Origin of the sequence: Algisphaera agarilytica, from assembly GCF_014207595.1 — a bacterium.
Classification (GTDB): Bacteria; Planctomycetota; Phycisphaerae; order Phycisphaerales; family Phycisphaeraceae; genus Algisphaera; species Algisphaera agarilytica.
The window spans coordinates 1,936,580-1,994,250 of sequence record NZ_JACHGY010000001.1; the positions used below are offsets into that span (position 1 = coordinate 1,936,580).

Genomic DNA, 57,671 nt, shown 5'->3' on the forward strand with positions numbered 1-57,671 from the left:
CGGGGCTTTTCGGACGTTGCCCATTCGGCCGTGAGTCGCAGACGGCGGGGCGATATGATCAGGTGAGATTGTGGGGCGATCCAGAGGATGGAACGGTGATGATGCGCGTCGGCGATCAGGTTGGTCAAACTCCAAAGCGGTGGTGGTTCATGCGGTGCGTGCTTGCGCTGTTGTGCTTCGCGGTGTCGGTGGTGTCCGTGTCGGCACAGGATGAATTGCCGGGCAACGACCCGGCGGCGTGGCTGGAAGAAGCGAGCGTCCAGGCCCGGCGGATCACGGGCGTCGGCGAAGAGCTGACTTATGCCTTGCAAACCAAGGGCGCGTTGTTAGCACAGATCGCTGCGGTTCAGCGCGAGCTTGGCGAAGACCCCGCGGCGGAAGAAAACGAACGGATCGTCAACCTCTGCGTTCGGGCGTTGGCCCACGACGGGGAAGACGGCTGGATCCACGCGTCCCGGGCGCTGCACAAGTGGTACTGGGGCCACGACGCCGAGGCGGAGACTTATTTAGGGAAAATCGGCAACCCCGCGGAGCGTGAGTACGTGGCCGGGCTTCTGCGTGATGAGGGCGACGCGTCTTTCGAGCGCGATCAGATGAGCCGTGGTTTCCGCGAACAGCTCAGCCGATCCGATCTATACGGTTGGGCGCACTTCACGGTGCTCGGCATCGCGGGGCAGGGAAGGTTCGAGGAGGCCCGCGACTGGACGCAGCGGATCGACGACCCGGCCCAACGTGCTTGGGCGTCGCTCGGCGTAGCGCAGGGTTTGCTCGAAGCCGCCAAACGCCCCGAGCCGGAGCCGACGATCACGGCCGAGGCCCCGGCGATTCTTCCGGACGCCGAACCCGAGCCCGCCCCCGGGTCGCTTGTGGCAACCGAGCCCGAGTCGCCGGTCAGTTTGGAAACAATCGATGCGGAGTCCACGGAACCCGCGGCGGATCTTGCTGCCGCCCCCGAAGCGGCGGACACGGTCGCGGTCACCGAAGCCCCCTTGCCGGTGGTCGAAGCCGAGCCCGCATCGACGCCCGAGGTTGTGGAGCGAGTGGCGGAACCCGTGGAGGTGTCGGCTGCTCCTAATGCTACGGAGCCCGTGAGGGTGGTCGTTGTCCCGGCGGCCATCCCGGTCGCGGAGGTGGATGCTGAAGAGTCGGAGTCTTCCGAGCCCGAGACCGCTGCGGTCGCTGAACCCGTCGCCGAGGCGCAGCCTGACGAGGACGCGCTGGTTGCGGAAGTTTCCGAATCCACGCCTTCGGTCGAGCCGGCCCCGGTCGAAGCCTCGGCCGAAAGCGTGCCCGCTGTGGTGGTGGACGAGGTGCCTGCCCCGACAGACGAGGGTGACGAAGCCGTGGCCATGATTCCTGTGGTGCCGGACCTCAAGCGCTTGGCCGAGCCCGCCTCGGTGCTCGACGATCAGCCTGCGCCGGATCAGTACGACCTGGACTTTGTTACCACCCAGGGCACCTTCGTGGTGCGAGTCCACCGCGACTGGGCCCCGCTCGCGGCCGACCGCTTCTACGACTTGTCGGTGGCGGGCTTCTACCACAACCAGCGGGTGTTCCGCGTCGTCGACGGCTTCGTCGTGCAGTGGGGGATCCACGGCTACCCCGACGTCGCCGCGGCGTGGCGTCCCCAAAAATTGAAAGACGAGCCCCGCACCCAATCCAACCAACGCGGCACCATCACCTTCGCCGCCGCCACCCAGCCCAACACCCGGGCCACCCAGGTATTCATCAACCTCGACGACAACCAATTCCTCGACGACCTGGGCTTCGCCCCGTTCGGCGAAGTCATCGAGGGCATGGACGTGGTCGAGTCTCTCTTCAAGGACTACGGCGAAACCCCCAGCACCAAGCAACGCGAGATCCAGCTGCAAGGCAACGCGTATCTGGACGCGGCGTATCCGGAATTGGATTCGATCCTCTCCGTCGAGCATCCCGAATAAGCCCGCCCGTTCCGTTGCAAAAGCCCCGCAAAGCCTGTGTACATCGGGGTGGCTATACTGTTTGCCCGTTTCGTTCCCAACCTTCAACCGCGAGCCCACTATGCCCACCACCGCAACGATCAACACCCCCAAAGGCACCATCGAAATCGAACTCTTCGCCGAGGACTGCCCCGAGACCGTCGGCAACTGGGTCAAGCTCGCCAAAGACGGCTTCTACGACGGCCTGAAGTTCCACCGCGTCATCGCCGACTTCATGATCCAGGGCGGCTGCCCGCTCGGCACCGGCACCGGCGACCCGGGCTACAAGTTCGACGACGAGCCCTCGGCCCTGGCCAAGAAGCACACCGGCCCCGGCATCCTCAGCATGGCCAATGCTGGACCCAACACCAACGGCAGCCAGTTCTTCATCACCCACGTCGCCTGCCCCTGGCTCGACGGCAAGCACGGTGTGTTCGGCAAAGTGACCTCCGGCCAGAACGTCGTCGACACCATCGCCCAGGGCGACACGATGGACAAAGTGACCATCAACGAAGGCTAAGCCTTTCCGATTTTTCCGCAAAACATTCCACACCCACGCCGTGCTTGGCGTGGGTTTTTTTGCGTTCCAATCACAGCGGCTTTCGTTCCAGTTTGTTTCGTAAACCGGCTCAGTCCTCCGGTAATGATCCGCTCCAGGACGCTGAAATCACCGATCCGCGTTTCAGGCGTGTGAGCGGGGTGTTAAATGGGGCGTTTCCTGAAGCGAGTTCCAAGCCCCGCCCGCCGATGTATTGCGTAACGACATCGGGGGATGTCCGCCAGGCACCGCTCACTCTTCGTATGAGATTGAGTTGATTCCGTTTTGTGCCTGGAAGCTGAAGGTTCCATTTCGATGTCACAATCCCATTCTGAAGAAATCCAAGTCCGCTCGCTCCGGGTTGGCGAGCCCCTCCAAACCGACCTCACCGATTCGGCCGGCGTCCTGCTGCTGAGGGCCGGCGTGGTCATCACGCAGGGCTTTATCGACACGCTCACCCGCCGCGGCATCAGCACCGTGGCCAAGCGGGAAACCGAGGAGATGCGCCAGGCCCGCGAAGAACAGGAAGCCCAGGCCGCCGCGCAACAACAAGCCTCTTCCGCCGACCCCCCCGTGTCGTCGTCGGCCCCACGCCCCTCGTCCGCGGGCCCCGCCCCGGACCTCGACGCCGCTCAGCCCGACGGCTCCTACACCACCGACCTCGACTACCAACCCGGCCGCGTCGCGACGCAGAAACTCTCCGTCGCCGAGCTCAACGCCCTCTCGACCCAAACCGAACGCGCGTTCGATCAGGCGCTGGACCAATACACCGGCTTCGGCCCCGCCTTCGCCGAGGGACAGATCCACGACCTGGGCCTGGCCTCGGGGTTGATCCAAGGCTTCCAGCGCTACGTCAACACCGACCCCGCGCTCGTGCTCATGCTCCTCCGCATGAAGGGCGACACCCAGTCCACGCTCTACCGCCACGGCATCAAGACCGCCCTGCTCAGCATGACCCTCGCCACCCAGATGGGCTTCGGCGAACAACAAGTCACCGACGCCGGCGTCGCGGCATTGATCCACGACTTGGGCATGCTCAAGGTGCCCCCGCACATCCGCCTCGCCCAGCGCCGGCTCACCCCCGTCGAGTGGCAGATGGTCCGCGAGCACCCGACCCACACCCTCAACATCCTCGACCGGCTCAACGGCGTCACCGAGTCGGTCAAGACCGCCGCCTACCAGGTCCACGAACGCTGCGACGCCTCGGGCTACCCCAAGAGCCGGCACCAGCAGTTCATCCACCCCATGGCCAAGGTCATCGCCGTCGCCGACACCTACGCCGCCCTCACCGACGACCGCCCCCACCGCCCCGCCCTCACCGGCCACGAGGCGATGAAAACCATCCTCCGCGAGGTCCAGCAGAACAAACACGACCGCAGCGTCGTCCGCGCCCTGCTCGACACCATGAGCATGTTCCCCGTCGGCACCACCGTCAGCCTGTCCGACCAACGCACCGCCCGCGTCCTCCGCGGCGTGCCCGGACACCCCATCCAACCCGTGGTCGTGGTGCTCAAAGACGGCCAACCCGTCGACTGGGAACTCGATCTCGCCCAAGTCGGCGACCTGTCGATCACTCAAATCCTCGCCGAAGACAAAGCCGTCGCGGCGTGACCCCGCATTACGATTGCCCGCGCTTCGTGCGCGGATAACACGTCTTATTCCGAAACCACGCGGCGGGCTTCCATCACCTGCTCGGTTACCTCGACCGCGAGGTCGGTGACGCGTAGGCCTTCTGCTGCGGTGGGCAGGTTGTTGGCGTCGCCGGTTTCGAGCGCCTTGGCGAAAGCGCGGTACATCCCGGCGAAGTCTTTTTCGTGGTGGTACTTCAGGGTCTGGGTGCCCTCGGTGTTGCGCAGCTCGAATCGGCCGATGTTGCGGTCGTAGGTGATCACGCCGTCGGTCCCGATGAGCTGATACAGGAACAGGCTTTCGGGGTCTTTCATGGTGTGGCCGAAGCCGTAGGAGATCTCGACCATGGTGTGGGCACCGTTGTCGTGGTCGAGGTGGGCGTAGACGTGGTCGGGGGCTTCGTAGTCGTCGGCCCACGCGCCGTGGCCCCGCGCATTCACCACGGGGCTGCCCAGCCACCACTGGGCGAGGTCGATCTGGTGGGTGCCGCAGTCGACCATGGGGCCGCCTTCGAGCATCCGGCCGTGCCGATGCGGGGCGACGCCTTGCTCGGGGTCGCGCTGGTTGTACTTGCCGTGGCAGTCCCAGTTGTAGATCAGCCGCAGCGAGCGGACATCCCCGATCGCGCCCTCGGCGACGAGGTCCTTGATCTTCAGGGCCGAGGGCGAGAAGCGGTAGCAGAACGCGACGTACAGCGGCACGCCCGCGGCGTCGGTCGCCTCGATCATGCGCTGGCCCTGCTCCTTGCTCATGGACAGCGGTTTTTCGCAGAGGATGGGCAGGCCGTGCTTGGCCGCGGCCAGGACGTTGGCCTCGTGGGCGGGGGCGGGCGAGGTGATGGCGACCGCGTCGATGCCCGAGGCGAAGAACGCTTCTTCGGTGTGGCAGGCGTGGCGGACGTTGAAGCGGTGGGGGCTGGCCAGGTCGCGGGCGCGGCTGGCGTCGGGGTCGTAGATGGCGTGCAGCTCCAGCCCCGCGGTGTCGCGGATGGCCGGGAGGTGCCCGTAGGTCGCCACGTTGCCACAGCCCATCAGGCCGATTTTCTTACTCACGTCGAAGGTTCCATCCGTTGTCGTCAGCGGTCGATAGGCCCGGGCCCGGACTCGCGCTCGAGTCGTCGCCGGGGCGAGACGGCTTAGATCATAGACCAATTTGCAGCCGGAGCGAAGGGGCGAGGCGGGCGTGACCGCGGGCCCGGGTTCAGTACACTGAGGCCCCGAATCGCCTCGCCGAACCCGCGGAAATCCGCCGCATCACGCCCCCATCCCCGCAGACGCAACACCATGGCTTCACCCCCGCCTGCCCCCGCTCCCGTCTTTCCCGAAGCGATCGCGCAGCGCCTGCGCTCCACCCGATTGGTCGCGGGCTTCTCCACCGAAACACCCGAAGACGCCGTCGCCACCGCCAAGGCGATCCTCGCCGGCGGGATCGATGCGCTCGAAGTCACGCTGCGCACCGCCGACGCCGTGGCGGGCATCCGCGCGATCGCCGAAGAATTGCCGGACGTGTTGCTGGGCGTGGGCACGATCCTCACGCCCGAGCAGGTGCGCCGGGTCAAAGACGCCGGGGCCCACTTCGGCGTGAGCCCGGGGCTCAGCATGGACGTGATCGAAGCCGCCGCCGAGTGTGGCCTGCCCTACGCCCCGGGCATCGCCACGCCCAGCGAGCTGACCCAGGCCGTCAACGCGGGCAGCCGACTCGTGAAGCTGTTCCCCGCAGCCAACCTCGGCGGGGTGCCGTACCTCAAGAGCATCGCCGCCCCCTTCGCCTCGCTCGGCGTCGAGTACTTCCCCTTCGGCGGGGTGAACCGCGACAACATGCAAGACTACTTGGCCCAGCCCGAGGTGATCGCCGTAGGCGGTACCTGGCTCGCGCCCAAGGCCATGATCCAGAACCAGCAGTGGGACCAGATCACCGAAGCGGTCAAGGAATCGGTCGACGCGCTCGGCAATCAATAAACAACAACAAACGAAACAGGCTTAATCGAGATGGATGTAAACATGAAAGCAGTCGTGGGTTTTGGTGAGATCATGGGACGCATGGCCGCAGTCGGCCCGCTGCGTCTGCGTCAGTCACGCGCGCTCGACGTCACCTACGCCGGGGCCGAGGCGAGTGTTACCGCGTCCATCTGCAACTTCGGCGGGGTCGGCCGCTACGTCACCGCCCTGCCTAAGCACGCCCTGGCCGAGGCCGCGATGGACTCGATGCGGGCCGTGGGCATCGACACATCTTTCATCAAACGCACCGACTACGGCCGGCTCGGGCTGTACTTCCTCGAGACCGGCGCCAACCAACGCCCCAGCAACGTGATCTACGACCGCGACGACTCGGCCGTGGCCATGACCCCAGCCTCGGGTTACGACTGGCCGGCCATCTTCGCCGACGCGCAGTGGCTGCACCTCAGCGGCATCACGCCCGCCCTTTCCGCCCACGCCGCCGAGGCTACGCTCGAAGCCGCCAAGGCCGCCCAAGCCCACGGCGTCAAGGTGTCGATCGACCTCAACTTCCGCAAGAAACTCTGGCGCTGGTCGGACGAGCTACAAGGAAAGGCCCTCGCGGGGAAAACGATGCGCGGCATCCTGCCGTTTGTCGACGTGGTCATCGCCAACGAAGAAGACTGTTCCGATGTGCTGGACATCCACGCCGGCGAAAATGACGTCGAGTCCGGCGAACTTGACATCTCCCACTACCCCGGCGTCGCCCAGCAGGTTATTGAGCAGTTCCCCAACGTCTCCAAGGTCGCGATCACCCTCCGCGAAAGCCTCTCGGCCTCACACAACAACTGGGGCGCGATGCTCTACGACGGCGCATCCAAGCAGGCCCACTTCGCGCCGCTCGATCAAGCTGGCAACTACCGGCCGTACGAAATCAAAAACATCGTCGACCGCGTGGGCGGCGGCGATTCGTTTGCCGCCGGGCTGATCTTCTCACTGATCACCTCCGAGCTGAGCGACCCCGCCGTCGCGGTGAAGTACGCCGTGGCCGCGTCGTGCTTGAAGCATTCGATCAAAGGCGACTTCAACTACTCGACCCGCGCCGAAGTCGAAGCCCTGATGGGCGGCGCAGCATCGGGCCGCGTGGTTCGCTAAATCAATCTCATCCTCATGTAGGTCAGGTCTTCGACCTGACAACGTCTATCTGTGACGCTGATGTCGCGTCGGCCGTAGGTCAGGCATGCTTGCCTGACGCGAGTATGCTGTGGTTTGATGTCAGGCAGGCATGCCTGACCTACAAGCGACAAGCTTCTTTGCGTGGCACCGATGTCCGCGTCAGGTCGAAGACCTGCCCCACTACCCTCAGCGCGATACGCTCGGCAGTTCAAGTTTCTTGTCATCGCCGCCGTAGAGCTGCGGGCCGGCGTCGAGGCGGAAGACTTTGCCTTCCGGCCCGGCTTTCCAGTCCACCTCGATGCGACGCGGTTCGCGGATGACGATGTCTTCGAGCTTGTTTCGCAACGCGGTGGCGACCTCGGCGTAGCGCGGGTCGAGCGCGACGTTCTGCACCTCGTTTGGGTCGGCCGTGAGGTCGTAGAGTACGGCTTCGACTTGCTTCAGCGATTTGCCCAGCGGCCAATCCATCTGCTTTCCGGGTGCGTTGACGGGCTTGACCTTCATCGAGAAGGCGTAGTCCTTCGTGCGGAGCGCCGCCCGCGGGCCGGTGACCCACCAGCTCTCGATCAGCACGTAGTCCCGTGCGGGGACGCTACCCTCGGCGACCTTCGCGAGGTCGTAGCCGTCGAGGTGGTCGAACTCGGATGAGTCCACGTCAAGCCCCGCCGCGGCATAGAACGTCGGCGCCATATCGACGAACTCGGTGAAGTCGTGGACGACTTTGCCCGCAGGGAAGTTCTTCTTGTCCGAGGACACCACGACGACAGGGTTGTGGACGTCGAGGTCCCAGGTGGCGAACTTCGAGGTCATGCCGTGCTCGTTGAGCTTCCAACCGTGGTCGCCACAGACGTAGACGATCATCCAGGGCTGGCCCTGCGCTTCGCTGTAGGCGGTGAAGGCTTCGACGGTTTCGCCCACGAGTTGGTCGCCGTAGGCGCAGAAGGCGTAGTAGTCCTGGATCATCTGCTGCAGATGTGCTTCGGTGAGGTGGTCGGTGCGCTTGCTGCCGTAGAGCTTTTGGAGCTGCGGCGGGAACGCGGCGATCTCGCCGGGCGCGGCCTGGGGGATCTTGTAGGTGTACTGCGCGAAGCGGTCGCGGTAGGACTTGGGCGGGAGCACGGGGGTGTGCGGGAAGTCGAAGCCGACGTGGACAAACAACGGCTTGCTGGGGTCGGGGCCATGCAGTTTTTTACCGGTGACGGCTTGGTACGGCTGCCCCGCGTTTTGCAGGTACTTTTCGAGGTTGCGCACGGTGAAGCCGTCACGCGTCAGGCCGACGGATCGGCTGCTCTCTCCGCCGATGATCATGCGGTCGAACGACTCAACGGGGTCTTTGCCCGGCTCGTAGTGCGGGAGGATTTTCAGCCGCTCGACCAGATCAGCGAAGGCCTCGTACGACTCGGCGGGATGGTCGCCGGACTTGACGTTGTTGACCAGGACGCGTTTGCCGTCGTCGAAGTAGAAGACGATGTTCTCGCCCCGGTTCTTTCCATCTACCCACAACGGCTCTTTGACCCAGTCGGTATCACCCGCGAGGCGGAACTTGCGGTCGCCGCCGATGATCTGCTGGTACTGCTGGCTGTCCCAGCTCACCTTCTGGCCGTCCCACGGCAGGGTGCGTTCGCCGAGCTTGCCGGTGTGAGCGGTTTGGTAGCCCGCCGCGGCGAGGGTTTCGGGGACGGTGCTGCGATAGATGTCGGCGTTGTTGGCGTGGTGCGTCTCGAAGCCGTACACACCCCGGCGGTGCGGGTAGCGGCCCGAGTGCATCGCGGCCCGGCTCGGCGCACAAGCGGGGCTCTGGGTGTAGGTATTGATGAACGTGGTGCCTTCGGCGACGAGGCGGTCGACGTGGGGCGAACTCACTGGGCCGAGCGGGCTGTCGTCTTGGTTGGACACGATGCGGTTGAAAGCGGCGATGGAGTCGTAGCGCTGGTCATCGGTGATGATCCACAGCATGTTCGGCTGCGTCGCGGGCTCGGCGGCCAGACTCGACACGCCGGGAAGGCCGCACCCGACTGCGGTCAGGATCGCCAGGGCTTGGGTGAGAGGGCGGAGAGGGTTCAGGAGTTGGAACACGGCAGGCCTCCAATTAGTGCCCAGAACCAATCAGGCTGGGCGAGATGGGTCGTGGAATGTGTGAGTGAATGAACCGATCAGAATGCGAGACGATGCGGAGATTATGTATATTATCTGTCCAATTCAAGGAATATTTATCCGATTTCTCGTCGAAATCTTGCTGAGGTGCATCAAAATTGCCTGAGAGTCGGTTGTGATATCAAGACATAAATAAAGACAGCCACCCATCGGGCGGCTGTCTTGGTATGAAGCGGAGAGGGCGGGATTCGAACCCGCGGTAGGAGAAGTACCCCTACGACGATTTAGCAAACCGTTGCCTTCAGCCACTCGGCCACCTCTCCAAAGGTGTTTCCCGCCGGTTCGGGCACGTCGGGGCGTGCATCCGGGCGGGAAATCGGCGATGTCGGCCTCACTGTACCCGGTCCGGGTCCCCGGCGAGCGGCCGGGGCATCGGAAGTGGGGGTGAAGCCAACCCCACTTGACCCGGTTTCGACGCCCGGGGGCGGCCGATTTCGAGGGTGGGGGGAATGGCGATGACTGGATTCGAACCAGTGACCGAGGGCTTATGAATCCCTAGCTCTACCGCTGAGCTACATCGCCTGCGATCCGGCATTGTAGTAATCCCCGCCCATCGTTCAAGCCTGCCCCGCTTTCTGGAGGTTCTCGGTCGATGCGGGGGGACGGATGGGCGGGGGCGGGCTTGGTAGACTGTGGCCCGTTTACGATTTCGCTCATCCGCGGCGTGCCCAACCGTCGCGATGAACTACATAACCTGCCCCCCACGGAACCCCGCCCCATGCCCGTCTCCACCTCGCTCTTCGATCTCACCGGCCAAGTCGCGCTCGTCACCGGCGGCGGCTCGGGCATCGGCAAAGCCTGCGCCACCGCCCTGCTCCAGCACGGCGCTAAGGTCGTGCTCGGCGGACGCACCCTGTCCAAGGTCGAAGAAGCGGCTCAGGAGCTCGACGCCCTGGGCGACGACTCGGGCGAGGACCCCGTGGCCGTGCCGGTGCAGCTCGATGTCGCGTCGGACGACTCGGCCGAGGCCGCGGTGAAGTTCGCCATGGACACCTTCGGCGGGCTGAACATCGTGATCAACTCGGCGGGCATCATGTGCAAGAAGCCGACCTTCGACCTCACCGGCGAAGACATGAACAGCCTCTACAACATCCACATCACCGGCGCCCTCCGCGTCAGCCAGGCGGCGGGGCACATCTTCCGCGAGCAGCACCAGGGCTCGATCATCAACATCGCCTCGATCAGCAGCTACATGAGCCTCACCGAGGTCACCGCCTACGCCTGTGCCAAGAGCGGCATGATGGGACTGACCCACAGCCTCGCCAACGAGTGGGCGAAGTACGGCATCCGCACCAACGGCATCGCCCCGGGCTTCATCCCCACCGACATCAACCGCAAGATGATCGAAGGCACCGACCGCGGACGACGCATCCTCGAACACACCCCCATGGCCCGCTTCGGCGAGGGCTCGGAGATCGCGGGTGCCGCGGTCTATCTCGCCAGCCCCGCGGCGAGCTTCGTCAATGGCATCACGATCCCGGTCGACGGGGGTTACCTCGCCTCGGGCATCGGCGACAGCGTCGCGCCGTGGGAAGCGGAGAAGTAAAACTCCGAGTTAAAGTCTTTTGGCTTGGGCAAAGCCCGTCGGTGCTGGAGCTCCAGCCGGCGGGCTTTTTTATGCGTTGCGCGTCGTGAAGAGACGGCGAGTTGAGTGGCGCGGCCGGACAAGACGGAAAATGGATTGTAAATCCTTTACCAGACGGGGCGGGTGGCCTTACGATGTTGGGCCCGAGTGTCCCACGCAGTTCTCGCTCCACCCTCCAGGAAGTATCTCCATGCATTTCGGTTTCAAGGCGTCGTTTGTTTTTGTCGTTCCGGTTCTCGTGTGTCTGCTGTTCGCCGGCGAGGTGTTGGCCAAGCCCACGCCATGGTCCGAGGGCGGGCGGATCGCGATCACTGCGGATGGCAACCCCGATGCGGACTCGGATGATGTGGGCGCGACCCCACTCACGCTGGCGGTCTTGGCAAAGGTCGGGCGGCAGGCGGACCTGGTGCACTACGACTTCAACAACTGGATGGAGTACAAGCCGATCGCGCCGAAGAAGAATCGGCTGTGGGACAGCGCGATGGGCGGGCAGGCCCGCTGGGGGTTTGAGCCCGGGGTGTTCTTCGATGTTTCCTTCGACCCCGAGGGCGCGGTCGAGAACCTCACCAAGCAGATCAATCAATCGACCGCGGATGATCCGCTCTTCCTGATCGCAGCGGGTCCGGTCGAGTTGGTCTACCGAGCGATGGTCGCCGCCGACGCGGACCGCCTGGATCACGTGGTATACATCACCCACCACCGCTACAACAACTACTACAAGCCGCGGATGTGGCACCGCAACCTCGACGACATCCTGGCGCTGCACCCGGGCCTCAAGGTCATCGCGATCAAGGACCAGAACCAGACGCTCAAGACCAAGAAGTTCGACGATTGGTTCTGGCTGCGTGATCACCAGGACCCAAACCTGCAGTGGATCTTCGAGCGTCTCGAGGCCAGCCGCAAGCCCGACGCGTCGGACGCGGGGATGCTGACCTGGCTCATCGGGCTCAACGGCAACAATGAACTCATCACGATGGAAGAGCTCATCGAATGGTTCGGCACCGAGCCGATCGAGAAGAACGGCAAAGAAACCGCCACGCCTCCGGCCCCCCAAGCCACCCGTCCGGAGATCCCCCTGCCCGACACGGATGTGATCTTCCAGGAGGTGGATGGCCGGATCGTCATCGAAGCCGAGAGCGTGCCCGTTCAGTTCCACTGGCAACTCGAAACCTCCGAGCCCGGCTACACCGGCGAGGGCTACCTCCGCTACGTCCAGAAAGGCCTCAAGAGCACCGACCAACTCGCCCGCGGCGTGTTGACCTACAAACTCCGCATCACCGAGCCCGGCACGTACCGTATGGCGCTGAAACACTCGCACCGCGGCGCTGCGACCAACGACGCGAAGTCCAACCAGTGTTACACGCTCATGGGCATCGAGCCCGCGCCGTTCGGCATCATCCGCCGGACCTCGCACCCGCTCGCCGACGCGGAATTCAAGCAAGGCACGGGTTTCACCTTCAAGACCCAGCACGAAAACTACGGCACCGTCGCCCGAACCGAAGGCAAGACCTCCGTGCCCGTGTACGAACTCGACAAGGGCGACCACTACTTCTTCATCGCCGGCCGATCCAACGGCTACCGCTTGGACAAGATCCACCTGTTCAAAGAAGGCGTCGGAGGCTTCGGAGACGACTCGATCCCCGCGACGCCGATGATCGATGGCAAGCCCTGATGTTTGGTTCACTTTTTGAGTCAATAACCATGCGTAAGATCGCTACGCTCATCGTGACGGCTGGCTTGTTTGCTTCTTCTGCCGCGTTTGCGGCGGAGGACGAATACGAGATCGGCCGCAAGCTCCCCGCCGACGCGGTGGTCACCCACCCCGACTCGAACCCGCTGCGTGATGCGTTGCGGCCCGTCCCCGCGACCGCGGTGTTCGAGATGGAGGGCTGGTCGTTGTGGGACCCGTCACTCATCAAAGTCGGCGACACGTACCACCTGTTCTGCTCGCGTTGGCCCAAGGCGGACGACCACTCGTTCGACTCCGGCTGGAAGCGTAGCCACGTGATCCGCGCAACGTCGAAGAGTCTTTTTGGGCCGTACGAGTTTGCGGAGGTTGTGCTTCATCCGAAGGACCACCCGTGGGCGACCCGGGGCGTGCACAACCCCAAGATCACCCGCGTCGGCGACCGCATCCTGCTCTATCACCTCGGCATCCCGCAGTGGTCGACCGGCTTCGCTTATGCCGACTCGATCGAAGGCCCGTGGACCCCGCTGCCCGAGCCCGTCGTCAAAGCCAACAACCCCGCCCTGCTCGCCCACGACGACGGCAGCGTCTACATGGTCTCCAAGCACAAACCCAAGCCCACGCAAGACGGCAAGTGGGACGCCTGCCTCAAAGCCCACGTCGCCGACCACATCGACGGCCCCTACCGCACCCTCGGCGAAGGCCGCAACCGCCTGCCCTACAACCTCGAACTCGAAGACCCCACGCTCTGGTGGGCTAACGATCAGTACAACCTCGTCTGCACCGACTGGGAAGGCAAAGTCACCGGCACCCAAAAATCCGTCGTCTACTACACCTCCAAAGACGGCATCCACTACGAACTGTTCTCCAAGCTCCCCGTCTGGACCCAGGACGAACCCATCGTCCTCGAAGACGGCACGCACCTCAACGCCAGCCGTATCGAGCGCCCGCAGGTGTACATCAACGAGAACGAAGAGTTCGCCGCCCTGCTCGTCGCCGTGGGCATCGAAGAACGCAGCCACGACTACATCGTGATTCGGCCGGTGGACAACTTCGTGCCGGACAATTGAATGATTGGCGCAACGGCTTGGGGCCCTTGCCCCTATCTCGCCGCAACCACGCATTGAAATAAACTGACGCTGCTTACGGCCCGACCGGCCAGATCAGGTAGTGGCTCTGGTTGCGGTAGATGCCGGTCTCGGGGTTGTCATCATCGAAGCGGCGTTCCATCTCGTCACGGTCTTCTCGTGAGACGGTGTGGATGGAGAGATTGAAGCCGTGGTCCCGGATACCGCTGCCTTCACCGTTCCAATCCCACGCCCGGCCGATCGGCGGCGGCACGGTAAACGCAGCCTCATCCAGGTATCCGACCATCTCGGGCGGGAGGGTTTGGATCGCAGCGTTGGGCGGGTAGGCCATGTAGTCCGCGTGATAGATATCCAAAGCCGCCGCGATCTGACGAAAGCCCTGATGCGTGGTGGCGTATTTCCCGTTGGCGCCGAACGCCGCGAGCCGTGGCACCGCGATGGCCGCGAGCAGGCCCACGATCACGATGACGATCACCAATTCGATGATGGAAAAGCCGCGGCTAATCATGGATGTCCACCAGAGGCATTATCGGCAAACGCCCGTTAATGGATCGATTAGCGTTCGGTTATGCGAGCAGGTCTAGCGTCTGGGTGGAGTTTTCAAGGCAACATCTGATCGAGCTCTGGAGTGCCACACTGAGTTTTTGTATTGGTGTTGACAGGAATACAGTCTGGCGTAAAATATAAAAATATGTTAGTATATTTGCATCATCTCAATCTGCTCAGCTCATCACAGCAAAGGTCCATCGCCATGCGTCTGATTGTTTCAGCCCTGCTGACCCTTTTCCTCGTCCTGCATGGCCAAGCCCAGGCCGAGGCACCTACCAACAGTCGGCCGAACATCGTCTTCTTGTTCGCCGACGACATCAGCCCCCGCGAGATCCCGGTGTACGCATCCAACACCTGGAGCAAGCCCAAAGGCGGCGACACGAACGACCCCAAATACCTCGCCAAAACCCCGGCGATGGATCAGCTGGCCGACAAGGGCTGCTGGATCCGCACGACCTGGGCGACGCCGACCTGCATGCCCACCCGGGCGATGGTCATGACCGGCCGATACGCCTACCAAACCAAGTGGTGGCACAACCGCGACATCGGCAAGGTCCAGTCGCCCCAAGGCGAACGCGAGTGGTACCTCTTCGAGAGTTCGCCCATCACGCTGGGCCAGGTCGCGCTCATGGGTGGCTACGCCAGCGTCTGGGCGGGCAAGACGCACATGCGGGGCAACGAGCGCGACTTCGAGCGTTTTGAATTCACCGAAGCGGTGATGAGCCTAGGCATGGCGTTGGATGAGGACCGTAAAGCCAACACGTTCATGACCAGCGTCGTGGAGGTCGACGGGAAACGCGTGGTGATGAACCGCGACGACGGCAAGACCGCTCCCGGCTACCCCTTGGCCCGGAGGAGCTTCGGCTTCAAGCCATTCATCGCGGTGATGAACGACAAGGGCAAGCGTGTGGGCACGCAGTGGTGGCCCTACACCGAGGAAGACAAGGCCAACTTCGGCGTGAACACCTACGGGCCGGACGTCGAGCAGGACTACTGCCTCGACTTCATGCAGCGGCAACACGACGCGGGCAAGCCGTTCTTCGTCTACCACGCCACGCACCTCGGCCACGGCACGTTCGACTGGCTCGACCCACAGTCCGGCAGCAAGTGGGCCGGCACGCCCGTCATCGAATGGGACGGGGAGAAGTACCACCGCACCCCGACCCACATCACCGGCAGCAAGGGCGAATACGAAGCCCACGGCACCGTCACCGAAGCCGGGCTGCACTCCCACATCAACTACATCGACTACATGCTCTGGCGTTACATGCAGAAGGCCGAGGAGATGGGCGTCGCGGACAACACCATCTTCATCTTCTCCGCGGACAACGGCTCGCACCAATACGGCAAAACCAAGGTCATCCAAGAGCGCGGCGTGGCCGTGCCCATGATCATCTACGCCCCGGGCATGACAAAAAGCGGTCGCCAGGACATCATCTCGTCGCTCGCCGACATCCTGCCCACGTTTGCCGACATCATGGGCGTGCCGCTGCCCGACAACTACAAGATCGATGGCCGCAGCCTGTGGCTGTACCTGTCGACCGACAGCGATGAGCACCACGACTGGATCTATTCCTACCGCCAAGACAAGCAACTGATTCGCGGCCACCACGTGCTGCGTGACGGCGACGGTAAGTGGTGGGACGTCACCGAGTTCCCCGACGACCACACCAGCTTTCCCGAGATCAAGGACTGGGACAGCGTGTCGGACGCGCACCGCGCAGAGAAAGCGAAGCTCGAGTCGCTCCTGCCCCAGTTCGACCTCTACCACACCGAGCACGGCCCACCACAATAAACGGAACAGCTGAACGCTACGCCAGAAGCCCGAGGTGGCTCGACGGATTGCCCACGTCGAGGAACCGGCCCACGTTCGGAAACACGGTGGACATCTCCGACAGCGGAACGCCCATCCAGCGGGCGAACTCGAAGCCGTAGGCGTCGACGGAGGTGGTGGGGATGAATCGGCCGTCGCCGACGTCGTCGGGGCCGTTGATGCGGATGTTGGGGAAGGTGCCGTAGAGGCGGTTGCCTTGGAGTTGCTTGCCGCCCATCACGAGGTGGTGTCCGCCCCAGCCGTGGTCCGAGCCGCTGCCGTTGGAGGCGAAGGTTCGGCCGAAGTCGGAGGCGGTGAAGGTGGTGACTTCGTCGCGTTTGCCCAGTTGGCCGAGGGCTTCCCAGAAGTGGGTGAGGGCCTGGTCGACTTGGGTGAGCAGTTCGCCGTGGGGGCCCATGTACTCGGTGTAGTCTTCGTCGCCGACGAGGCCGTCGTGGTGGTCGAAGCCGCCGATGGAGACGAAGAAGACCTGTCGGCGGTGGCCGAGCTTGGACTCGGCGTTTTCAATGAGGCGGGCGACGGTGTGGAGCTGCGTCGCCAGCGGGTTCTCTTCGGGGACCTTGGCTTTGATGCGCGACCGGCTGTTCATCATGCCTTCGATCATCTCGCCGTTGACGATGGCGCGTTCGGTGACGTCGCGGACGACGTCTTGCATGGCGTGGCGGTTGGCGTGGCCGGGGTCTTCGCTGGCGGCGAGCATGTCCATGTACGCCCGGCGGAGCTGGGCCTTGCCGCGGCGCGACATCTCGTCTTCGGAGAAGCTGGCGGTGCCGTCGGGCCCGAGCACGTAGGGGTTGACGGTTTGGCCCGACAGGAATTGGCTGACCCCGGCGACGGAGATGTTCATCGACACCGATGATTTCTGGTTGGTCGCCGCGGCCTGGAGCATGTCGGCGAGGCGTCCGCCCCACCCCAGGCCATCACGCGCATCGGGGCGAGACAACTGCCACTGCTCGGCCTGGCGCTCGTGGGCGAAGAGCTCTTGCGGGACGTGCGCCGCCCCTCGGCGGTAGTCACGCAGCGTGGTGGGCTGCAGCAGCGTGCCGACGTTGGCGACGACCGCAGCGTTCCCCTCCTTGAAACGCTGCTGGAAGCCTTTGAGCGCGGGGTGCAGCGCGAACGTCTGCCCCCCGGCGTTGTCGGGTTTGATCGCCATCGGCTTGAGATACCGCGACGGGATGGCGAGGTTGCCGCGGGCCTTGGCGTAGTCGCGGTAGGACTGGTCGCCGCCGGACAAGGGGATGAGCGTGTTGCCGTTGTCGTTGCCGCCGAAGAGGAAGACGCAGACGAGCGCGCGGTAGTCGTCGAAGCTCTCCTGGTCGAGCGCCGCGGCGAGGCTGCGGGTCGTCAGCAGCTGCGAACCCAGGCCCGCGAGGCCTAGCGCCGCGCACGAGCCACGGCGGAGAAGCGAACGCCGAGAAATCAATTGGTCGAGGTTGTCGTTCATCGTGGCTCCTGGGTTTGAGGGTCAGTGAAGCACCCGGAACGCGGGGTGGCCGAGCGTGAGGTACACCGCGGCGTAGAGGCGTTCATCCGGGTCGCGGATGCGCGACACGGCCGTGGCGATGTCGCTACGGGTTTCTGGGGCAAGGCCGCCGTGGTCGAGGCGCTGGGCGATCAGATCAACGAGAGCCTCGGGGTCTTCGAGCGAGTCGTAGGCTTGCTCGGCGAAGGATTCGTTGAAGTCTTCGAGGCCGTAGAGGACGGATGCGGTGATGAACTCGAGCCCAGCGATCGCGCGGTACTCGTCCATGAGCTGCAGCTCGGGGGCGGCCATACCCGTGGCGGCGAGCTCGGTGTTCACGGGCGTGTAGGTGGGCAGGTAGAAGTTGAAGACCGACGGCGTGTTGAGGAAGCCTTGGCCGGTGAACTCGTCCATCTCCCACATGAGGTCGTAGTCGGTGCGGGGCAAGTAGCGGGCGGGCTGGTGCAGCTCGAACGCGCGGGCGACACCGACCATGACGCGCATCGGCTCGAGGGTGAGCCCGGCATACGGACTGTCGCGGTAGGCGGGGTTGCGGGCTTCGTCATCGAGGAGGATGGCTTTGATCGTGGCACCGAGGTCGCCGCGCTGGCCCTTGCCGTAGGGGCCTTCGCCCTGGTAGGCCTCGGCGACGCGCTGGACGTAGCCGGGCGTGGGGTTGCTGGTGGTGAAGCGTTGGATGAGGCGATGCGCGATGAACGGCGGGTGGCTGGGGTGGTTGAACAGGTGACGCAGCGCGACGCGCACCTCTTTGACGGCGCGGGCTTCGGTGCGGTTGCTTCGCGAAGCAGCAGGAATATTGCGCGTTTTCTTGCTCGCGCCGGGGTAATCGAGCAGCCGCTTGGGGCCGAAGTCGTGGTCGGTGATCACCCACCGGGCGGGGGCCGCGGAGGCGAGGTCGTCTTCTTCTTCGGGTTCGATCTCGCCGTCGATCAGGCCGGTGAAGACGCGGGCGAGTTCTTCGACGTCCTGGTTGGTGTAGTTGGGGATGGGCTGTCCGTCGGCGTCGCGTTGCGGGGTGCCGTCGGGGTTCAGCCTGTGAAGGCCGATGGTGAACAGCTGCATGACCTCCCGGGCGTAGTTCTCGTCGGGCGTGGTGCCGAGCTCGGCGTTGGCCTTGGCGTTGTTCTTGTAGGTCAGCCACTGGGCCATGCCGCTGTTGAACGTGAGTTCATCGAGCAGCTCGAGGTAGTTGCCCTTGGTCTTGCTTCGTCGGTCGGGCAGGGCGTGGCGGAGATAGACGTTGTAGAGCGCGCGGTGGCCGTGCTCGACGCCGAGCTCCTCGGGCACCGCCCCCTCGGCGTTGATCGGCAGGACCTGCACCAACGCCCACGCCATCCGCTGCCGCAGCTGATCGTCCGCCCCGATCAAGAGATCGTCGATCAGGATCACGGTGTCGACTTCCTCTTGCTGGTCGTCTTCTTCCAGCTCCTCGTCGTACTCGATCTCGTTCTCTCGGCTCCGGGCGAGCTTGTCGGTCAGTAGCGAAGCGGGCATGGCGAGCTGCTTGTCGATCCACGCTTCGAAGCCGCGCCGCATCACAAACTCGACGTCTTGCTCGGTGGGTCCGAAGGCGGCCTGCCAGAGGAAACGCTGGGCCTCGGCACGGGTGATGTTCTTGCTGGGTTTCCACGGCTGTTCCGCGACCGAGATCGCGATGGACTGCGTGGCGGAGTGGCCGGCGTCGGAGGTGAGGTGGAGGGTGAGCTCGTGCGTGCCCGGGGTTTGGAAGACGTGTTGGATCGACGGCCCGGTGCCGAGGGTTTCTTGGCCGAGGGTCCAGCGGTACCCGGCGAGTTTTCCGCTGGAGGTGGTGCTTCGCGACGCGTCGAAGGCGACTTCCAGCGGGGCTACGCCGAGGTGGGCCGAAGCGTTGATCCGGGGCGATAAGTCGGTCTCTTGCGCGACCGCGCTCGATATCCCCACGGCCAAGGTGACAACGGCAAAACGAACCACGCGACGCATCATGGGACACTCCGGGTTGGAGGCGTGCGGGCGTCGGGAGAGCTAAAACAAGCCTTCCGCGTCGCCCTGCATGGATGAGTGCAGGGCCGACGCGGAAGGTTTAGTCGGTTGGGGATTTTTCTCGCTGGGTTGGCCTTGGGGCGGCGCGGAGCTTAGAGCGTGTAGTACGACTCCCAGCCCTTACGTGGTTCGGGGTCGAGCAGCGCGTTGGCCTCGGCGTGGTTGGTGATCTGCTTGGTGGTGGGGTCGAACTCGAGCTCGCCGCCAAAGCGTTGGGCCAGGATGCCGAGGTTGAAGACCTGCGAGAGCGGCCCACTGATGGCGAAGGGCGAGCGGGCTTCTTCTTCGCCCTTGCAGGCGAGCAGGAAGTTGTTGTGGTGGTTGGAGACCTTGTTCTGGAACTTGGGCAGGGTCTTGCGGAAGTCGGGGTCGTCGTTGCCCTCGACGACGCGGAGGACCGAGCCGTGTGACCCGCCGTAGAAGGTGAGGTCCTTGCCGTAGATGATCTTGCCTGGGTTTTTGGGGCTGACCTCCAGGGGCGCGCGTTCGATTTCTTTGGTTTCCTGGTTGCGGCGCCAGTTGCCGAGCTCGGGCTCGACGGGCGGGAAGTTGGTCTGGCCGTCGTACCAGGTGACCGCACAAGCGGGCATGGACCCGCGTTCGGGGAAGTCGAATTGGATGGTGGTGGCCTGGGGGTAGACGAAGTCGTTGGGCCCGTCGCGGTGGACGGCTGAGACCTTGGTGGGCAGGCCGAGCTCGAGGCAGCGGTGGGCGGTGTCGAGGATGTGCGGGCCCCAGTCGCCGAAGCAGCCGCAGCCGTAGTCGTACCACGAGCGCCAGTTGCCGGGGTGGAGCTTTTCGGAGAACGGGTGCATCGGGGCGGAGGCGATCCAGGCGTCCCAGTTCATGTCGGCGGGGAGCGGTTGCTCGAGGTAGCCGGTGGCGTCCTGGCCCCAGCCGTGCCATCGCCGCCACTTGTTCATGAAGGCGGAGATGCGGGTGACGTCTTTGATGACCCCGGCCTCGGTCCACGATTGGAACTGCATGAGGTTGCCCGAGGAGTGGCCCTGGTTGCCCATCTGCGTGACCACGCCGGTGCGGGCCGCGAGGTCGATGAGACGCTCGCATTGGCCGAAGGTGTGGGCGAGAGGTTTCTCGACGTAGACGTGCTTGCCCAAGGCCATGGCCTGCACAGCGATGGTGAAGTGGGAGTGGTCGGGCGTCGAAATCACCACGGCGTCGATGTCGTCGGCCATCTCGTCAAACATCACGCGGAAGTCGGTGTAGGTCTTCGCGTCGGGGTGCTTGGCGATGTGTTCCTGGGCGTGTTCCTGGGCGAGGTGGACATCGCAGAGGGCCACGATGTTGGCCAGGCCGGAGTTGGAGATGTTGTTGGTGTTGCCGTGGCCGCGCTGCGCGATACCGATGCAGGCGACGTTGACGCGGTCGTTGGGGCTGGCTCCCGTGGCCGACGGGGAGTTTTGGCCACGCACGAGCGGGGCGGGGATGATCGAAAACGCGCCAATCGCGGCGGACGACTTCAGGAGCTGACGGCGGGAAAGATGTTTCATGGGAGCAGGCCTTGATGGGAAAAGCAATAAATTTAGGACATTCTACCCCATAACGCCCCAAAGCCAAGGGGCCTGCGGGATCGACCGTTCCGGTCGGCGGATTTCTCAGAAAATTGCGCGATGAGCGATTCAATCAAGTATCGGGGTCGGGGGATCGGGCTCGGTGTTGTAGGTGTCGTAGCGTGGCAGGATGCCGTTGACGAACAGGTCACGCTGGGCCCGGTGTGCGTCCGACACCTGGGACCAGTCCGTGATCTCGGGGTAGCTGATGAGGTCGTCGGGGGTTTCGGAGACGTCCCACCATTTGTCGTTACCGTCTTTGAGGACGTGCGTGCCGCGGATGAGCTGCATGTCTTTCTTGTAGGCGTAGACCCATTCGCGGTGGGTTGGTTTGTTGGTGGTGAGGAAGGGGATCAGGCTTTGGCCGTGGATTTCGTAGTCGACGGGGATCTCAGTGCCGACGAGGTCGGCGAGGGTCGGGAGCATGTCGGCCATGGAGGCGAGGACGTTCTGCTTGCCCTGCTTGGTGAAGTTCAGGCCGGGGGCGTGGATGATGAGCGGGACGTGGGTGCCCTTCTGCCGGTCGTGGCTGCCTTTGCCGTAGCCCCAAGTGCCGTTGTCCGAGCAGAAGATGAGGACGGTGTCGTTCTCGATGCCCATGTCTTTGAGCTTGTTGAGGTACAGCCAGACCTGGTAGTCGAGGTATTCAACGTGGGCGTGCATGCCCATCTCGCTAAGGGTGCCGTGGTCGTCGTAGACGCCGTCGTCGCCGGTGATGTTGGGGGCGTCGCGGTGGTAGGCGTTTCCGTCCCAATGGATTTTGGGGGTCTTGACGTATTTGCTCTTGGCGGAGGGGTCGATCCAGTTGAACGCGCCGTGGCCGAGGTGGGTGGTGTGGTAGATGAAGAAGGGCTGGCCGTCGGAATGCTTTCGGTCCATAAACTCGAAGATGAAGTCGAGCTCGACGTCGGGGCCGTAGGTGTTGAGGCCGAAGGTGGCTTGAGATTCGGGCGTGTTGGGCCAGTACTCCATCGGCTTGGAGTTGGCGGGGTGGTTCATGAGCGCGACGCCGGGCTTCCAGTACCAGGAGGTTTGGCCATAGCTCTTGATGACCTGGCCGGTGTCGACGTTGACGGTGGCGCGTTTGCCGTCGACTTTGGTGTAGTCGACGCGGAAGTCGGTGTGGGGGTTGGGGGCGAACATCGAGTTGCCGGGGGTGAAAACGCCTTCGTCGAAGCCGAAGTGCTGGTGGGCGTCTTCGTCGCAGCCGGGCATCTGAGTTTTGCCGACCCATTGCGTGGCGTAGCCCGCTTGCTGAGCGACGTGGCCGATGAGAAGGGGCGAGGTTTCGTAGAGTCGGCTTGGGCGGGTCCGCGTGCCCTTGTCGTCGAGGGCGACCCGGCCGATGGCTCCGTTGTGCCACCACTTGTGCAGGCTGGCGTAGCGCCCGGTCATCATCATGGCCCGGCTGGGCGAGCAGATCGTCGCGGCCCAGGCATCGGCAATCCACACACCCTCGTTGGCCAGGCGGTCGAGTACGGGCGTCTTGCCCCGGTACTGCGGGTCGCTGGTGTTGTTGCTCAGCGGGTCGGTCCACTCCGACGAGCCGTAGATCGGCAGCTCCCGCGCGCTGATGTCGTCGGTGTAGATCAGGATGATGTTGGGCTGGTCGGCGGCGACCGCTGGGCCCAGCGCGGCCAAAATGATCGCGGCGGCGGTCAGTGTGGCGATGAGGTGTCGTGGCGGTTTCATGGCGAGAGTCCAGCGGGCCGAGGAAGAATGTCCAGATTGATTAAAAATTATAAGCTATAAGGTCGTGGCGTGGCCCGCTACAATGCGGCGTCTATTTACTCGCCTGTGATGTTCATGTCCCGATTATGCTCGGCAAGCGTCCCCCCTCAGAACCCACGTTGACTTCAATCCCCTCCCCTTCGGTGTCCCCCTTCAGCCCCGTTCCCCGCGTGGCGGTTTTGGTCCACACCTCGCTGGGTTGGGGCCGACGCCTGATGCAGGGCGTGTTTCAATACGGCTACCGTCATGGCCGGTGGAACCTGGATGTCCGTGCGCACTACCCCCAGGGCAAGCTGCAGGTCGACGAAGACTGGGACGGCGACGGGGTGATCGCCGCGATCAACACGCCCGAACTGGCCGAGCACGTCAACTCGTTGGGCGTCCCTTACGTCAATGTGTCGGCCGCGCTCATCCCGGGGGTGGAAGCGCCGCGGGTGGTCTCGGATATCCACCTCGTGGCCGAGATGGCGACGCAACACTTCCTGGAGCGCGGCTTCCGACACTTTGCGTACTCGGGACGGGAAGACCAGCCGAACATCAAACGCCACCGCGAAGCCTTCGAAGCCGAGGTGGCCCGGCAAGGCTTCCAAACCTTGGTGGACCGGTCCGAGGTGTCGAACGCGGTCGAGCCCAACCGCACGGAACTGATGCAGCACCTCCAGGCCTGGGTGAAGAGCCTGCCCAAGCCCTGCGCGATCTACCTCTTCGGCACCCAACGCGGCGTCGATCTGATCGAGGCGTGTCGACGGGCCGGGGTCGTGGTGCCGCACGAGGTGGCGATCCTCGCCGGGGACCGCGACAACGTGCTCTGCGAGGCCTGCGACCCGGCGATGTCCTCTATCGTGACCGGCAGCCACAACGTCGGCTACGAAGCAGCGCATGCTTTGGACCGCCTGATCCGCAACGACACGTCGGTCCCGATGGAAACGTTGCTTCCGCCGGTGAAGGTCCACGCGACCGCCTCGACGGACACCTTCGCCGTGACCGATCAGAACCTGATCGCGGCGATGCGGTTCATCGATCAGCACGCCCTCGAGCCGATCCAGATGGAAGACGTCGCGGCGCAGGTGCCGATCACCCGGCGGTCGTTGGATCGCAACTTCAAAGAGGCCTTCGGCAAGACCCCGGCCGAGGTGATCCGCTGGCGCCGCGTCCGCCATGCACAAAAGCTCTTGGCCGAAACCAGTATGGACGTCGAAGACGTCGCCAAGGCCTCGGGCTTAAAGTCCTACACGTATCTCAGCCAGGTCTTCAAGCGCATGCTCGACGAGACCCCCGGGGCGTATCGCAAACGCACCATCCTCACCGACTAAGCTTTCCCGCGAGACCGTGGATCACGGATTCCGGGGCGCATCGCGTTCGGTGGCGTGGTTGTCGTACCGCGGCATGATGTCGTTGACGAACAGGTCTCGCTCGGCACGGTGGGCGTCGGACACCTTGGACCAGTCCTTGATCTGCGGGAAGCTGATCAGGTCGTCGGGGATTTCCGAGACGTCCCACCACTTGTCGTAGCCGTCTTTCAGGACGTGCTTGCCGCGGATGAGTTGCAGCGCGCCTTTGTACGAATACACCCAGTCGCGGTGGTCGGCCTGGTCGGTGGTGAGGAACGACCAGAAGCTCTCGCCGTGGAGCTCGTAACCTTCGGGCGGCTCAACGCCCATGACCTCGGCCAGCGTCGGGAGCATGTCGGCCAGAGTGAGCAGCACATCCTGCTTGCCCTGTTTGGTCAGGCCCAGGCCCGGGGCGTAGACGATGAACGGCACGTGGGTGCCCTTCTGCCGGTCGTGGCTGTGCTTGCCGTAGCCCCAGGTGCCATTGTCGGAGGTGAAGATGACCAGGGTGTTGTCGAGTTGGCCGAGCTCTTCGAGTTTTTGCAGGTAGAGCCAGGTCTGGTAGTCGAGGTATTCGACGTGGGAATACATGCCGGGGCCGGTGACGGTGCCGTGGGTGTCGTAGACGCCGTTGTCGCCGGTGATTTTGGGTTCGGTGCGGGTGTAGGCGCTGCCGTCCCATTCGATGACGGGCGTGCCGGGGAGTTTGTTGCCGGCCTCGGGGTGGAGGAAGTCGAAGCCGTCGTGGCCGAGGTGGCTGCAGTGGTACACGAAGAACGGCTTGTCGTCGGCGACCGCGCGGTCCATGAAGTCGAAGATGAAGTCGAGCTCGACGTCGGGGCCGTAGGTGTGCAGGCCGTACTCCGCCTGGGCTTCGGGGGTGTGCGGCCACCAGGTGATCTGCTCCTTCTCGCCGCCGGGCTCGGGGGCGGAGGGGTGATTCAGCAAAGCCACCGAAGGCTTCCAGTACCAGCTCGGCTGCGAGTAGCTCTGCACGGTCTTGCCGGTGTCGAGGTTGATCTGGTCTTTCTTGTCCCCACCCTTCTTCTTCACGAGCTTGAAGTCGGTGTGGGGGTTGTCGGGGTAGAGGTACGAGCCAGGGGTGAACACGCCTTCATCGAAAGCGAACTTGCGGTGGTCGACCTGCTTCATCTGGGTCTTGCCCGCCCAGATGCTGACGTAGCCCGCGTCACGCGCTGCGTGACCGAGCTGCCACGGCGAGGATTCGTACAACGGCCAAACCCAGTTACCGTCCGGGCTCTTGCCCAGGTCGCCGTTGTTCCACCACTTGTGGATGCTGGCGTAACGCCCGGTCATCATCATCGCCCGGGTCGGGGAGCAGACGGTGTTGGACCAGGCGTTGGTCGCCCACAGGCCCTCGTTGGCCATGCGGTCGAGCACCGGGGTGTCGGCACGGAACTGGGTATCAGAAGTGTCTTTGCCGGTCTTGGGCAGCGACCACTTGCTCGAGCCGTAGATCGGCAGCTCACGGGCGCTGATGTCGTCGGTGAAGATCAGGACGATGTTGGGCTTGGCTTTTTCCCCCGCATGGACCGCGGGCGTCAGCAGCAGGCAGGCGACGAGGGCGACAACAGACAACAGCCATTTCATATCGGGATTCCTGGCGGAGGGGATCGTGAGGTGAGAGGCGTGAGGCGAAACAGCACGCGGACGGGCATTGTACCTAAAATCTATCGCAGATAAACATAGTTTAGCAGACTCTTCCGCGCGGGTCGGCTACAGTGCCCGCATGATTCAGCGTGCGATCGAGTCGTTTCACCCCGCCCGGCAGCCCTGGGGCACCCGCAAGGCTTTCCGACAGGAACTTCTGACCTCGGCGACGCTGCCGGTGGCGGTGGCCATGCTCGATGCCGGGGTCGTGGGGGTGTTCGGCGTCGTGGTCTTCGGGATCAGCCCGACGCAGTTCGCCACGATCGCGGCGGCACCGATGTTCGTGAACCTGCTCGGGTTCATCTGGGCCCGGGCCGTGAAGGGTCGGCGGAAGACCGCTTTCGCCGGGATGCTCATGAGCGCGATGCTCGTGCTGGTAGCTTCGGTGGCGGTGCTGCCGAAGGACGAGCAGGGCTACGGCGCCGCCGGGTTGGTGGCGGCCGTGGTATTGGGGCGCTGCCTGATGGCGGGCGTGGTGATGCTGCGCAGCGCCGTCTGGCGGATGAACTTCCCCCGGCACGTCCGGGCGCGGATCACCGGGAAGTTTGTGTTGATGGCGACGCTGCTCTTCGCCGCCGTGCCCGCCGTGGTCGGCCCCCTGCTCGACCGCGACCCCCAACTCTTCCGCGTCATCTACCCTGTGGCCGCCCTGATTGGCATCGTGGGCGTGGTCGCCTACACCCGTATCCGCGTCCGCCAGGAACCCGCCCTGCTGCGCAGCGAGCGCGAGCCCCACGCCGACGAAGACCTGCCCCGCCGACGCGACGGTCGGCCGCACAACTTCGTCTCCGTGCTCCGCGAAGACGCCGCCTTCCGCTCGTACATGACTTGGCAGTTCTTCGCGGGCATCGCCAACATGATGGGCAACACCGCCTTCGCCCTCTTCGTCATCGAGGAGATCAAGGACCGCGACAACGCCAACACCCTCGGCATGCTACTGACCACCACCGTGCCCTTAGCGTTCGCCACGCTCACCGTGCCGCTGTGGTCCAAGCTGCTCGACCGCCAGCACATCGCACGCTATCGCATCAGCCACGGGCTGACTTGGGTGATCGGCCAGTCGGCGTGCTACGTCGCCGCCGTCACCGGCCACCTCTGGCTGTTCTTCATCCCCATGCTCCTCCGCGGCGTCATGCAGGGCGGGGGCATGATCGCCTGGACCCTCGGCCACAACGACTTCGCCGACAAACGCCTCGCCGCCCTCTACATGGGCATCCACCAAACCCTCACCGGCGTCCGCGGCGCCTTCGCCCCGTTCCTCGGCGTCTGGCTGCTCACCGGCTGGGAAGGCTTTTCCTGGATCGGCGGCGAGGTCCCGCCCTGGGAAGGCATCGGCCCCCAAGTCTTCATCATCACCACCCTCTTCGCCATCGTCGCGTGGTTGGGGTTCGTGAGCCTCACGCAAAAACTCAACGCCGCCGGCGAGGGGGAGGCGAGTGACGGGTAATTCTTCGGAAGCAGCTGACTACACCGAGGCGGTACTCACAGCCAAGACCGCGTAAGTATCAGACGCGAGCTTTTCGTCGCGGCATGAGCACAGATACCCCGAGTGTCATAAGTGCAAGCGTCCCGGGCTCGGGGATGGGCAGCAGGCCGAGGGCCGAGGCATTGCCCGCTCCGAAGTTGTCTTGCCAGACGGTGTAGTCCGCGGCGTCGATGACCCCGTTGCCGTTGCCATCGGCGGCGAGGTTGGTGGTTGATCCGAAGCTGTCTTGCCAGACGGTGTAGTCGGCGGCATCGACGATGCCGTTGCCGTTGTAATCGCCAGCCAAAAGGGACGAGGCCGTGTAAACAAACGCAAGACCCGACGGGCGGAACACCGATTCGCCGATCGATGTACTGTCGCCCGTAGCCGGGTCGATCTCGAATAAGCGATATTCCCCGTCGAAGCCCAAGCCGAGCATCGTGTTGTCGAGCGGATCGAACGCCAGGTCATCAAAGCGGAACACGGATAGTTGGTCGGTGATCAGATCGACCGCGGCCGTCGCCGGGTTGATCTCGTAAAGTGAAGAATCCGAAGACCCGTAGAGCCGGCCGGTGTTGTCGAACGCCAGTGAAGACAGGTTCAGTTCGAATTCACCGACCTCCGTAGATTCACCGGTTAGCGGATCGATCCGATACATCGCACCGCCCTGCGTGCCCGGCGTGGCGAAAAACTCGCCGGTCGTCGGGTGGATGGCTAGCGTGGAGAGAATAGCCAAGGCGTCATACGGGGCTGTTGAGATGACGCTTTGATCGGTGGGGTCGATCTGAAAAATACTGGCGGTCGAATCAAATCCAATACCCCACAAACCGCCGACCGAATCCCCCGCCAAGTCTTCGATACGGAAGCCGAAAGTCCCCAATTCGGTTTCCTGTCCCGTGGCAGGATTGACCTCGAACACGGGCCCGAGGTTCGAGGCCCCGGTGGCATACAGTTGGGCGTCGGTAGAACACGCCACGCCTGCGCTCAGCAGCACCCCCAAAGCTAATCCCGAAATCTTCATCTTTCGCCTTCTGTTGTTTCAATCGCGTCCAAACGACATCGCGTGGTGCCGCATCTGAATTCTACTTTTCTGAGCACGCAAACACGAGGTGGCGATTCACTTATGGGCTTCTGCCTAGCCAATTCGTCGCCGCTTTTTTCTCAAGCCGCCGCCCGTCGCCGAAGCATCATCGGCAAGCCCAGTCCGAGCAGCGCGAGCGTCCCGGGCTCTGGGATGGGCAGCAGGCTCAGGGCGGAAGCGTTGCCTGCTCCGAAGTTGTCTTGCCAGACGGTGTAATCCGCGGCGTCGATGATGCCGTTGCCGTTGCCATCGGCGGCGAGATTGGTGGTGCTGCCGAAGTTGTCGGCCCAGACGGTGTAGTCGGCGGCGTCGACGGTGCCGTTGAGGTTGTAGTCCCCTAGAACCTGAGTAAGCGTGATGGTGATCAAGGCATCCTCTCGGAAGAGGTCTGCTGGGTTCTGGTTGTTGGATTCAGTGTTGAGCATGAAACTGAAATCGCTTCCGTCAGCCAGCACGCCCGCCAATTCAACATTGCGCTGGTCGATACTCACGGTTTCACCTAGTGCCAACCCGTCGATTAAGACGCCATCGACATAGAACGCTGAACCAAAGAAACGAACATGGCTGTCATCAAGGGCGAGAAATCGGCCTGTAAATTCACCCCCGCTGATATTGACATCACTGCCCGAATGTGCACGAAACGCACCGCCAATCACGCCTCCGGAAATATGTGTGTCGGAATAAGCGTTGGCACTGTAATCAGATCCGATGACCCCGCCGGTGATGTTAACGGTCGAGCCGAGAAGGGCACGCATTTGTTTGCCTACGGTTCCGCCACTGATGTTCACGGTGCTGTAGGCGAGCTCGGCGTTGTCGCCGAGGTGACCTCCTTCGATATGGAGTTCGGCGTCGAATACGGCATAGTTCATACCCAAGACGCCGCCCTCTTTTAGGGTGAGTGTTTGGCCACTCGACAGCCCAGACGGCATGCCGTGATTGGCGGAATCAATCACGATGGGGTCGAGATTGATCTCCGGCAGCGCTACGCGGGTCAGCTTGACGTTGTTCAGGTGATCGGTGTCTCGGAAGATAAATACGGATCCGTCCTGAAGGCGTCCTGAAAACAAGCCGCTGCCCAACGAAGGATCGATGGTTGAGCCGGCGTAGTCGCTTCGGTTTAAGCGAAAGTCTCCACCAACGATCTCGACGTTGCTACCCGAATGCGCATACAACCCGCCCCCGACTGTACCGCCGCTCAGCCGAAACGAACTGCCATTCAAAACTGACAGGCGTATGTCAATGGCGCCACCGCTCATCCATACATTGGCTGCCCGGTCGATTTGGGATCCGATACGAAAGTCTATTCCGATTTCACCACCGCTGATGTAAACGTTGCTGCCCGACAAGGCGAGCATATCTTCGCCGACGGTGCCGCCGGTGATATACACATTGCTTCCGGAAGCGGCGGCAAATCGATTGCCGACGCGGCCTCCGCTAATCTCGACTCGGCTGCCGGCGCTCGCCAGAAAAGAGCTTCCAATTTCGCCGCCCGAAAAATAAACCCTTTTACCCGTCTTCGCCGTGAATTGATCGCCCACTACGCCCCCGCTCATATTCACGGTGGTAAAGGCATCGAATCCATTTCCTATGATTCCGCCGGTAATGTTGACTTCCCCATCGCTTATTTGGAGGGAGCTATCAATTTCGCCTCCGCTGATGTTGACAGTGTTGCCAGTAGTGATAGTTGCGGACTTGCCCAGGTAGCCTCCACTCATGCTGAATATGCTGTCATACCTGGCTCTAAAAAGTTCACCAACTGTGCCTCCGCTGAGATGGAACTCTGCGCCACGCAAAATGCTTGGCGTCCGACCAATGATTCCTCCCGACATATTGACGACGCCCCCAGAGTACACCGTGAGGTTACGGCCTACCTCTCCCCCACTAATGTTTAGCTCAGTATTCAAAGTAGTTTCATTGATCAAGCCTACTTTGAAGAAGTTCCCCACCACGCCGGCGTCGTACACATTGAGTGTGGTGTTTGCTCCAATCGATTCGGAATCGCCTATCACCATCGGGGGAGCGTCGATGGTTCCCGATGGAAGTGTTTGCGAGCTAGATTCGGGCGTGGGCCACATAAGATTGGCCAAAACCACAGAGCCCCCAAAGATGAAACCTCTGGATCGGTTAGTCATTTTTTCATGACTAAAAAACATTTATTTCATCCCGGATAAGTTTGATACCATTCCAATTTCCTGAGAGTAAAATACCGAAATACCGAAATACCGCAGACAAGCAAGAGCTATTCCTGCGGCATGCGACAGCTCGACCCAGATGAAGGGCTCGGAAAACGATTGTTCACCCATCCAGACTGATGATAATTCAGAACGACTCGACGACCGGCAAATCGCCCACAATGGGGCCGGCGTAGTCGCGGAAGCTTTCCGCGATGTCGCAGCCGTCGAGGATGTACTTCGGATCGAGGTGCTGGGTCAGGGCGGCGACCTCTTTGATCTCGATACGTTTGTACTCGATCTCGTAGGCGTCGCCGGGCTTGCGGATCATGGCGATCGAGCCGGACTTGTGCTCGCCGGCGAGGGCGTGCTTCACGGCTTCGCGGCCGCACTGACGGGCCTCGGCCTGGTCGACGGCGCTGGCGCAACCGACGAACGAGCGTTGCAGGTAGCCGAAGGTGTCGGCGCGGACGCGGAGTTTTTGGCCGAGCTTTTCGCCGAGCTTGGTCTTGATGAGGCCGGCCAGTAGGTCGCCCAGGGCGCCGGTGCCCGAGAGCTGGACGTTGCCGTGGGCATCTTTCTCGACTTCGTCCTGGAGCTTGGTCATCATCGGGTTGCCGTCGGAATCGTGGATGCCTTCGGAGACGGCGATGAGGCAGCGGCCGTGCTGGGTGTAGACGCGTTCGACGTCGGCGAGGAACTTCTCCTCGCTGAAGTCGGCCTCGGGGACGTAGATCAGGTGCGGACCGTCGTTCTTGCCTTCGCGGCGGCCGAGCATGGACGCGGCGGTGAGGAAGCCGGCGTGGCGGCCCATGACGATGTTGATCTTGATGCCGGGGAGCGCGGCGTTGTCGAGGTTGTCACCCATGAAGGCCTGGGCGACGAACTTGGCGGCGCTGCCGAAGCCGGGGGTGTGGTCGTTGACCATGAGGTCGTTGTCGATGGTCTTGGGCACGTGGTAGGCGGTAAGGTCGTAGCCCTGCTCGGCGGCCATCTCGGCGATGATGCGGCAGGTGTCGGAGCTGTCGTTGCCGCCGGCGTAGAAGAAGTAGTGCACGTCCTGCTTGGCGAAGCTCTCGAAGATGCGCTTGCAGTAGGCGGCGTCGGGCTTGTCGCGGGACGAGCCGAGGGCCGACGACGGGGTGTCGGCGATGCGGTCGAGGAAGTCCTGGGTGCGGGTGGTCAGGTCGATGTAGTCGTCCTTGACCATGCCGGCGACGGCGTGGTGAGCCCCGAGGATCTTGTTGACCTTGCCTTCGCCGGCGGCGATGGAGGCCTGCAGCGCTTCGACGACGCCGACGAGGGACTGGTTGATGACGGCGGTGGGGCCGCCGGACTGGCCGATGACGGCGTTTCCTGCACTCATTCGAGACGCTCCGGGGAACGGGGTGGGGGTGGGGTCAAACCGGGCCAAAACGATGGCCGGGCGCGGCATTCTATGAGAATGGCTCGGGGGTCACAAAGCGAAGGTTGAAGGTGCGGATTGTTGGTTTTACCCCTCCCCCTTGAGGGGGAGGTCGGGTGGGGGTGATGGGCCGTTATGGGTTTGCGAAGTGATCTGAATCTTCGATGCCTCGGCACCCTCCCCTAGCCCCTCCCTCAAGGGAGGGGAATCAAACCGAAATCCACATCAAGAGTTACGCGATCCCGGACAACGCCTGGTCGGCGAGGGCCTGTTCGCTGGAGCTCAGGCTTGAGCGGGCGGCCTTGAGTAGTTCGCGGGCCCGGTCGGGTTGCCGGAGGTAGCGGGCGTAGATCAGGCCGAGGATCAGCTTGATCTGAGACTGCTGGCCGTAGTCGCGGTAGGTGTCGAGGAACAGCTCGTACGCGCGGGCTGCGGTGTCGTATCGACCTTCGGCCATGAGCTGGTTGGCCAGATCGAGCTGCGTGGTCTGGGGCATCACTTGCCGGGGGTGGTTCTCCAGCAGAGCGGTGTAACGCTCGGCGGCCAACGCCATGTCCTGGTCGGCGGCGGCCTTGGAGACCTCGCCACGCCGCTGCATGAGGTCTTGGTCCATGGGCGACGGCGCGGGGACGGCCGCAGCCGAGCCGGCCTCGGTATGGGAGGTGTCGGCCGCTTGCTCGTGTTCCCAGGGCTTGAATCCTTCGGCGGCGAGGCGTTTGAACTGCGAGCGACGCCGTTTCTGCTCGATCAGCGCGAGCAGGTCATACGGCTCGCGCGGCAGCAGACGCGTGAGCAGCATTGCCATCCCGATGATGAAGCCGTAGAGGTAGCCCGCGAGGTGGGCGACGTAGGCGGTGTTGCCGTAGCCGCTGAAGTGGAAGACCAGGTCGAGCACAACACGGAACAGGATCAGCACCATCGAGGAGATGACAAAGCTTCCGAAGAAAATCAGCAGCCAGTACGCGATGGTGACGTTGGACAGGGGGAACAGCGCAAGGTAGATCCCCGTGACCGCGGCAACGGAGCCGGACGCGCCGAGCACCGGGCCGGCGGTTGGGTCGGAGATGTGGGCCAGCCCGGCGAGGACACCTGCGCTGAGGTAGAAGCCCAGGTAGCCGAGCTTGCCCATGCGGTCTTCGACGGCGTTGCCGAAGACGTAGAGGAACAGCATGTTGAAGATCAGGTGCAGCGGCATGCTGATGCCCAGGAACGGCATCGGTTCGGGGCCGGCGTGCAGGAACTGGTAAGTGATGAACTGGTAGAGCCGGGTGTTGGGCTCGTCCGGCCAGAGCCACAGGCCGACACCCGGGGCGTTCTGGAAGATCTCGGGGATGCTATAGCCGCCGCCGGAATAGAGGCTGAATTGCTGGCTGGACTGCCAGGTGAAGCCGTAGACGATGATGTTGGCCGCGATGAGGCCGTAGTTCACCCACGGGGTGCGTTTGAACTTGCGGTCGGTGCTGATGGGGAAAAACATCGCTCAGCCGGCCCCGCCCGCGGTGTCGTCGGGTTTGCCGGGCTGGGTGGGTGGCCCGATGTTGTCGAGAGACGGATCGGCGTCCTGGGTGGCGGCATCGGGCCTGGAGATCTCGGGCAGGTCCTGCTTGTCGCCGCCGAGTACCGCGAGCCCGATTCCCGCCATGGCGACGCCCAGCGCGAGTACGGCGATGATGAGGATGGCCATGCGCCGGTTCTGGCTCGACATCGCACCGGGGCGCTGGGTTTGCTTGAGGTTGGCGGCGGAGCGGGCGAGTTCCTGGGCGGCTTCAGTGGAGGCGAACTTGGCTTCGCGGATCGGCGGGGGCGTGCCACCAATCGTGCTGTCGCCGGGCTTGGCCTGGGGCTCGGCCTGCATCAGGTCGCTCAGGCCCGACATCCCGGTCACGCTGCTGTCCGAGCGCGGGTCGGCGGGCGGCGGGTCTTCCTGGATCGAAGGCTCGGGCGCTTCCGGCCGATTTTCCTGGCGGTGGATGTGTGACGCACTAATCCGCCAGGTGTGGCCGCAGGACGGGCATTGGGTGGCTGCGCCGACGCGCAGAAACGGCGACACGCGTTTATCTCGGCAGGATGGGCAGGCCAATTCGTACATCGGTCCACGCACTTTAGCAGCCGCCCCGCCCGACAACCAACACCGGCTACAGTCGGTTCGCAAATCGGACCCTACGCATGCGGGGCGTCCCTATAATCGGATCGGATGTCCCTGGCCCTACCCATTCTCGATGACCTGCCCCAGCGGCCGAAGTTCGCCCAGGGGCCCCGGTCGCTTTCGGCGGTGAAGCTGCTGCGGTTGTCTTTGACCGACCGGTGCAACCTGCGGTGCGTGTACTGCATGCCCGACGACGGGGTCACGTTCTACGACCACGCCGACCTGCTCTCGGCCGACGATATCGTCGCGGTGGCCGCCGCCGCACGCGAGGCGGGCGTGACCCATTTCAAGATCACCGGCGGCGAGCCCACGCTCCGCAAAGACCTGGTCGAACTCGTCCGACGACTCGCGGCCCTGGGCCCCGAAGACCTCTCCATGACCACCAACGGCCTGCGTCTGGGCCAACGCGGCGGCCAGCTCGCCCATGAACTGCGTGAGGCCGGCCTGGACCGCATCACGGTGTCGCTCGATTCGCTGGACCCCCAGACCTTCGGGAAGATCAGCGGCGATCGCGGATTCACCCTGGAACAGGTCTGGGCGGGGATCAATGCTGCGACCCAGGCGGGATTCGAGAAGCTCAAGCTCAACGTCGTGGTCATCGGCGGGGTCAACGACCACGAAACCCCCGACTTCGCGGCGCTGACCCTCGAGCATCCGTGGACCGTGCGTTTTATTGAGTACATGCCTCTAGGGGAAAGTACGCTGACCCAGAGTTTGCTCGGGGCAAACACGTTCACGGTCGACAACCAGCAGATCATCCAACGCATCGAGGCGCAGCACGGCCCATTGGTGTCGGTGCATCGCGACCGCGAGCCCGGTGTCGGGCCGGCGCAGGTCTATCGGCTCGACCGCCCCGGGGTCGTGCCCGGGCGGCTGGGCTTCATCTCTGCGATGAGCCAGCCGTTCTGCGAGACGTGCAACCGTTTGCGCCTCACCGCTCGGGGGGAGTTGCGGGCCTGCCTCTTCGATGGCGGGGAGGTGGACTTGCTGCCTACCCTCCGGAGCAACGACGATCCGCAGCCCGATTTGATCCAGCTGATGGCCCGCTGCGTGGCCGAGAAACCCGAAACCCACAGCCCGCGCGGCAACCGTGCGATGTCGCAGCTGGGTGGTTGAACGTTGACACACACTGTTCCAGCTTCGACCATACCCCCATGCCCGAATCCATACTCGAACGCGCCGAAGAGTTCAGCCTGCCCGAGGCCCTGACCGTTCAGCCCGGTGAAGGCGAGTTGCCACGGCTCCGGGTTGAGACGGATCACTGCTCCGGCGCCCAGTACCTGCATGGGGCGACTGTTACCGATTGGAAGCCCGCGGGCGAGGAGCCGGTGCTGTTTACTTCTGCTCACGCGGTCTACCGCGACGGCAAGGCGATCCGCGGCGGCGTGCCGATCTGCTTCCCGTGGTTCGGCCCGCACCCGACCGACCCAAGCGCCCCCGCGCACGGGCTGGTCCGCACGATCCCGTGGCGGCTGACCCAGACCGCCCAAGGCCCCGCCGGCGTCGAGACGCAGATGGTGACCACCCTGGACCAGCTGCACGCCGACTATCGCGTGACGTTTGGCAAGCAGCTCACGCTGAATCTGACGGTGACCAATATCGCCGATACCGACCAGACGTTTGAGGCGGCGCTGCACACCTACTTCCGCGTCGGCGATGCACGCGAGGTAACGATTGCCGGCCTCGAATACACACGGTTTATCGACAAGCTTCAAGATATGAAGGTATGCGATCAGGGTGAGCACCCGGTGACCTTCACGGCAGAGACCGACCGTGTTTATGTCGACACCCAGGCGACCTGTGTGCTCAACGACCCGGTGATGAACCGCAAGATTAAGGTCGAAAAACTCGGCAGCCTTTCGACGGTGGTGTGGAACCCGTGGATCGGCAAGTCGCAAAGCACCGCCGACTTCGGCGACGACGAATGGACGGGCATGTGCTGCATCGAGTCGGCCAACATCGGCGACGAAGCGGTAAGCCTGGCGCCCGGCGCTTCACACACGCTGCTGGTCAAACTCTCGGTCGAGACGCTTTGATCACCTTGCCCAACTTCAGCTTGGCGGGCTAGGTTTGATGACAAGCGAAACGATTCTGAACTACTGCCTCTGGATGGTTGCGCCGCCCTGCTGGCCCCCGGCGCCTTCCACCGTTTCGACCACGTTCGGCGGCTCGGGAATCGCAACGGCCGGGTCGAAGCCTGCCGCGACGACCTCGGCCGAAACCGCTTGCTCCCATCGGCGATAGGTGCGGGGCGCTAAGGGCAGGCTCTGATAGTTGATGTAGGCCGTTCGATACGCGTTGAGTCGGATAAACAGGTCGTGCTTCCGGTCGGTCATGAATTGGGCGAACGCGTCCTCGGCCATCTGCGAGAACGGCGGCAACCGGAGCCGGCCCCCGCCGACGTCGAGGCCCGTCTCGTAGCTGAATTTCTCGTTGTACATGCGGTGCACGTTCTGCGCGAGGGCGAGGTTCTGGTTGAACACTTGCATCCCGCGGACGTTGCCGGAGGCAAGGCCTTGCCGGTAGGCCTCGATAAAGCGCGAGTTGATCAGCGAGATCATGCCCGGTCGGCCCAGGTCGTCGTCGTAGATCATCCAGGCGACGAAGTCTTCTAGCGAAAGGTTTTCGTAAATCCCTCGGGTGTACGCTTGTCCGGATTCGCTGTATTCATCGATGAGTCGCTGGTAGTAGTACTCGGCCTGGGGGCGGCTGCCGTAGAGGAAGGAATACAGCACAGCTTTTTGCAGGAAGTTCTCTTCACCACCTTCAAAAGCCTCTTCTCTGATGCGTTGGCCGAGTTGTTCGTCGTTGGCCATCGCTTTGGTTTCATCGACGATCTTGAAGTAGCCCTCGATATAGTCGGGGTCGGGTAGCAGGTCGATCTGTTGGCCGGGGCGATTGAACGGGTTGAACGAGACCGTGCCCGCGTCGCTGAGGGCCTGCATGGAGTGCAACGCCATGCGTTGGGTGTTGAGGATGTCGACCTTGCTTTCGTCGCGGAGATCGAAGTATTGCTCGACCCCCAATCGTGCCCAGTAGAGGCTGTGGGTATGGGGATGGCGCCAGTCCAGCGGCCCGTAGTGACCGGGGTAGAACGGGTCGTCTTTCTTGTTTTCCGGGATCGGAGCCATGTACTGATACATCTTCACCGGCTGCATGTGGTAGTCCTCGATGAGAACCTTGGCCCGCAGGAAAGGCAGCAACTCCCCGAGCAGCGCCTCACGCAACCCGCTGTCGAGGTCTTCGGCCTGGACCTGAAGAATCAGCGGCAAGACCTCACGGGCTTCTGGCGGCATCAGCGAATCGGGCAGGCCCTGGACGATCTCCGGCGACCGGAAGCGGAGGTACATGATGCATTTGCCAAACGCCCGCAGGGTTTTTTGGTCAAGCCCCATGCCGCGTCGACGTAGCTCGTCGACCAAGACGCCGGCGGCGGGGTAGTCTTCTACGAACGCCGTCGCCGCGTCACGCTCGGCACGGTTGAGTTGGTCCGCGGTCGACTCCAGCAGGAGGTCCAGCCCCGCTTGGCCCTCCTCGTTACGGTCGGGAACCGTTTGTCGGATGGACCGAAGCGCTTGATCCAGCGCGACGATACCCATGTCTTGCAACGCCTCGGCCCGTTCGTTGATCTCGGGGATGACCTCCGCTTCGATCAACGCTTCCAGATCTTGGCTGACGCGGACGTTCGGGCTGTCGACCGCAAAATACCGGTCGGCCATCACGGCGATCCGCCCCATCTCACTGATCACCCCGGCGGCGTTGAGTTGCTCGGGAGCCGCTCCGAGGAGTTCTTCCCACTCCCGGGCGAACTCACCTTTGTAGTACCAGTTCACGTCGTCGGTGCTCTGTCCGACTTTGTGGAAGAGGATCCACCCGAGCTCGCGATAGAGCCGGACGGAGTTGGGGTTGTACGGGATGCCCTGCTCGCGGAGCAGCCGGATGCCTTTGTTGACCCAGTCGTAGCGTTCCTGCGGGGTGTAGGTCTCGACCGAAAAGTTGTAGGCCATGTTCCACGCCTGGAAGCCCCAGACCTGTGGGAAACGGGGTTGAAGGTAGGTGATCCAGGTCGCCAGGGTGTTGGCCTCGGCGAATTGGCCATCGCGCTTCATCATCTCCATGCGGTACCACAGCGTATTGACCGCTACGCCCCGGAAACTACCCAGGCCCGCGGCGAGTAGCGCGTACTGCGGCGGGTCGGCCTGGTTGCTGTCAACCGCAAACGTGAGCTGCAGGTCCCGGCGTTGCTGGTTGATCGGGTTGATCATCAGCATGCTGCCGGTCAGCGCGACGATGATCACGAGCAGAGCAACGAGTTGGGTCAGGCGGTCTTTAGACATTGGGTGATTTTGTGATTGGGTGATTGGGCGATCGCGAAACAGTCGTGGGTGGTGTGGGGTGCTTTAGCCAATCGCCAAATCGCTAATTCATCCAATCACCAAACAACTACACCGTCACCTTGGCCACTTCGCGTCGGCCGAAGACGAACGCCGCGAACAGCGCGACTACGCCGGTACTGACCAGGCCGATTCGGACAAGTGAGCCCAAAACCATGGAGTTATCGACCACGCGTCCGTAAGCGACTAGCGGGGTCGGGCTGTACTTCGACATCGGCGGCACCACGAAGGTGAACCCCTCGCCGATCAGACGGACCACGAGTTTGAACCCGTCATACAACTCGCCGTCTTTTAGGTGTTGGACCAGTTTGCCCACGGTCAACCAGATTTTGTCCCACCAAGGAACCTCATCGCGTGGAATCGACGCGTAGTTGGCGAGCGAGCTGCCGAGGTAGTCGCTGCCGACGGCGGCAAAGTAGACCAGGAAGCACGCCAAGCAAGCCGTCGGGAATCCCAGGAAGGTCGCCGCCGCCAGGCCCACGGCCGCGAGGAAGCCGAGGCGGATCCACATGACCAGCAGGCCCTTAGCTAGGTTCGTCTCGAAACCGCCGACCTTGTAAAAAAGTTCCAGCCCTTCTCCGGGCTTGAAGCTGATCGCGGATTGGCCGACGTCGGCTCCGGTGTTGGTGATGGTCAGGTCCAACGTCCCGTCGTCGCGGATGTCTTCGGTCAGGAACGTTGCGGTGTGGAAAGTGTTGTTGCGGATCAGCGGGATGGGTCGACCGAAAAGGTCGGGGTCGGGGAGCGGGTTGGCGTAGGGCCGGTCGTTGACGCGGAACGCAAGCCGGACCATGCCGTCGCTGGCCGCCGAGGCCGCCTTGGGCTTGAACTTTAGTTGCAAGGTGGGACCGGCTTCTTTTGCGGCTTGGAGCCCGGTGAAGCGATACGTCGTGCTGTTGCGTGGGGCGATGGTCATCCACTGGCGCAATGCGTCGAGTTGAAGCGCAGAGCGTTGAGCGGGGTTGACCTGCGTGATCGGGTCGCCCACGTTTCCATAGATCCGGGGGTCACCTCCACGCAGGCGTAGATCTTTGAGGCGTTCTTCGAAATCAAACTGCAAGGCGGAGTTGTCGATCGGCACCGGCTCGGCGGAGGCTCGGGCCGACAGCACCTGTTCCTTCGACGCGATGAAGTCGGCGGCGTCCATCGCGGGGGTGCGCTCGATCACCTTGACGAATGAGATGACGCCCACACCCGACACCACCAGCAACAGCAGGTTCAGCCCCATGATGCCGATCCACTTGCCCGCGAGGTAGCCCGAACGGCTGACCGGCTTGGTCAGAGTGAGGAACGCTTGCCGATCGGTGAGTTCGCTGCTGACGGTCCGCGCTGCCAGCAGGATGGTCATCGCGGCGAGCAGGGTCGAGATCAGCGTCAGGGCGTAGGTGAGAAACGATTCGAGGCGGTATTGCAGCCGGGTCTCACCGCCTAGCATAAACGGCAGCACGGGTACGAGCAGTAAGAGCATGACCACAAAGATCAACGCCATCTTCATGCGGATCGCTTCATCCAGCAGCGTCCGGGCCACGCCCAGCACCGCCCAGCCCGGCGAGAACGCGAGACGAAGCAGCTCCAGCCCGAGCATAAACGCGACCGCCATGCCCCACGCCCCGGTGAAAACAATCGCGGCACTCTCATAGCCCAGTTGAAAAAAGAAACCGGCAATAAGTCCTGCGGTCCAGGTCAGGATGAGGATCCGAGCGATCTTGGCGACCCAGGGGTTTTCTCGCCACCAGACCAAGCCCGCCAAGAGCCAGACGAAAGCACCGATGCTACCTGCTAAGTAAGCCAGGGAGGCCATTAACGCCGAGCCTTGGCCTTGGAGTAAAAACCACAGGCCCATCGTCACCAAAATGATGACGAGGTAACTGATCCACCAAACTGAAGGTCGGGGTCGCTTCATGATATGAGTTACCCCAGCAGGTCATCCAACACGGACTGGTCCGCCTTCGCCGAAGGCTTGTTCGGCGAAGCGGGCGGGGGTGTGGGCTTGGCTTCGGTTTTGGGTTCGGGTTCTTGGGGCTTCTCGCCGGTCAGGCCGGAGAGTACGTCGTCGGCCGCGGCCTTCTCCGGTGCCACCGGGGCGGGTTCGGGATCGGGCGTGGATACGGGTTCGACCGGCGTGACCGACGTGAGTTGGTCGAGGACCTTCGCCGCGTCGGTGTCTTCGGGCATGTGGGCCGAACGCTCCTCGGCCTCGGTGAGGAACGCGGCGACCTGGCCGGCGTTGCCTGCGCCGGCGGTCTTGACGCCCTCGGCCTGAGCCTGGTGCACGATGTCCAGGAACAGCGACTCGAGTTTCTGACGCGACTGCTTGACCTGCACCTCGGTCACGCCCATGGCTTCGAGCGCCGCCACAAGCTTTTCGGTGTCCACGCTCGACAGCGTCGGCATGGTGACGGTGGTCTGGTCTTCGCTCGCCAGCAACTCCTCGATGGTGCCGGAGCGACGCACCTTGCCGCCAAACATGATCGCGGCGCGGTCGGTGACGTCTTCGACGTCCGAGAGCAGGTGCGAGCAGAGCAGGACGGTCTTGCCGGTGTCGCGGAGCCGGAGGATCAGGTCTTTGATCTGGCGGGTACCGATCGGGTCAAGCCCGGTGGTCGGCTCGTCGAGGATCAGCAGCTGCGGGTCGTTGATCAGAGCCTGGGCCAAGCCGATGCGTCGTTGCATGCCCTTGGAGTATTCGCCGATGGGTCGGCGTTGGACTTTATCGAGGCCGACCATTTCGAGCAGCATGTCGATGCGTTGCTGGCGTTTACGTCGGTCCTGGTGGAAAAGCTTTCCGTAGTACTCGAGCGTCTCCCGGGCGTTGAGGAACCGGTAGAGGTAGGACTCTTCGGGGAGGTAGCCGATGTTCTTCTTCACGGACACGTCGCGGGCGGGCTTGCCGAACACCGAGACGATGCCCGAGGTCGGGTGGAGCAGGCCGAGGATCATCTTGATGGTGGTGGACTTGCCCGAGCCGTTGGGGCCGAGCAGGCCGAAGACTTCGCCGCGGCGGACATCGAGGTCGATGTTGTTCACCGCCGTAACCCGGTCGCGCAGCCAGAAGTCCTTGAACACCTTAGTCAACCGCGCACACTGGATGAGGTGCTCGTGCGAGGTGCTGGTGGCCGAGGAGGGCGAGGTTTCAGTGGCGAGTTGGGTCATGGGATTGATGGGTTATGGATGATCGATGAAATTCAGGCGCAAATGACGGTGATGACACCGGGGCGGGATCAGTTCATCGCGGGCCGATCAAATTCAACGACCGGCGCGTTTGTCTTCCTTCGCTTGCTCGATTTCAGATTCGAGTCGGTCGCGTTCTTTCGTACGAGCGATGTTGGGGTCGCGGTTCACATCAAGGTGGATCCGCTGGCCCGAATTGGCGTAGAACAGCTCGATGCCCGAGTCTTCGCTGAAGACTTCACGCAGGACGTACTGCCAGCGGCGCTGCTTGAAGAGTTCGGGGTCCTTCTCGAATGCTTCTTTGAGTTCTAGCACGGTCTCGGCTTCGGTCTTGAGACGCTGCGCGATCTGGGAACGCTGGATCTGGGCGTTGTTGATGATCGTCGCGGTCTCCCCGCCGATGGGCAGTGATTCGCCGTCGTCACCGGTGACGGTCAGGGAGCGGAAGACCTCGCTGAGCTGGGTGTCGAGTTCGGCGATGCGCTCGGTATCGTCGAGCGTGGTGGCGATCTCGTATTCCTTGAGCAACTGTACGAGCGGGCCGTCTTGGCCTCGTACTGGCAGCGCCCCCTTGCCCGCGGCTTCGCCCAGCAGCTTGGTGCGATCGGACTCTGCTTCGTTGATGCGGGTGGCGCGTGTGGCCTCGGCCTGGGCCACGAGTTGGTAGGCGTCCGCCACGGATTGCGGCATCTCCGGTAGCCGCATGGTGATGTTGGTCAACGTGATGCCGACCGCCAACTCGTCGAGCTTGGCTTGGGCGATCGCGCGGGCTTGATCGCTGTCGAGGCTGCTGCCGATCAGGGCAACGACCGGCTGGCTTGCTACGGCGTGGACCACCCCTTGTTCGACCATGTTGGTGACCAGGGCATCGGCGATCTGCAGGCCGGTGAGGTTGGCGTCAACGTAGATCGTCTCGGCGCCGCCACGAACGCTGAGGCGTTCGCTGGTGACGCCTTCCGGGTCACCGAAATTGGCCAGGAAGGCAACGGGGTCGGAGATGCGGTAGCCGGCGTTGAACCGGGCGTGGACCAGGTTGGCGTCGCCGGTGATCAGCGAGCCGTCCTTATCGGGATTGAGCGGACGGCTCCCGCCTTCCCCCTCGTAGACAAAAGCCTGCGAAATATCGATGGTCCGCTCGTTGACGGGAACGAGGATGACGTTGTCGATCGGGAAGGGCCAGCCGAAGTGAAGGCCACGGTCTTTGGTCGCCTTTCCGGCCGAGTCGGTGACGATCTTGCCGAAGCGGGTGACCACCGCCTCTTTCTGCTCGGGGACCTGGTAGATCCCGCTGCACAGGTAAACGACCACCAGGACGACCATCACCAGCCGGAGCAGGCCGAAGCTGACGCGCAGCGCGTCGGCCAGCGACTGTTGGGCGGGGTCGATCGCTTGGACGGAGGGCTCTTCGCGCGGCGGCGCGGGAGGCAGGCCTTGGTCCTGTGCTTGTTCTTGTTCTTGTTCTTGGGGTTCGTCAGCCATAATTACTCGTCACCACCTTCTTGCGAGGCGTCGCTTTCGGGGGTGATCAACAGGTCCATGAACTGCATGGCGTTGGCGTCGAGGATCAGCGTCGAGCCGGGCAGGGTCTTCTTGAGGGTGTCGACCTTGGACAGGAAGATCGCCAGCTCGGGGTTCTCGGCGAAGAGGCTGTAGTTCTTGGTGCCTTCTCGGATACCCTCGGCCTTGATGCGCTCGGCCTCGGCGTTGGCGAAGCTCAGGATCTGGCCCTTGACGCGCTCGGCCTCGGAACGGATCGCGGTGGCTTGGTTCTCGCCTTCTTGCTCGGCGCTGGCGGCCAGACGCTGGCGGGTGGAGCGCATCCGCTCGAAGACTTTTTCGGTGGTGGCTTCGGGGAAGAGGATACGGCGGATGCCGACCTGTTCGATATCGATACCGTAATCCAAGTCAATGATCCGCTGGCGGAGCAATTCGGTGATGGTGCTTTCGATCTCGTCGAGGGCCAGGGCGTCGAGGTCGGTGTTGACCATCTGGTCGAAGCGGTAGTTAGAGAACTCGCCTTTGAGGTCCTGCATCTGTGTGCCGATCCGGTCCTTGGCCTGCTCTACGTTCTGCAGCGCGACGAAGAACTGGTACGGGTCGGAGATCCGCCAGGTGACGTAGGTCTTGAGAACGATCGAATTTTCGTCCGCGGTCTGGAGTTGCGAGAGCTCTTGTTCGAGCAGCTGCACCTTGGTCGGGTAGCGGTAGACCTTCTGGATCGGCCAGGGCAGCTTGGGGCGGATGCCCGGCTCGATAATCAGGCTGTTGGCCTCGACGATCGTTACGCCGTCCTCGGCGTAGACCGGGCGCTCGGCCTTGGCGAAGGTCGTGATGACGGCACGCTCGTCGAAGCTGACCTGGAAGAAGAACATGTACAGCACGAGCACAACACAGATGATCGCGGCGATGAGGAGGGTGGTGAGTTTTCGCATGACAGGTGGCAGGAAACAGTACGAATAAAGGGATCGTGAATATGAGAGAGCGGGGCTGGCGTGGGCCAGGCCTATTCGGGGTTGAAGAACTCGGTCGCGGTGTTGGCCTCTTCGAGGTTCAGGCGGATGGTCGAGTCGTCGGTGATGGGCACGGTCGAGATCACCCGACGGTTGCTCTGGCCGAAGGACTCGGCGATCGCGTTGAGGTAATGACGGGACTTGAAATAGTCCGGAGCAAGGTTAAACGCGGCGAGCTCGAAAGCGAATCGGCTGGACTCGGAGTTCTCGACCAAGGCGACCTTCCAACGTTCCTGGCGGGCGTCGGCGAGGATGCGGGCCGCTTCGCCACCGGCCTGATCGATCAGGCGGTTGATCCGGGTCTCTTGTTCAAGGATTTCCTGGTCGAGTTCGTCCGAGTTTTCCTCGGCTTGGCGCTGCTGACGGAGCTTGGTCAGTTCCTGGATCGCTTTCTCGGCTCGCAGGGCCTCGGCCCGCGAACCCGCAGCGCTGCTGAGGATGCCGATGGCGTCACGCTGAGCGTTTTCGATCGCGGTCTTCTGCGACTGCAGGGCGTTGACCTGCTGCAGGAAGGCCGCCGCGACTTCCCCTTCGCGGGGCGGGTGGACGTCGTAAAGCGAGACGTTTTGCACGTTGATGCCGTAGGCGGATACATCGTTGCGGATCAGTTCCAAGAGTTCTTGGCCGATCTCGATGCGGCCGGACCCGATGAGATTATCGATTTGCTGAGTGCCGACGATGGCGTTGAGGTGGCGCTGAGCAATCGCGGCGAGCAGCTGCTCGGGGCGGCTGGGTGCATTCTCGGAGACATAGGCTTCGAGGTCACCGATGTTGTAAGTGACGATGGCCTGCAGAGAGACGAGGCTGCCCAAGCGCGAGGTTCCCGCTTCGAGCGGATCGTCGCCGTCAAACGATTCGAGGCCTTGCAGCTCCTGCTCGACGCTTTGACGGATTGAGGGGTCGTCAATGACCGTCGGAGCGGTGGCGAAGTACTCTTCTTTGCCCTCGATGTGTGCTGAGGTCCAGAGCATGGCCATGCCGGGGATGCGTTTGGATTCTTCGTAGGCACCGATCACGATCTGCTGCGACCGCTCGACGTCGACTTTCTTCGCTCGGCCGATCGGCCAAGGCATCTTGAAACTCACGCCGGGGTCGGCGATGCGGACCAGTTCACCCCGGCTGGTGATCACCGCCTTCTGGTTGGGGGCGACGATGACGATGCTGGTCAGCCCGATCAGGATCAACACGCCCGCCAGGATCAGCGGCGTCAGGGCCCGGCCGAGCAGGACATAGAACCAGCTCTTGGTGATTTCGAAGCCGAATTGGTAGTTCAGCGTTTCGGAGACGATCTTGCCCAACGATTCGGGGCTCGTCAGCCAACCCAGCAAACGCGAGTCGAATGCCGGGCGGACGACTTCATTGGCCTTGCGGGGGCGATAGATGCCGAAGATGAACGCCAGCAGCGTTTCGATGCCCAGCACGATCATCAACACGGGGATGATCAGCGCGAGCGAAGCGAGCACGCCGTTGCTTTTGGTGACAACGGCGAACACAACCGCGATGCCCAGCAGCATGATCGCGAGGACGTTGCCGATGAGGTAGGCCGCTCCGCCGCGGAGCAGTTGCCACGACTCGACCCGCGTCATGCCCGCGATGTACCGAGCGACCAGGAACCCCAGGAAGGACAGCAACGCGGTAAAACCCACCAGCATCCAGGGATTGGTGAAGGGGTTGCCCATCGCGCCATCGAACAGACGCCGGTAGTCTTTGGCTCCATCGACGGTGTCGATCAGGTTCCAGTTGCTGAAGAACAGGATGAGGCCCACGCCCACGAGGTAGACCGCGACAGCGATGGAGACCGCGTTGAGCCCCCATTTGTAGAAGTTGCCCAGACGCTTACGGGCGGTGGCGAGGTTGTGGCCGGCCTCGTCGAAGAGGGCCGCGGCGCGGGCGTCTTCCTGGGCGAGCTGCTCGGCCTCCAGCGCTTCGACGCGTTCGAGGCGGTGCTGGTTGTAGAGCAGCCAGAGCATCATCCAGATCGGCAGGCCGCCGATGAGGTACCACGTCGCGGCGTGGAAGGAGCGCGACTGGCCGTACAGGCCCATGCCCGCCACGATGATCACAAACACGAGTTGAGTGCCGAGGCCCAGCAGCGCTGCCGAGCTGGCCCGGCCGTAGGTCTGTTGGTCGTCGGTCAATTCTTGAGCAGGTCCGAGGGGCATACGCGAAACGTCCTGGCGTGGGGTTCGGGAGTTGGGGGGCGAGTGCGGCGGAGATTTCCGAGGGATTGGTCGATCTTAGGCCGAAATGAGATCACAAGAGTGGTCTAATGGTACGCTTAGGAAGCCTAAAGGTTCATTCGAGCGAGAAACACCGGGGTGTTCTCGGAACGGCACCGTGGCGGGCACCATCGCCAGCCACTCACGATGAACCTCGTTGCCACACAATCGCGTGGCTCCGACGGTTCCCTTTGCCCCGGCGACCCCCGACCGGCGGGGTTGCGTATGATACCGAACTCTCATGATCCGACAGCTTCTGACCATCTCGCGCAACACCTTCACCGAGTCGATCCGCCAGCCGATCTTCACCGTGCTCACGCTGATCGCGGCGCTGGGCCTGGTCCTAAACCCCTCACTCTCGGCCTACTCCATGGAAACCGGGGACGGCGACCGGAAACTCCTGATCGACATGGGCTTATCGATGGTGTTCCTCACCGGCATGCTGCTCGCCGCGTTCAGCGCCACCGGCGTCCTGTCCCGCGAGATCGAGCAGAAGACCGTCCTCACCGTCGTCAGCAAGCCCGTCAACCGCGCGCTCTTTGTGATCGGCAAGTACCTGGGCGTCGTGGCGGCGATTTTCCTCGCCTATTGGGTGCTCAGCCTGCTTTTTATGGGAACCTATCGCCACGGCGTCATGTCCACCGCCCGTGACGACTTCGACATGCCCGTGATCATGTTGAACCTGTTCGCCTGGTTGGCGGCGCTCGCGGTCGCGACCGTGGGGAACTACCTCTACAACTGGGTCTTCACCTCGACCTTCATCAAAACCCTGGCGATCACCTCGACCCTCGCGTTCGCCGGGGTCCTTGTCGTCGGCAAGGAATGGGCCCTGCAGAGCCCATTCACCGAATTTCTGGATAACCGCGGCCAACTCCTGCAGATCGCCATCGGCCTGGTGTTCATCTTCGAGGCCGTGCTCATCCTGACCGCCGTGGCCATCGCCGTGTCGACCCGGCTGGGGCAGGTGATGACGCTTCTGATCTGTATCGCCACGTTCCTGATCGGTGCGATCACCAGTTCGCTCAGCGGCAAGGTGAACCAGCGCCTTTCCCTCCCGGCCGACATGGATGTCTTCCAGAGCCTGATCGCGGTCGCCACCGCCAACACCTCCGCCGCGCAGAAGATCGCCGACATCGCTCAGAAGCTGTTGTACCTGGTCGCGCCGAACCTGCAGTTCCTCTGGCCAGCCGACGCGATCACCCAGGGCCACTCGTTCATCCATGACTTGGAGGGCAACTTCACCCTCAGCGCGGTGGGCATGGTCAGCGCCTACGCCCTGATGTACACCACGGTCGTCCTCGCTCTCGCGGTCATCCTCTTCCAGCGCCGCGAGGTGGGCTGAGTCCATTCAGCCTCAAATGCAATCCAACAGAATCGTGCCCTCTCCAGCGACCGGGGTTGCCGGAGAGGGGCTACGAAATCGTTGTTGGATGACGTTTCAAATCAGTTGAACGCCAGCTTGCCGACCAGGCCGTTGTCCGACTTGGCGGTTTTGCGGCTTCGCATCGTTTGCACCAACCGGATCGCATTGAGGATCAGCCCCGCGGTGAACAGGCCCGTCATCCCGATCAGCAAGCCGAGCAGCGCCGCGACGTAGAGCAGGTTCAGGATCGGAGCCGCGCCCCAGATCGCCAGCAGCACGGGAACCGAGGCGACGGCCGCCAGCGCCGAGCCTGCGAGCGCGACGTAGATCGGCTGATCGTCTGACCAGAAGGATTCAGGTGCTTGGGTCGAAGTGTTTTCTTCAACGAGGGTGTTTTGAATCGCTTGGTCTTGCATGGAACACATCACTTCCTTGAGGTTGTCCGAGCCGGGTGTCGTGTGCCGGGTGCTGTCGGGTCACTTCACGAACTTGGCGTCGGGCGGTGTGGGGGAGGCGACCCTGAGCGCTTCCAGCGCAGGTCGCCCGGGGGGCGGGAATCCCGTTCCACGGGATCGAGGGGAGGGTGGCCCCGGCAGGGCGTGACCCTTGCCATGACTCACGCGAAGAGTATGCCAATTGAATGGAATCAGGCGGTGAGAAGTCGGTTAAATTTCGCTTCAGTTTATGTGGGCAAAAAAACGCCAAAAACGCCTTGAAAACAAGGGAAAACAAGCAATATTTCTAAATAAAAAAAGCAAATAAAAATTAAAGTTTTTGGGGTGCGCATCGGGTGGGCAGTTCGACGCTGCGATCCGTGGTTTGCCAGGAAATTAAGCGGGGTTGAACGGCGATCGAAACGGACGGTGTTCGTGTCCGACCGGGTTCACGCGGTCGCCGCACGGCGGAGCCGATCGTTGATCGCCCGCCCCAGGCCCCGGTCTGGCACGCGTTGCGCAACGATCAGGTCGAGCCCCGCGCGGTCGAGGCGGTGCATCGCTTCGAAGAGTTGTGCCGCCGCCACCACCAGGTCGGCCGAGGGGCTGAGCACCTCCGCCGCGGCGAAGCCCATGCCCCGTCCCTGTTCGCCGCGCAGGCTCAGCAGGCCCACGCGCTGATTGCCCAGCGAAGCCGGGTCGAGGTCTTCGATGCGGTCGACCAAACGCAGCGGTGTGCGCGGTGCGTAGTGACGGTCGAGCATGCCCGGCGACGCGATCTTTTCACCGGGCTTCGCCACCGCCACCGCCCCGCCGACGACCGCTTCGATCGCTTCGACCGACGTGCCACCCAGGCGCAGCACCACCACCCCGCTGGCCGAGGCGTCGGCGTCAAAACCCACCACGGTGGACTCGACGCCGGTCTCACAAGGCCCGCCATCCAGCACCGCGTCACACTCAACGGTGACGTGTTCGGCGCGTGTCGGGCTGATCCCGCCGAACGTGTTTGCCGACGGCGCGGCGAGTGGCACCCCCGCCGCCTCGAGCAGCTGCTGCGCCACCGGGTGGGCGGGCACACGCACGCCGACGGTCTGCAAGCCCGACGTCACGATCCCCGGGATGAACTCGCGCTTGGGCAGCACCATCGTCAACGGCCCGGGCCAAAATGCCTGGGTCAACACCTCGGGCAAGCCGTGCAACCCGTCGTGGAGTTGATCGATCGCCACCAACGACCAAGCGGTATCCGCGTCCGGCACGTGGACGATCAACGGATCAAAACTCGGCCGCGCCTTCGCGGCGAACACCTTCGCCACCGCGTCGGCGTCGAGCGCGTGCGCCGCCAAGCCGTACACCGTCTCGGTGGGCATCGCCACGATGCCGCCGTCGCGGAGCAGCTGCCCGGCGTCTTCAATCTCTTGTTCGCTGGCCATCCGCAAAGTGTAGTGTCCCCCAAATATTTAGCCCCGGGTCAATGACCGGGGGCCGCCGCGGTTATCGAAACGAGCGAATCATCACGCCCGCTTCAACACCGCCAAGTGCTCCAGGTTCTTCCCCTTGCCCCCGCGGATCGGCGAACGGATCCAGCCGAGAACTTCCACGCCCAGCCCCGGCAGCACCTCGTCCACCACCCGCTGGGTCTCGGCGTCCGCCTCTTCGTTCGTCAGTTTGTGCTGCCCCGATTCGTAGTGCGGCTTCACCAGCGACACGATCCGCGCGTCCGGCGAATCGCTCAGCCAACGCAGCGCCACCGGGATCGCCTTGTCCTGTTTGGTCCAGCCCAGGTCGAGCGAAACCACATCGCAAGCCGCTTGTGGCTTAGCGTGCAAGGCATTGGTGCGTTCCATCACGACCACGCGGTCGTCTTGCCGCAGCTTCCACGCGAGTTCGCCGTAGGCGGTATCCACCGCAAAGACTTTCGCGGCGCCGCGTTGGACCAGGCAATCCACGAACCCGCCGGTCGAGCAGCCCAGGTCGGCACACGTCGCGTCGGTCACATCGATGCCGAAGTGTTCGAGCGCCGCCTCCAGCTTCAAGCCGCCGCGTGAAGCGAACTTCTTTTCGTCCAGGGGTTCCATGGTGTCCATTGTTGCACAGCATGTCCGGTTGCGCGCAGCGGCTGGCCTGATTTAGTCTTGGATGCCTTGGTCGCTCGATCTAAGATGGGGCATCATGAATTCACGCCGTCACTTCCTGAAATCGGTCGTCGCCAGCACCGCGGGTTTGGGTGCCGCCGCGACGTCTTCTACCTCTTCCGCACAAGCCAACGACGCCAAGGCCGAGCCCGCCGCGGGCAAGGTCGACCGCCGCCGTTTAGGCCGGCTCGAAGCCGAGGTCTCGATCCTCGGCCTCGGTTTGGGGTCGGCGTTTATCCGGCCCTACGACCAGGACCGCGAGGCCGGCCACGCCCTGCTCCAAAGCGCCCTCGACCTCGGCATCAATTACTGGGACACCGCCCGCGGTTACAAGACCAGCGAAGAAATCATCGGCCCGGTGGTCAAAGCGAACCGCGACCGCATCTTCCTGGTCAGCAAGAGCGCCGCCCGTGACTACGACGGCTTCATGCGCGAAGTCGAAACCAGCCTGACGAATCTGCAAACCGATCGTCTCGACCTGCTGCACCTGCACAACCTCAAGCCCGACAAAGACGACCTCGCCCAGATGGAAAAGGGCTGTGTCCGGGCGGTGCGGGAACTGATCGACCAGAAGGTCGTTCCGCACTTCGGCGTCACCGGCCACAGCGGCGCACGTTTTCTCATGGACGCGATCGAACGTTTTGACCCCGACGCGTTACTGAGCGTGTATCCCTGCACGCGCGACGACGAAGGGCGTTACGAAGACGAACTGCTCCCGCTGGCCCGCGAGCGCGATATGGGCGTGATCGCGATGAAGACGGTCCGCCGTGCCCGCAACGCCGACCTCGTGGGCACCGACCTCGTCCGCTACGCCCTGAGCCTCGACGGCATCGCCACCACCATCGTCGGCCTCGACACTTTGGACCACCTCAACGCCAACTCCCAGATGGCCACCAACTTCGAGCCCCTGGACCTCGCCCAACGCGACGCGATGCACCGAGAGGTTACGACCGCGGTCGCGAGCATCCCCACGCCGTGGGAACAGCCGGGGTACGAAGACGGAGCCGGCCTCGCGTGAGGTGATCCGTGTGTCTCACATATCGATGCGCTGATGCAAGCCGTGCCCGGTTAGCGTTGGGTGACGTAGACGCCGGTGACGATACCGGCGCTAATAAACACACCGACCACGGCCAATTGGATCATGCCGGCGACGGCTGCGCCCGGCTGTCCCGATTGATCACCCAACAAGAAGCTGTAAGCCGCGGGGATCGAGAACAGCCCCCCGAGAATCGCTACGCCGTTGCACACCACGGTGGCCTTTTCAAAGCCATCGGGTACATCCCCGCGCAGGAGGGTGAAGAGGTTGATGAGCCCGGCCCCCAAACCGCCCACGATGCCACAGACACTGATGGATAGCAGGCTGAGCACTCCGAGCAGAATCAGGAGCACATTAAGGATGAGGGCAACGATACGAAGCATGACCGGACTCCCGGAGAAAGTGAGTGGTTTGGGTGGGCTACAACGTGATGTAGCGTAGCCGATCCAGAATTTGAGGATACAGCAAAAAGCCCACGGACAGCGTCCGTGGGCTTCTGTGTTTCTAAGTTGTTGCGCCAGCCGTAGGCCGCGGAGCGGAATGCCTTAGGCGCTGAAGCTGGACCCGCAGCCGCAGCTGCTGGTGGCGTTGGGGTTGTTGAAGACGAACCCACGGCCCATGACTTCGTCTTTGAAGTCGACGTTGGTGCCGTTGAGGTAGAGGTAGCTCTTGGGGTCGCAGACGATCTTGACGCCGTGCTGCTCGAAGGTTTCGTCGGTGTCGCGGAACTGCTCGGTCAGGTCCAGCAGGTAGCTGAAGCCCGAGCAGCCGCCGCCCTTGACGCCCACGCGGAGGCGGACGTTTTCGGCGTCGAGCTCTTGCTGCTCGATGATGGTCTTGATTTCGCGGGCGGCGGTTTCAGATAATTCGATGCCCATGGGGCGTCTCCTGGGGAATCAGTGGTGAGCGGTCGGGGAGGGGCTTTGGTCAAAGCCCTCTAAAAAATACATCAGTTTGGGGGGATTGCAACGGTCTATTTTAGCCAACCTGCGTCCGGCGGTCAGGATTTGGCGCTGGTCGACAGGGGCGTGGTGACGACCTGCTCGTCGATCAGCTCGTTGAGCATGACCTGGCCGAAGAAGTCGATGATCCGGCGGTGGACCCGGTTGATCCCCTGGTGGATCGGGCAGAGGTCTTCCCGGCCGCAGCCCTGGTCGGCGATGGGGAGCTGATCGCAGCAGGGCGAGAGCTTGACCGGGCCCTCGATCGCGTTGATGACTTCCAGCATCGAGACTCGCGAGGGCTCGACCGCGATCTGGTAGCCACCCGAGGCGCCCCGGGTCGAGGTCACGAGCTTGGCCTGGGCCAGTTCCTTGAGGATGTTCATCAGCAGGGGCAGGGGCATGCTGTAGGCCTCGGCGATGGTCCGGGCGCTGGTTGGGCCGGCCTCGTCTAGCTTCCGTCGGGCCAGATCGGCCAGCGCAACCAGGGCGTAGTCTGTTTTTCGCGTGAGCTGTAGCATGGCCGGTCTCGGTGGGGGCGGGTTTCGAACGGTCCCCATATAGGGGGATCAGTGTTCTATCGGGATAATAGTACCGGTTAAGTACGCTATCAAGCCTTATGGGGTCTGAATTGTCCGAAGTCTTTATCACTTCGGAATCTAAAGCTTTGGGCGTGGGCCGTCGATTCCGTATGATGGACGCCCATTTCGATTCCAACCGCAGAGAGATTCCCATGCCCGACCACCCAACATACAAAACCATCCTGCTGTTTGGTGCCCCCGGCGCGGGCAAAGGCACGCAGGGTGCGATCCTGGGGCGGATCCCGGGCTTCTACCACTGCTCCTGCGGCGACGTGTTCCGCAACATCGACATCAGCACCGAGCTGGGCCGGAAGTTCTACGAGTATTCGTCTCGGGGCGAGCTGGTGCCGGACGAGATCACGGTGCAGATGTGGGCCCGTGCGATCCACGCCCGGACGATCCTCGGGGACTACAAGCCCGCCGCCGACCTCCTGATCCTCGACGGCATCCCCCGGACGCTCGAGCAGGCCTGCATCATGGACGAGCACATCGAGGTGCTCAAGATCATCCACCTGACCTGCTCGGATGAAGAGGCGATGTTCGAACGCCTGCGTCGGCGGGCCCTGAAGAGCAACCGCCACGACGACGCGGACGAGAAGGTCATCCGCCACCGCTGGGAGGTCTACGAGGAAGAGACCGCACCCGTCCTCCAGCACTACCCGGCAGACACGATTGTCGACATCGACTCGATCGGCTCGCCCGCCCGGATCCTCCACGACATCCTCGACCACGCGGTGCCCCAACAGGACAGCCACTTCAAGGCGTTCGAGGGATAAAAATTGCCCGAAACCTTATTTGGTGCTGGAATCGCTCATGGCGATTGCTAACCTTTGCGCATCATGCGAATTTTCATTACTGGTGCGGGAGGTCGAATCGGGTCTGGCGTGGCGGAACACCTCCAGGAAGTGGGCCACGAGGTCGTGGCCACGGACGTGGCGTACCGCCCCGAACTGCCCTTCCGCCTGCACCTGGCCGACCTCTGCGACGAACAAGCGGTCTACCCGTTGATCGAGGGCTGTGACGCGGTGATCCACTTGGGCAACCACGCCCACGCCCACGCCGTACGCCCCGAGCAGAAGGTGCTGACGCAGAACATGGCGATGAACGCCAACGTGTACTACGCCGCCCTGCAGGTGGGCATCCGCAACATCGTGGGCATCAGTTCCGTCCAGGCCACGCTGGGCTACCACAGCTCGCGCCTGCGGCGGGGTGAGATGCGGGTTTGTCATCACCCCTATCTTCCGTTTGATGGCAACCTCCCTCGCAACACCGGCAACAACTCGTATGCGATGAGCAAGTCCTTCGGCGAACAGATGCTCGAAGCGATGACCACCGAGTACGCCAACCTCGCCGCGATCTCGGTCCGCCTGCCTTGGGTCGAGTTTGTGAAGCGTCGGCACAACTGGCACTACTTCAAGCCCCTGGAGCCCACCGACCGCAGGTTGGCCGAGGGCATGACTTACATCACCAGCGACGACGTGGCGACCGCCCTGCGCGCGATGGTCGAGCAGCCCGCGGCGGGCTACCGCCAGTACTTCATCGCGCAGTCGTTGGTGGTCAAGGGGATGACCAACGCCGAGGTCGCCGCGAAGTATCTGCCCGACCTGGAAGTGCGCGGCCCCATGGATGGCGGGCACGGCCTGGTCGATCTCTCGGCCATGCAACGCGATTTCAACTGGCAGCCCGAACACCCGCCCATCGAGGTTGATCTGGCCGCCGACCACGTCTCGGCCGAGGCGTAGCGCTGCGATCGACATGGCAAACGCGTTTCGAAGGGACGGTTTCGCGGGTGATGGAATATCGCCCGGCAGCCTTTGCCGGTGACAGGTGCGCTTAACGCTCTACCATGCGGGGCATGGCCGACCCGTCCGAAGCCAACACGCCTGATCATGCCGACGCCGTACCCGCCCCGCCGCACGATGGGCAGGGGCGACTCGTGTGCCGCCTCGGCTGGGTGGCCTTCGCGCTGCTGTGCGTGTTCCCCTTGTTTTTCAGCCTGGGCAACCACCCGATCCACGGCGATTCCGAGGCCCGCTACGGCGTGGTTGCGCGCGGCATGGCGTTGGGGCAGACCCCCCTGCTCGTCCCCACCTACTTCGATCAGCCGCACCTGACCAAGCCGCCGTTGACCTATTGGCTGATGGCGGGTTCGATCCGGCTGCTGGGCGATGGGGAGCTGGCGCTCCGCATCCCCGCGGCGTTATCGGGCGTGCTGACCCTGGCGATCGTCTTCGGGTTGGGGTATCGGCTGCACGGCGCCCGCCGGGCGGCGGTGGCGACGGCGATCCTGTCGGTGACACCCATGTTCGTCGTGATCAGCCGGATGGGCATCACCGACGGCCTATTGGGCCTGTTCAGCACGGCGGCCCTGGCCTGCGGGGTGCTCGCGGTAAAGGACCGCCGGGGGTATTGGGTGACGGGGTTGTGGTTGGCCGTGGCGCTGGGGCTGCTCACCAAGGGGCCGGCGGCACTGCTTGCGCCCGGAGCACTGATGATCTGGCTGCTCGTGACGGGGCAACGCGAATCCCTCCGCAGGATTCGCCCCGTGCTCGGGCTGCTCGCCGCCCTGCTTCCGCTGGCGGGCTGGGCGCTGCTGATTGCCTGGCAACACCCCGAGGCATGGGCCATCTGGAAGTACCAGACGTTTGACCGGGCCGTCGGCACGGGCGACCACCCCGAGCCCTGGTGGTTCTTCTTCCCCGTGCTATTGGTCGGCCTGCTCCCCGCCACCGCCCTGCTCCTCGCCCACCGCCCCGCACAACTACGCGTTGCCCTGGCGGAGCTGCGAGAGTCAAAATCCGAGGTGCTGCTCTGGCTGATGATGGCCGGGCTAACCCTCTTGGTGTTCACGCTGATCAGCGGGAAGCTCATGAGCTACCTGATGCCGCTCGCCGCTCCTCTGGCGTGGTGGGTTGGCGGAGAAAAATTTATAAAAGAAGAAAAAACAAAAAAATATAAATATCAATACTTTGTTTTTTTTGCATTGCTCGTTTGCTTAGCGCTGGCGTTTGGAATGATTTGGAGGGATTTTGGCCCGGCTGAGGCCGCTTATCTCTGGCCGCTTGTGTTGGTATTGATCGTCGGGGCTACGCTGGATTGGCGGGGTGTCTGGCGTTCCGGATCCAGGAAGATCACGGGGTCGATCGCGATGTGGCTGGCGATGTTGAACGTGGTTGCCTGGGCGTGCATCGCGGAGGACCGGGTCTATGGCCGCCACTCCGTGCCGGCCGCCGTGGCCGAGGTCCGCGCAGCCACCGGGCTGGAGCACCCGCAGATCCTGACCGTTGGATTCGGCGACCGCAGCCTTCCCTACTACACCCAACGCCCGACGCGTTGGATCGATCCACGTGTCTTACCCGATGCCTGGGAGGCGATGCGAAAGGATGATCTCATCCTTTTGGCTGATCCTGAGAAGTGGGATATTTTCGATGCTGACCCGTATTGGGATCTGAGTCAGCGATTCGAGCGTGTCGATCTCGAGGTTCTTTTGGGGTACGAAGGACAACGGCTGCGCGTCTATCAGACCACGCAGCCGTATCGTCAGCCGTAGTTTTTTCAGATAGCGAACAGGGCGGTTACTGGGTTTCAACGCCCAGCTTGCCCAGCAGTTCGTCGAACTGATCGATGCTGTAGAACTGGATGCTCAGCGTGCCGGCCCCCTTCTTCCGGGCGGTCTTGATCTGGACCTTGGTGCTCAGCTGCTCGCCGATCTGGCGTTCAAGGTCGTCGAGATACGCGGCACGGGCGGCCTTCTTCGCGGCGGGGGTGGGCTTTGTTTCACCTGCTGAAATCGCTTTGGCCTCAGCCTCGACCTGTCGAACGGTCAGCCCGTCCTTGATCGTTTTCTCCGCCAGGGCCAGTTGTTGGGCGGGATCCTCGACCCCAGCCAGGGCCCGCGATTGGCCCATGGACAGCAGCCCACGGACCACCATGTCCCGGACAGGGGGGGCGAGTTTCAGGAGCCGGAGCAGGTTGGTTACGGTTGACCGCTCCAGCCCCACACGCTCAGCGATCGCCTCGTGGTTCAGGCCGAACACATCCCCCAGCCGCTGGAACGCCTCCGCCCTTTCGATGGGATTCAGGTCTTCCCGCTGCAGGTTCTCGATCAGGGCCCACTCGGCAACCTGCTTGTCATTCAAAGCCTTGACGAATGCGGGAATCGCTTCCAGCCCCGCCACTTGGGCTGCCCGCCAACGACGCTCCCCCGCCACCAATTCAAATTGATTCTCACCCGTCTTCCGCACCACGATCGGCTGAATCAACCCTTCCCGCCGGATCGACTCCGCCAACCGACCCAGAGCTTCTTCATCGAAATGCTGCCGGGGCTGAGACGCGTTCGGCGTTACCGAGTTTACGGCTATCCGTGAGTAGCCCCCGTCCACGATTGACGATTCATCCGCCTTGGGTTCAGCCACGGCCACCGCCCCTCCGCCGACTGTCGCTGGTTCCGGGCTGGACTTCGCCTCCGTACCAGCCCCACCTTCCGGAGCACCCACCGGCACCGGAGTCGCCATCAAACTACTCAATCCCCGGCCAAGCCGAGAAGGGCGTTTCTTGGAGCCCGAACCCCCGCCGCTTTGTGACGCATCTGCCATGACGACCTCCGTGTCGAATAAAGAAATCCAGTAACTCAGACAGCGTATCAATCCAAGTTTTACGGTCAAGTGTTCCACGTGAA

44 protein-coding genes and 2 tRNA genes are annotated in these 57,671 nt (G+C 63.2%); 18 read left to right on the plus strand and 28 right to left on the minus strand.

Annotated elements, in window-relative coordinates; all coding sequences use genetic code 11:
* Positions 1-98 precede the first annotated feature (98 nt).
* From HNQ40_RS18090 to HNQ40_RS08155, 3 genes are all read left to right on the plus strand, one after another.
* Entirely contained in the window at positions 99-1,940 is a 1,842-nt protein-coding gene (locus tag HNQ40_RS18090) for a peptidylprolyl isomerase (RefSeq protein WP_246403120.1), read from the plus strand.
* Between the two features lie 100 nt (positions 1,941-2,040).
* Complete coding sequence (locus tag HNQ40_RS08150) at positions 2,041-2,478, plus strand: peptidylprolyl isomerase (protein WP_184677384.1); 438 nt, start codon at positions 2,041-2,043, stop codon at positions 2,476-2,478.
* Positions 2,479-2,811: 333 nt separating this feature from the next.
* Positions 2,812-4,107: an HD-GYP domain-containing protein gene (locus tag HNQ40_RS08155; RefSeq protein ID WP_184677385.1), complete on the plus strand. Its 1,296-nt coding sequence runs from the start codon at positions 2,812-2,814 to the stop codon at positions 4,105-4,107.
* A gap of 44 nt (positions 4,108-4,151) precedes the next feature.
* Here the strand turns inward: HNQ40_RS08155 and HNQ40_RS08160 are convergent, their stop codons facing one another.
* Positions 4,152-5,177: a Gfo/Idh/MocA family protein gene (locus HNQ40_RS08160; protein WP_184677386.1), complete on the minus strand. Its 1,026-nt coding sequence runs from the start codon at positions 5,175-5,177 to the stop codon at positions 4,152-4,154.
* A gap of 231 nt (positions 5,178-5,408) precedes the next feature.
* Between HNQ40_RS08160 and HNQ40_RS08165 the strand changes: the two genes are divergently transcribed.
* Both HNQ40_RS08165 and HNQ40_RS08170 read left to right on the plus strand, forming a co-directional pair.
* The gene (locus HNQ40_RS08165; RefSeq protein ID WP_184677387.1) at positions 5,409-6,083 is read left to right on the plus strand and encodes a bifunctional 4-hydroxy-2-oxoglutarate aldolase/2-dehydro-3-deoxy-phosphogluconate aldolase; all 675 of its coding nucleotides are present in this window, start codon (positions 5,409-5,411) and stop codon (positions 6,081-6,083) included.
* A gap of 42 nt (positions 6,084-6,125) precedes the next feature.
* The gene (locus HNQ40_RS08170; protein WP_184677388.1) at positions 6,126-7,214 is read left to right on the plus strand and encodes a sugar kinase; all 1,089 of its coding nucleotides are present in this window, start codon (positions 6,126-6,128) and stop codon (positions 7,212-7,214) included.
* Between the two features lie 207 nt (positions 7,215-7,421).
* Here HNQ40_RS08170 and HNQ40_RS08175 read toward each other — a convergent pair whose 3' ends face one another.
* The 3 genes from HNQ40_RS08175 to HNQ40_RS08185 form a co-directional block, all read right to left on the minus strand.
* Complete coding sequence (locus HNQ40_RS08175) at positions 7,422-9,311, minus strand: sulfatase-like hydrolase/transferase (RefSeq protein WP_184677389.1); 1,890 nt, start codon at positions 9,309-9,311, stop codon at positions 7,422-7,424.
* Between the two features lie 251 nt (positions 9,312-9,562).
* Positions 9,563-9,652, minus strand: a tRNA-Ser gene (locus HNQ40_RS08180).
* A gap of 187 nt (positions 9,653-9,839) precedes the next feature.
* Positions 9,840-9,911: transfer RNA gene (locus HNQ40_RS08185), tRNA-Met, on the minus strand.
* 196 nt (positions 9,912-10,107) lie between these two features.
* On the opposite strand from HNQ40_RS08185, the gene HNQ40_RS08190 reads away from it, so the two are divergent.
* The 3 genes from HNQ40_RS08190 to HNQ40_RS08200 all read left to right on the plus strand — a co-directional run bounded on the left by HNQ40_RS08190 (position 10,108) and on the right by HNQ40_RS08200 (position 13,731).
* Positions 10,108-10,935: an SDR family NAD(P)-dependent oxidoreductase gene (locus tag HNQ40_RS08190; RefSeq protein WP_184677390.1), complete on the plus strand. Its 828-nt coding sequence runs from the start codon at positions 10,108-10,110 to the stop codon at positions 10,933-10,935.
* 229 nt (positions 10,936-11,164) lie between these two features.
* Positions 11,165-12,646, plus strand: a complete 1,482-nt coding sequence (locus HNQ40_RS08195) for a hypothetical protein (RefSeq protein WP_221435429.1) — start codon at positions 11,165-11,167, stop codon at positions 12,644-12,646.
* 29 nt (positions 12,647-12,675) lie between these two features.
* The gene (locus HNQ40_RS08200) at positions 12,676-13,731 is read left to right on the plus strand and encodes a glycoside hydrolase family protein (protein WP_184677391.1); all 1,056 of its coding nucleotides are present in this window, start codon (positions 12,676-12,678) and stop codon (positions 13,729-13,731) included.
* Between the two features lie 73 nt (positions 13,732-13,804).
* On the opposite strand, the gene HNQ40_RS08205 is transcribed toward HNQ40_RS08200, so the two are convergent.
* Positions 13,805-14,257 carry a prepilin-type N-terminal cleavage/methylation domain-containing protein gene (locus HNQ40_RS08205; protein ID WP_184677392.1) on the minus strand — a complete coding sequence of 151 codons (453 nt, stop codon included), beginning with the start codon at positions 14,255-14,257 and terminating at the stop codon, positions 13,805-13,807.
* Positions 14,258-14,500: 243 nt separating this feature from the next.
* Between HNQ40_RS08205 and HNQ40_RS08210 the strand changes: the two genes are divergently transcribed.
* A complete protein-coding gene (locus HNQ40_RS08210; RefSeq protein WP_184677393.1) occupies positions 14,501-16,093 on the plus strand; it encodes a sulfatase-like hydrolase/transferase in 1,593 nt (530 codons plus the stop codon).
* Positions 16,094-16,109: 16 nt separating this feature from the next.
* Here the strand turns inward: HNQ40_RS08210 and HNQ40_RS08215 are convergent, their stop codons facing one another.
* The 4 genes from HNQ40_RS08215 to HNQ40_RS08230 all read right to left on the minus strand — a co-directional run bounded on the left by HNQ40_RS08215 (position 16,110) and on the right by HNQ40_RS08230 (position 22,903).
* Positions 16,110-17,579 (minus strand): DUF1501 domain-containing protein, encoded by a 1,470-nt coding sequence (locus tag HNQ40_RS08215; RefSeq protein ID WP_184677394.1) that lies wholly within the window; start codon positions 17,577-17,579, stop codon positions 16,110-16,112.
* Positions 17,580-17,600: 21 nt separating this feature from the next.
* Entirely contained in the window at positions 17,601-19,583 is a 1,983-nt protein-coding gene (locus HNQ40_RS08220; RefSeq protein WP_184677395.1) for a DUF1800 family protein, read from the minus strand.
* 149 nt (positions 19,584-19,732) lie between these two features.
* The gene (locus tag HNQ40_RS08225; RefSeq protein ID WP_184677396.1) at positions 19,733-21,151 is read right to left on the minus strand and encodes a Gfo/Idh/MocA family oxidoreductase; all 1,419 of its coding nucleotides are present in this window, start codon (positions 21,149-21,151) and stop codon (positions 19,733-19,735) included.
* A gap of 129 nt (positions 21,152-21,280) precedes the next feature.
* Positions 21,281-22,903 (minus strand): sulfatase-like hydrolase/transferase, encoded by a 1,623-nt coding sequence (locus HNQ40_RS08230; protein ID WP_184677397.1) that lies wholly within the window; start codon positions 22,901-22,903, stop codon positions 21,281-21,283.
* Positions 22,904-23,061: 158 nt separating this feature from the next.
* Between HNQ40_RS08230 and HNQ40_RS08235 the strand changes: the two genes are divergently transcribed.
* The gene (locus HNQ40_RS08235; RefSeq protein WP_184677398.1) at positions 23,062-24,255 is read left to right on the plus strand and encodes an AraC family transcriptional regulator; all 1,194 of its coding nucleotides are present in this window, start codon (positions 23,062-23,064) and stop codon (positions 24,253-24,255) included.
* 21 nt (positions 24,256-24,276) lie between these two features.
* Here HNQ40_RS08235 and HNQ40_RS08240 read toward each other — a convergent pair whose 3' ends face one another.
* Complete coding sequence (locus HNQ40_RS08240) at positions 24,277-25,884, minus strand: sulfatase-like hydrolase/transferase (RefSeq protein WP_184677399.1); 1,608 nt, start codon at positions 25,882-25,884, stop codon at positions 24,277-24,279.
* A 139-nt stretch (positions 25,885-26,023) separates the two neighbouring features.
* Here HNQ40_RS08240 and HNQ40_RS08245 point away from each other — a divergent pair, with 139 nt between their 5' ends.
* The gene (locus tag HNQ40_RS08245) at positions 26,024-27,391 is read left to right on the plus strand and encodes an MFS transporter (RefSeq protein ID WP_184677400.1); all 1,368 of its coding nucleotides are present in this window, start codon (positions 26,024-26,026) and stop codon (positions 27,389-27,391) included.
* Between the two features lie 58 nt (positions 27,392-27,449).
* Here the strand turns inward: HNQ40_RS08245 and HNQ40_RS08250 are convergent, their stop codons facing one another.
* From HNQ40_RS08250 to HNQ40_RS08270, 5 genes are all read right to left on the minus strand, one after another.
* Entirely contained in the window at positions 27,450-28,430 is a 981-nt protein-coding gene (locus HNQ40_RS08250; RefSeq protein ID WP_184677401.1) for a PEP-CTERM sorting domain-containing protein, read from the minus strand.
* 140 nt (positions 28,431-28,570) lie between these two features.
* On the minus strand, positions 28,571-30,643 hold the full coding sequence (locus HNQ40_RS08255) for a PEP-CTERM sorting domain-containing protein (protein ID WP_184677402.1): 2,073 nt from the start codon (positions 30,641-30,643) through the stop codon (positions 28,571-28,573).
* A 166-nt stretch (positions 30,644-30,809) separates the two neighbouring features.
* Positions 30,810-32,027, minus strand: a complete 1,218-nt coding sequence (locus HNQ40_RS08260; protein ID WP_184677403.1) for a 6-phosphofructokinase — start codon at positions 32,025-32,027, stop codon at positions 30,810-30,812.
* 271 nt (positions 32,028-32,298) lie between these two features.
* Positions 32,299-33,543: a rhomboid family intramembrane serine protease gene (locus HNQ40_RS08265; RefSeq protein ID WP_184677404.1), complete on the minus strand. Its 1,245-nt coding sequence runs from the start codon at positions 33,541-33,543 to the stop codon at positions 32,299-32,301.
* Between the two features lie 3 nt (positions 33,544-33,546).
* Positions 33,547-34,116: a hypothetical protein gene (locus HNQ40_RS08270; protein WP_184677405.1), complete on the minus strand. Its 570-nt coding sequence runs from the start codon at positions 34,114-34,116 to the stop codon at positions 33,547-33,549.
* Positions 34,117-34,260: 144 nt separating this feature from the next.
* Between HNQ40_RS08270 and moaA the strand changes: the two genes are divergently transcribed.
* Both moaA and HNQ40_RS08280 read left to right on the plus strand, forming a co-directional pair.
* Entirely contained in the window at positions 34,261-35,328 is a 1,068-nt protein-coding gene (gene moaA, locus HNQ40_RS08275; protein WP_184677406.1) for a GTP 3',8-cyclase MoaA, read from the plus strand.
* A 38-nt stretch (positions 35,329-35,366) separates the two neighbouring features.
* Positions 35,367-36,248 carry a D-hexose-6-phosphate mutarotase gene (locus HNQ40_RS08280; protein ID WP_184677407.1) on the plus strand — a complete coding sequence of 294 codons (882 nt, stop codon included), beginning with the start codon at positions 35,367-35,369 and terminating at the stop codon, positions 36,246-36,248.
* A 60-nt stretch (positions 36,249-36,308) separates the two neighbouring features.
* On the opposite strand, the gene HNQ40_RS08285 is transcribed toward HNQ40_RS08280, so the two are convergent.
* The 6 genes from HNQ40_RS08285 to HNQ40_RS08310 all read right to left on the minus strand — a co-directional run bounded on the left by HNQ40_RS08285 (position 36,309) and on the right by HNQ40_RS08310 (position 46,449).
* Positions 36,309-38,549: a hypothetical protein gene (locus HNQ40_RS08285; protein WP_184677408.1), complete on the minus strand. Its 2,241-nt coding sequence runs from the start codon at positions 38,547-38,549 to the stop codon at positions 36,309-36,311.
* A gap of 106 nt (positions 38,550-38,655) precedes the next feature.
* Positions 38,656-40,509, minus strand: a complete 1,854-nt coding sequence (locus HNQ40_RS08290) for an ABC transporter permease (protein WP_184677409.1) — start codon at positions 40,507-40,509, stop codon at positions 38,656-38,658.
* Between the two features lie 8 nt (positions 40,510-40,517).
* On the minus strand, positions 40,518-41,759 hold the full coding sequence (locus HNQ40_RS08295) for an ABC transporter ATP-binding protein (RefSeq protein WP_184677410.1): 1,242 nt from the start codon (positions 41,757-41,759) through the stop codon (positions 40,518-40,520).
* A gap of 93 nt (positions 41,760-41,852) precedes the next feature.
* On the minus strand, positions 41,853-43,256 hold the full coding sequence (locus HNQ40_RS08300) for an SPFH domain-containing protein (RefSeq protein WP_184677411.1): 1,404 nt from the start codon (positions 43,254-43,256) through the stop codon (positions 41,853-41,855).
* A gap of 2 nt (positions 43,257-43,258) precedes the next feature.
* Positions 43,259-44,209, minus strand: coding sequence for an SPFH domain-containing protein (locus HNQ40_RS08305; RefSeq protein WP_184677412.1), 951 nt, complete (start codon positions 44,207-44,209; stop codon positions 43,259-43,261).
* 71 nt (positions 44,210-44,280) lie between these two features.
* On the minus strand, positions 44,281-46,449 hold the full coding sequence (locus tag HNQ40_RS08310) for an SPFH domain-containing protein (protein WP_184677413.1): 2,169 nt from the start codon (positions 46,447-46,449) through the stop codon (positions 44,281-44,283).
* A gap of 298 nt (positions 46,450-46,747) precedes the next feature.
* On the opposite strand from HNQ40_RS08310, the gene HNQ40_RS08315 reads away from it, so the two are divergent.
* Positions 46,748-47,848 (plus strand): ABC transporter permease, encoded by a 1,101-nt coding sequence (locus HNQ40_RS08315; protein ID WP_184677414.1) that lies wholly within the window; start codon positions 46,748-46,750, stop codon positions 47,846-47,848.
* A gap of 101 nt (positions 47,849-47,949) precedes the next feature.
* Here the strand turns inward: HNQ40_RS08315 and HNQ40_RS08320 are convergent, their stop codons facing one another.
* The 3 genes from HNQ40_RS08320 to HNQ40_RS08330 form a co-directional block, all read right to left on the minus strand.
* Positions 47,950-48,285, minus strand: a complete 336-nt coding sequence (locus tag HNQ40_RS08320; RefSeq protein WP_184677415.1) for a hypothetical protein — start codon at positions 48,283-48,285, stop codon at positions 47,950-47,952.
* A 467-nt stretch (positions 48,286-48,752) separates the two neighbouring features.
* Positions 48,753-49,733: an L-threonylcarbamoyladenylate synthase gene (locus HNQ40_RS08325; protein ID WP_184677416.1), complete on the minus strand. Its 981-nt coding sequence runs from the start codon at positions 49,731-49,733 to the stop codon at positions 48,753-48,755.
* An 81-nt stretch (positions 49,734-49,814) separates the two neighbouring features.
* Positions 49,815-50,378, minus strand: a complete 564-nt coding sequence (locus HNQ40_RS08330) for an SAM-dependent methyltransferase (RefSeq protein ID WP_184677417.1) — start codon at positions 50,376-50,378, stop codon at positions 49,815-49,817.
* A gap of 94 nt (positions 50,379-50,472) precedes the next feature.
* Between HNQ40_RS08330 and HNQ40_RS08335 the strand changes: the two genes are divergently transcribed.
* Positions 50,473-51,453 (plus strand): aldo/keto reductase, encoded by a 981-nt coding sequence (locus HNQ40_RS08335; protein ID WP_184677418.1) that lies wholly within the window; start codon positions 50,473-50,475, stop codon positions 51,451-51,453.
* A 50-nt stretch (positions 51,454-51,503) separates the two neighbouring features.
* Here HNQ40_RS08335 and HNQ40_RS08340 read toward each other — a convergent pair whose 3' ends face one another.
* The 3 genes from HNQ40_RS08340 to HNQ40_RS08350 form a co-directional block, all read right to left on the minus strand.
* On the minus strand, positions 51,504-51,854 hold the full coding sequence (locus HNQ40_RS08340) for a hypothetical protein (RefSeq protein ID WP_184677419.1): 351 nt from the start codon (positions 51,852-51,854) through the stop codon (positions 51,504-51,506).
* 162 nt (positions 51,855-52,016) lie between these two features.
* On the minus strand, positions 52,017-52,349 hold the full coding sequence (gene erpA / locus HNQ40_RS08345; protein ID WP_184677420.1) for an iron-sulfur cluster insertion protein ErpA: 333 nt from the start codon (positions 52,347-52,349) through the stop codon (positions 52,017-52,019).
* A 122-nt stretch (positions 52,350-52,471) separates the two neighbouring features.
* Positions 52,472-52,933, minus strand: coding sequence for an RrF2 family transcriptional regulator (locus HNQ40_RS08350; RefSeq protein ID WP_184677421.1), 462 nt, complete (start codon positions 52,931-52,933; stop codon positions 52,472-52,474).
* A gap of 212 nt (positions 52,934-53,145) precedes the next feature.
* Between HNQ40_RS08350 and HNQ40_RS08355 the strand changes: the two genes are divergently transcribed.
* The 3 genes from HNQ40_RS08355 (at position 53,146) to HNQ40_RS08365 (ending at position 56,543) form a co-directional block, all read left to right on the plus strand.
* On the plus strand, positions 53,146-53,769 hold the full coding sequence (locus tag HNQ40_RS08355) for an adenylate kinase family protein (RefSeq protein WP_184677422.1): 624 nt from the start codon (positions 53,146-53,148) through the stop codon (positions 53,767-53,769).
* A gap of 63 nt (positions 53,770-53,832) precedes the next feature.
* Positions 53,833-54,735, plus strand: a complete 903-nt coding sequence (locus tag HNQ40_RS08360) for an NAD-dependent epimerase/dehydratase family protein (RefSeq protein ID WP_184677423.1) — start codon at positions 53,833-53,835, stop codon at positions 54,733-54,735.
* A gap of 113 nt (positions 54,736-54,848) precedes the next feature.
* Positions 54,849-56,543 carry an ArnT family glycosyltransferase gene (locus HNQ40_RS08365; RefSeq protein ID WP_184677424.1) on the plus strand — a complete coding sequence of 565 codons (1,695 nt, stop codon included), beginning with the start codon at positions 54,849-54,851 and terminating at the stop codon, positions 56,541-56,543.
* A gap of 25 nt (positions 56,544-56,568) precedes the next feature.
* Here the strand turns inward: HNQ40_RS08365 and HNQ40_RS08370 are convergent, their stop codons facing one another.
* Entirely contained in the window at positions 56,569-57,666 is a 1,098-nt protein-coding gene (locus HNQ40_RS08370) for a ParB/RepB/Spo0J family partition protein (protein WP_221435431.1), read from the minus strand.
* Positions 57,667-57,671: the final 5 nt, after the last annotated feature.

Bases quoted from the DNA above. Each gene is read 5' to 3' on its own strand.
- HNQ40_RS08290 (WP_184677409.1), bottom strand. From the start codon at position 40,509: ATGAAGCGACCCCGACCTTCAGTTTGGTGGATCAGTTACCTCGTCATC.
- HNQ40_RS08240 (WP_184677399.1), bottom strand. From the start codon at position 25,884: ATGAAATGGCTGTTGTCTGTTGTCGCCCTCGTCGCCTGCCTGCTGCTG.
- HNQ40_RS08220 (WP_184677395.1), bottom strand. From the start codon at position 19,583: ATGATGCGTCGCGTGGTTCGTTTTGCCGTTGTCACCTTGGCCGTGGGG.
- HNQ40_RS08190 (WP_184677390.1), top strand. From the start codon at position 10,108: ATGCCCGTCTCCACCTCGCTCTTCGATCTCACCGGCCAAGTCGCGCTC.
- moaA (WP_184677406.1), top strand. From the start codon at position 34,261: ATGTCCCTGGCCCTACCCATTCTCGATGACCTGCCCCAGCGGCCGAAG.
- erpA (WP_184677420.1), bottom strand. From the start codon at position 52,349: ATGGGCATCGAATTATCTGAAACCGCCGCCCGCGAAATCAAGACCATC.
- HNQ40_RS08365 (WP_184677424.1), top strand. From the start codon at position 54,849: ATGGCCGACCCGTCCGAAGCCAACACGCCTGATCATGCCGACGCCGTA.
- HNQ40_RS08225 (WP_184677396.1), bottom strand. From the start codon at position 21,151: ATGAAACATCTTTCCCGCCGTCAGCTCCTGAAGTCGTCCGCCGCGATT.
- HNQ40_RS08355 (WP_184677422.1), top strand. From the start codon at position 53,146: ATGCCCGACCACCCAACATACAAAACCATCCTGCTGTTTGGTGCCCCC.
- HNQ40_RS18090 (WP_246403120.1), top strand. From the start codon at position 99: ATGATGCGCGTCGGCGATCAGGTTGGTCAAACTCCAAAGCGGTGGTGG.
- HNQ40_RS08195 (WP_221435429.1), top strand. From the start codon at position 11,165: ATGCATTTCGGTTTCAAGGCGTCGTTTGTTTTTGTCGTTCCGGTTCTC.
- HNQ40_RS08200 (WP_184677391.1), top strand. From the start codon at position 12,676: ATGCGTAAGATCGCTACGCTCATCGTGACGGCTGGCTTGTTTGCTTCT.
- HNQ40_RS08340 (WP_184677419.1), bottom strand. From the start codon at position 51,854: ATGCTTCGTATCGTTGCCCTCATCCTTAATGTGCTCCTGATTCTGCTC.
- HNQ40_RS08230 (WP_184677397.1), bottom strand. From the start codon at position 22,903: ATGAAACCGCCACGACACCTCATCGCCACACTGACCGCCGCCGCGATC.
- HNQ40_RS08280 (WP_184677407.1), top strand. From the start codon at position 35,367: ATGCCCGAATCCATACTCGAACGCGCCGAAGAGTTCAGCCTGCCCGAG.
- HNQ40_RS08310 (WP_184677413.1), bottom strand. From the start codon at position 46,449: ATGCCCCTCGGACCTGCTCAAGAATTGACCGACGACCAACAGACCTAC.
- HNQ40_RS08165 (WP_184677387.1), top strand. From the start codon at position 5,409: ATGGCTTCACCCCCGCCTGCCCCCGCTCCCGTCTTTCCCGAAGCGATC.
- HNQ40_RS08215 (WP_184677394.1), bottom strand. From the start codon at position 17,579: ATGAACGACAACCTCGACCAATTGATTTCTCGGCGTTCGCTTCTCCGC.
- HNQ40_RS08205 (WP_184677392.1), bottom strand. From the start codon at position 14,257: ATGATTAGCCGCGGCTTTTCCATCATCGAATTGGTGATCGTCATCGTG.
- HNQ40_RS08245 (WP_184677400.1), top strand. From the start codon at position 26,024: ATGATTCAGCGTGCGATCGAGTCGTTTCACCCCGCCCGGCAGCCCTGG.
- HNQ40_RS08285 (WP_184677408.1), bottom strand. From the start codon at position 38,549: ATGTCTAAAGACCGCCTGACCCAACTCGTTGCTCTGCTCGTGATCATC.
- HNQ40_RS08250 (WP_184677401.1), bottom strand. From the start codon at position 28,430: ATGAAGATTTCGGGATTAGCTTTGGGGGTGCTGCTGAGCGCAGGCGTG.
- HNQ40_RS08305 (WP_184677412.1), bottom strand. From the start codon at position 44,209: ATGCGAAAACTCACCACCCTCCTCATCGCCGCGATCATCTGTGTTGTG.
- HNQ40_RS08320 (WP_184677415.1), bottom strand. From the start codon at position 48,285: ATGCAAGACCAAGCGATTCAAAACACCCTCGTTGAAGAAAACACTTCG.
- HNQ40_RS08360 (WP_184677423.1), top strand. From the start codon at position 53,833: ATGCGAATTTTCATTACTGGTGCGGGAGGTCGAATCGGGTCTGGCGTG.
- HNQ40_RS08315 (WP_184677414.1), top strand. From the start codon at position 46,748: ATGATCCGACAGCTTCTGACCATCTCGCGCAACACCTTCACCGAGTCG.
- HNQ40_RS08335 (WP_184677418.1), top strand. From the start codon at position 50,473: ATGAATTCACGCCGTCACTTCCTGAAATCGGTCGTCGCCAGCACCGCG.
- HNQ40_RS08265 (WP_184677404.1), bottom strand. From the start codon at position 33,543: ATGTTTTTCCCCATCAGCACCGACCGCAAGTTCAAACGCACCCCGTGG.
- HNQ40_RS08350 (WP_184677421.1), bottom strand. From the start codon at position 52,933: ATGCTACAGCTCACGCGAAAAACAGACTACGCCCTGGTTGCGCTGGCC.
- HNQ40_RS08255 (WP_184677402.1), bottom strand. From the start codon at position 30,643: ATGTTTTTTAGTCATGAAAAAATGACTAACCGATCCAGAGGTTTCATC.
- HNQ40_RS08330 (WP_184677417.1), bottom strand. From the start codon at position 50,378: ATGGAACCCCTGGACGAAAAGAAGTTCGCTTCACGCGGCGGCTTGAAG.
- HNQ40_RS08260 (WP_184677403.1), bottom strand. From the start codon at position 32,027: ATGAGTGCAGGAAACGCCGTCATCGGCCAGTCCGGCGGCCCCACCGCC.
- HNQ40_RS08150 (WP_184677384.1), top strand. From the start codon at position 2,041: ATGCCCACCACCGCAACGATCAACACCCCCAAAGGCACCATCGAAATC.
- HNQ40_RS08325 (WP_184677416.1), bottom strand. From the start codon at position 49,733: ATGGCCAGCGAACAAGAGATTGAAGACGCCGGGCAGCTGCTCCGCGAC.
- HNQ40_RS08170 (WP_184677388.1), top strand. From the start codon at position 6,126: ATGAAAGCAGTCGTGGGTTTTGGTGAGATCATGGGACGCATGGCCGCA.
- HNQ40_RS08300 (WP_184677411.1), bottom strand. From the start codon at position 43,256: ATGGCTGACGAACCCCAAGAACAAGAACAAGAACAAGCACAGGACCAA.
- HNQ40_RS08155 (WP_184677385.1), top strand. From the start codon at position 2,812: ATGTCACAATCCCATTCTGAAGAAATCCAAGTCCGCTCGCTCCGGGTT.
- HNQ40_RS08295 (WP_184677410.1), bottom strand. From the start codon at position 41,759: ATGACCCAACTCGCCACTGAAACCTCGCCCTCCTCGGCCACCAGCACC.
- HNQ40_RS08210 (WP_184677393.1), top strand. From the start codon at position 14,501: ATGCGTCTGATTGTTTCAGCCCTGCTGACCCTTTTCCTCGTCCTGCAT.